We start from the raw sequence: 55,777 nt of genomic DNA, 5'->3' as shown, positions 1-55,777 counted from the left end.
ACTCAGCCCGGCGAGGCGCCGCATGCTCCTTGAATGGGCCGATGCGGTCGATGGCATCATTCTCGAGGACGACTACGACGCAGAATTTCGATATGACCGCCAGCCTGTCGGCTCGCTGCAGGGATTGAATGCGGAACGCGTCATCGCTTTGGGGTCGGTCAGCAAGACGCTTGCCCCCGCGATCCGTTTGGGCTGGGTATTGGCACCGCCGCGCTTCGTCACGGGAATCATCGAAGAGAAAAGGCTCAGCAGCCGCGGGGTCCCTGGTTTGGATCAGGAAGCCCTCGCACTCCTGATGGAGACCGGCCGGTTCGATCGCCACCTCAGGCACGTAAGGGAGATTTATCGCGAACGCCGTGATGTCCTCTCATCCGAGGCGGAACGTGCTTTCGGCCCGGGACAATTGCCGGGGTTGCTGGCCGGGTGTCACGCGGTGCTGTATCTCCCGACCGACATGTCGGAGGATGCCGTCGTTGCAGCTGCAGCCTCGATGGGTGTTCGCGTCAACGGTCTCAGTGGCTACCGGTTTCGGCCTCAACCCGGTGACGCTACCCCGCAACAGGTGCCGCTCCCACCCGCTCTCGTGCTGGGTTTTGGCAACGTCGATAGCGACAAAATTCGCCGCGGCATCCGTGCAATTGCTGCAGTTATATGCAACCAGACACCAAATCAGTGACGGCCGAGCGACGATGATCGACCACGAGCGACGCGTCATCAACAGTCTGACGGATCCCTCAGGACCCCGCGGATGCTAATTTCTCCCGAGCTGCCCGCGCTCGTTCTTTTATGGCAACGATGACATCGGTCTTCGCATCCGCATAGTCGTTCATGTCGTCCCAGCGACGCCTGAGCAGCGCTCTTTTAGTGCTTTCGTACAGAGTCCGGTCGTTCCTGTCGCGGCGCAGGTGGTCGCGCAGGAGCAGGTATTCATCGATCGCCCCAGCCCCCTGCTCATAGACGTGCACATGGACATCCCGGTTCGGCGTCCGAACGAGGCGGTGACCGGGCTCTCGGACCCGGAGCTCATATCCGGAAGCGATCAGCGGTTCGAGATAGTTCTCCTCCGCTGTGATGTCCGTCACCGCAACCGCGATATCGATGATCGGCTTCGCCGCCAGTCCCGGGACGGATGTGGACCCGATGTGCTCGATCTGGACGTTCGCCCCTCCCAGAGCGACTTCTATACGCTGCCGGTGCTCGCGGTAGAGGTCAGTCCAGCGTTCGTCGTACTCGTCCAGCGTGATCGCGACGGCTTCCGGCCCTCCAATAATCTCGACGCGGGTGACGTCCAATCGACGCGCGGTGCCACTGTTCTTCACCTGGACAGTCTTTCACCACGCGCGCCCGAGATGGCGCTTTCTCGCCTTCCAACGATTGCGGTGGGCGGCAGAGCGGAGTTAATTAGGGGGGCCGGACGCCTAGGGCATGGCCTGCAGATTCCTCGACCTGTGCCGACGAGACCCGGTCCACACTCCAAGGGAGAGAAACGAGATGAGAGCACTCCGATACTCGATCAACGTCACGCTTGACGGCTGCTGTCACCACGAAGCGGGCCTTCCTCCGGACGAAGAGTCCATGGGCTATTGGACCGAGGAGATCGGGCGGGCGGATGGGCTGCTGTTCGGCCGGACGACATACGAAATGATGCAGTCGGCGTGGCGGAAACCTGTCACCGGGACGTGGCCCGATCGGCTCAATAGCTGGGAAATTCCGTTCGCTGAGACCATCGACCGAGCACAGAAATACGTTGTATCGAGCACGCTGTCCGAAGTCGGCTGGAACGCCGAGCTGGTGCGAGGAGAGTTGGGTGCAGCGGTTGAACGGCTCAAACAGATGCCAGGCGATGGCCTCTTCGTGGGTGGAGTGACGCTCCCGCGAGCGTTGGCAGATTTGGGGCTGATCGACGAGTACGTGTTTGTGGTGCAGCCCGTCATCGCCGGACACGGGCCTTCGCTGCTCGCCGGCTTGCGGGAGCGCCTTCAACTTCAGCTTGTGGATCGCCGTGACTTTCGCTCGGGCGTCGTCGCTCTCCGATTTCAGCCCCTGACAGGAACGACGTGATAACCACAACACCGGCCCCGGTCGAGGGCTCGAAAGCCGCTCAACCGGAGCCGGTGCCTGTGGAGAAGGTGACGCTGCTACTCGCGCAGTACCGCACCGAAGCGCTCGGTCGCCAGCGCTGAGCCGGCGAGCTTCGCCTCCGAAGCCTCAGCAGCGGTGAGTGTGCGGTCGGGCGCGCGGAAACGCAACGCAAACGTCAGGCTCTTGGCGTTGTCCTCAACGCCCTTTCCGCGATAATCATCAACCAAGCGGATGTCTTCCAGCAGGTCGCCCGCACCCTCACGCACGCTCGCGAGAACGTCCCCAGCGGGAACCGAGCGGTTCACCACCAGTGACAGGTCCTGGGTTGCGGCCGGCAGCGTGCCGATAACGCCAGCAGCGATCTCGGCATCGGTGGACTCGAGAATCGCGTCCAGGTCCAGCTCGGCAACAGCGACAACCCGCGGCAGGTCAGAGTCGAGCGCGAGCTGCGGCAGCAGCTCCCCCGCGTAGCCAACCACCCGGTCGCCCACCCGAAGCTCGGCGGTGCGGCCCGGGTGCAGCGAGTGGTGGCTGCCCTGAACGACATCGATCGTCGCGCCGGTCGCAAGGCCGACCTGCGAGACGGCAGCGAGAGCATCCGCAATTCCTGACGGAACGGCAGCAACACCCGGCTGTTTTGCGACGGCGTTGCCGACGATGATCACGGCGACGTGGCGCGGCTGTGGCGGAATGCCGGCGTTGAGCTCAGCGAGCTGCTCAGCGGTCGGGCGAGCGACACCGGACGGCAGTTCCGCCTGGCCGTAGCGCTTGCCCTGCTCGGGTGTGAACACGAGTCCCACCTCGAACAGCGATACGTCGGTCAATCCGCGTGACAGGTTGCGCTTGGCCGCCGAGATGAGCCCCGGGATCAGGCTCGTGCGCAGGTACGGCGCGCTGGCGTCGAGGGCGTTCGCAACCTTGATGGCCGGAACAGTTCCCTCCACGGGCGAACCGAACTTGTCGTTGTCGCTCGCGCTCAGGAACGGGAACGCGAGAATTTCGGTCGATCCCGCAGCGGCCAGCGTGTTCGCGACGGTTCGGCGGACGCGCTGCGACCGCGTCAGGCCTCGCCCGGGAGGAGCGACCGGCAACACGGACGGGATGCGGTCGTAGCCGACGATGCGGGCGACTTCCTCGGCGAGGTCACTTTTGTCGGTGATGTCGGGGCGCCAGCTCGGAGCGGTGACTCGAAGTCCGCCGTCGGCGTCGTCGACGGTCGCGCCGATTTCGACGAGCGATCCGCGGATCTCCTCATCGGTGTACTCGATACCGATGAGCCCGGAAACATAGCCGTCCGGCAACAGGATCGGTTCGGCCACGATCGGCTCGCCGAGCAGTGAACCGGTTGGCTCAGCCTCGCCGCCGGCCAGTTCGACCATGAGTTCAGCAACACGCGACGCGGCCGGAACAGCGACCCGGGTGTCAACACCGCGCTCGAAACGTTTGGACGCCTCGCTCGGCAGCTTGTGCCGACGAGCGGTGCGAGCGATCGACACGGGGTCGAAGTTCGCCGACTCAATGAGCACGTTGCGGGTGGCAGCACCCATCTCGGTGGTCGCGCCACCCATGACACCGGCGAGGCCAATCGGGCCCGATCCGTCGGTGATGAGCAGGTCTTCGGGGCTCAGCGTGCGCACCTGGTCGTCGAGAGTGGTGAGCGTCTCCCCCGGCTGCGCGCGCCGAACGGTGATGCCATCGGTGAGCGCGTCGAGATCGTAGCCGTGAATCGGCTGGCCCAGTTCGAGCATCACGTAGTTGGTGATGTCAACGAGAAGAGATATTGAGCGGATGCCGGCCAGCTTCAGTCGCGACATCATCCACGGCGGCGTCGGACGTGAAGCGTCCACGTTCCGGACGATGCGGGTGGCGAAAACACGTACACCGGGGTTGCCGTGGATCGGAGCCTCGTCCGACACGGTGACGGGGAACCCGTCGGTGCCGGCCGGCGCGAAGTCCTCGCGCAGCGCCGGGTCGCGGAAGGCCGCACCGGTGGCGTGGGCGTACTCGCGGGCGACGCCACGGATCGAGAAGGCGTAGCCGCGATCGGGAGTGACGTTAATCTCGACAGCTGCATCGTCCAGGCCGAGCAGAGCGATGGCATCCGTTCCCACTTCAGCATCCACGCCGAGCGTCGACAGGCGCAGGATGCCGTCGTGCTCGTCACCGAGGCCGAGTTCACGCGTCGACGCGATCATGCCGTCAGAGACGTGACCGTAGGTCTTGCGGGCGGCGATCGGGAAGGGACCGGGCAGCACGGCGCCGGGCAGGGTCACCACGACCTTGTCACCGACGAAGAAGTTGCCCGCACCGCAGACGATGCCGTGCACGTCGGGGCCGCCATCGGCAGCGAGTTCGCCCTCGGGCGCAACGCGCACCTGGCACCAGCGAATGGTCTTGCCGTTCTTCTGCGGCTCTTCGACGAACTCGAGCACCTCACCGACGACAACCGGTCCGGTCACCTCGAAGGTGTGAACGTCTTCTTCTTCGAGCCCAACCTTCACCAGGGCAGCGTGAACGTCTTCGGTTGTCGATCCCGGTGCGAGATCAACGTATTCGGCGAGCCAACTCAGGGGCACCCGCATGCTAAACCACCATTCCAAACTGCTGTGAGAAGCGCACGTCGCCCTCAACCATCTCCCGCATGTCCTGGACGTCATTGCGCAGCATCAGACCGCGCTCAATTCCCATGCCGAAGGCAAAACCTGAATACTCATCCGGATCAATACCGGCGGCGCGCAGCACGTTCGGGTTGATCATGCCGCAGCCGCCCCACTCGATCCAGCGCGGACCGTGCTTGAACGTGGGGTGCCAGAAGTCAAGCTCGGCGCTCGGCTCCGTGAACGGGAAGTAGCTGGGGCGCAGGCGGATCTTGGCCTCATCGCCGAAGATCGATTTCACGAAGTGGTCGAGTGTGCCCTTGAGGTGAGCCATCGTGAGGCCCTTGTCGACGGCGAGGCCCTCGAACTGCATGAACACCGGGAGGTGCGTGGCGTCGAATTCGTCGGTGCGGTAGACCCGGCCCGGAGCGAGCACGTAGACCGGGAGCTCACGGTCGAGGAGCGAGCGAACCTGCACCGGTGAGGTGTGGGTGCGCAGCACGAGGTGCGACTCCGGCGGGTCGATGAAGAAGGTGTCCTGCATGGCACGCGCCGGGTGGTCGGCGTCGAAGTTGAGTGCGTCGAAGTTGAACCACTCGCTCTCGACTTCGGGGCCCTCGGCAATCTCCCAACCCATGCCGGTGAAGATCTCGCTCACGCGGTCCTGCAGGAGGGTGAGCGGATGCCGCGCACCAGGGGTGTATCGGCTGGCCAGCGCGGTGACATCGAGCGCCTCGGCGTCGAGCTGGGCGGCGTTCTCTGCTTCCACGATCTGCTGTTCACGGGCAGCGAACGCTCCGTTGACGCGACCTCGAGCCTGGCCGACGAGCTTGCCGAGCGGGGCCTTCTGGTCGGGAGCTACGTTGCGCAGCTCACCGTTGAGCTTCGCCAGTGGCGATGCTTCCCCGGTGTGCTCGGTACGTACCTGCTTGAGGGCTGCGGAATCGGCTGCGGCGGCAATAGCGGCCAGGGCTGATTCAACGGCCGCATTCACGGCGGATTCGGTAATTACTTGCGAGTCGGACACGATCCACAAGTCTACCGAGTCAAGCGAAAGCCCCGTGCCGTCGCCTGCAGCTCTCGAGCGCCGTACTAAATGCTGCCTTGTCCCGCCTGTCGAGCTGCGGCAGACGCCTGCGCGATAGCGAGTGCCGGGTCGACGGGAATGTCCTTGCCGGCCTTGCCTCCTCGACGCGCTGAGTCCGTGCGCTTCGACAGCCACCGAGCGATGAACGACAGTGTGAGGTTCATGATCAGGTAGATCACGAGGGTCACGGCGAAGAACGAGAACAGGTACCGGTTGCCGTAGAAGCTCGCGAGGTTGTTCATCGTCGACCGGAGGAGTTCCGGGTAACCGACGATGAAGCCCAGAGAGGTGTCCTTCAACAGAACCACGAGCTGGGCCACGATGATCGGCAGCATTTGTCGGAATGCCTGCGGGAATTCGATAAGCATGCGGGTCTGCAGTTCACGCATACCGAGGCTGAGGCCGGCCTCGCGCTGACCGCGGGGCAATGCAGCAAGTCCTGCGCGGAGCGCCTCACCGATGATCGCCCCGTTATAGAGTCCAAGCGCGATCACAACGGCCCAGTAAGCACCGCTGGCGAAGGCAAGCAGGATGAAAAGCATCATGAGTAGAACGGGCATACCGCGCACGAACTCGAGGACCACGGTCGTTGGAACTCGGATCCACGCGGTCTTCGCCGTTCGCAATAACGCAAACACCACGCCGAGAACGATCGCTACAACGGCGGCCGCCCCCGCTGCCTGCAGTGTGCGCAAGACACCTGCGCCGATGAAAGTCCACACCTCAGGGTTGGTGAAAACGTCCCACCGGCTGGGGTGGAACATGCCGGGAAGGGTGATGCCGCCGGAGCTCGGTCGCGGTGCGGCGAGGACCGAGTAGAGCCAGTACAGCCCGGCGAGGATGAGGACACCGACGATGATCGAGAGCGTCAGCGACAGCCTGCGAGCCTTCGGACCTGGGGCGTCGAACAGAACAGAGCCGCTCATCGTGCCACCACCCATTTCTTTTCGAGCCGACCGGCGAAGATACCGAGCGGGATGGTGATCAGGAGGTAGAAGGTGGCGACACCGAGCAGGACGGCCACGACGGCATTTCCGTTCGCGTTGGCGAGTTCCTTACCAATAGTGAACAGCTCGACCACGAAGAATCCACCCGCCACTGAGGTGTTCTTGGTCAAGGCGATGATGACGTTGATGAGGGGCGGAATGACCATGCGGAACGCTTGAGGGAACACAACGTAGCCGACGGTCTGCCCGAAGCCCAGGCCCAGGCTCCGCGCTGCTTCGGCCTGTCCGATGGGCACACCATTGATGCCGGACCGGAGCGCTTCGGCGACGAACGGCGAGGTGTACACGCTCAGTCCAATCATTGCGAAGACCTCGTAGTCAAGCCGTGCCCCGAGGTAGGGAAGGATCAGCGCACAAAAGAAAAGCACGAGCGTCAACGGAGTGTTCCGGATGAGTTCCGTGTACACGGCGCCGAAGACGCGAAGGGACGGGACCGGTGAGATCCGCATGGTAGCGATGATGGTGCCAAGGATCAGGGCAGCGATGCCCGCAACGACGAGGAGTTGCAGGGTCATGCCGAAGCCTGACAGGTACCGAGGCAGGTTGTCGATAATGACGTCCATGTGGCCTCTTCCGTTCTGTTGTGCGAGTGCTCACAAACGGGGCGGGGTGATCCCCCGCCCCGTTTGTGTGATGGGACTTTAGTAGCGGTCTACGGCCGGCGGTTCGACGAACTCGAGAACCGTTCCAGCAGTGCTGTTCCAGGCCTCCTCGTACGAGCCGTCCTCGTAGGACTCTTCGAGAACGTCGTTGATCCAGTCGCGGAAGTCCGTGTCGTCCTTCGCGAGACCGATGCCGTACGGCTCTTCGGTGAACGGCTTACCAACAACCTTGAACTCGCCCTCGTTCTGAGCAGCGAGACCAGCAAGGATCACGTTGTCAGTGGAGACGGCGACAACCTGGCCGGTGCGAAGCGGCTCGAGGCAGTTCGAGTAGGTGTCGGTGAGAACCGGGGTGGCTCCGATTTCCGCGAGCTTCGCTGCCGGGGTGGACCCGGTGACGGAGCAGACCGGCTGGCCGACGAGGTCATCCTCGCTCTTGATGTCCTTGTTGTCGGCGAGCGTCAGGATCGACTGTCCGGCCATGTAATACGGACCAGCGAAGGAGATAACTTCCTTGCGCTTGTCGTTGATGGTGTACGTCGCGATGACGACGTCGACTTCACCGTTCTGGATGTAAGGCTCGCGGTTGGCTGAAACCGTTTCCTTCCAGTCGATCTTGTCTTCGGCGATACCGAGCTTCGCTGCGATGATCTTGCCGATCTCGACGTCGAACCCTTCGGGCTCTCCGCTCGGGCCCAGCAGTCCGAACAGCGGCTGGTCGAACTTGGTACCGATGGTGATCTTGCCTGCGTCAGCGAGCTTGGCCATCGTTGTGCCAGCTTCGAACGTGGGCGCTGCTTCGGGCTTCGGTGCTGCGGTGTCTCCGCCGCCGCCTGAACAAGCGGACAGCGCGAGCAACGCGGCTCCGCCGAGTGCGATCAGTGATAGCTTTTTGCGCTTCATCTGCAATCTCATTCCTTGTGTTGTGCTGTGTTTCCCCAGCCGCTGGGCGGCTAAGCGTGAGAGGCTCGCGCCGGGTGGCGCTGGCCGGTCAGTGATCGAGAATTTTGGACAGGAAGTCTTTCGCCCGGTCCGACTTGGGGGCGCTGAAGAACGTCTCGGGCGTCGCCTCTTCAACGATTTCGCCATCGGCCATGAAGAGCACACGATCGGCGGCTTTGCGGGCGAATCCCATCTCGTGGGTCACCACGATCATGGTCATGCCCTCCTTGGCGAGCCCAACCATGACGTCGAGAACCTCGTTGATCATTTCAGGGTCGAGCGCACTCGTCGGCTCATCCATCAGGATCAGCTTCGGACTCATGGCGAGCGAGCGTGCAATTGCAACACGCTGTTGTTGGCCACCGGACAGCTGCGCCGGCATCTTGTGCGCCTGGTTCGCAACCCCGACCCGCTCAAGCAGCGTCATAGCGCGCTCCGTGGCATCCGTCTTCGACATCTTCTTGACCTTCATTGGCGCAAGGGTGATGTTTTCGAGCACTGTCTTGTGCGCAAAGAGGTTGAACGACTGGAAAACCATGCCAACGTCTGCGCGCAGGTCTGCCAACTCGGCGCCCTCTTCGGGGAGCTTTTTGCCGTCGATCGTGATGCTGCCGGAGTCGATGGTCTCGAGCCGGTTGATGGCACGACAGAGCGTCGATTTTCCCGAACCGCTGGGTCCGATCACCACAACAACCTCGCCACGGGTGACGGTCGTGTTGATGTCTTTCAGGACATGGAGCTCGCCGTAGTGCTTGTTCACCGAGTCCACGATGACCAGCGGTTCACCGCGTTTCGCGATGGGCATGCTCGTCGTGTTCGGTATTAGCGTTGGTTCCATGCGTCCAAACTAGGGGACGGCATGTTTCAGCCGCATGACGCGAGGCATCCGTTACTCATTCGTAACCAAGATTTCCGGCAGAGAAACGGATGCCTCGGCGCCAGAAGGTCAGCCTGCGCTACGTTGCGCAAACGCCGATTCGTACAGGCACACCGATGCGGCGGTGGCGAGGTTCATTGACTCTGCCTGGCCGTAGATCGGAACCGTGATCGCGGCATCGACGAGCGAGAGCTGCTCATCGAGCAGCCCGTGCGCTTCGTTACCGAACAGCCAGGCGGTCGGCTGGGTCAAGTCGCCGGAGTTGCGGGCGTCGAGCAGGCTCGTTCCCTTGACGTCGGCGGCCAGCACACGGAGCCCGGCCTTAGTCGCGCGCTCGATGACATTCGGCAGTTCGGCCCCGACGGCGATCGGCAGGTGAAACAGCGATCCGGTTGTCGAGCGAACGACCTTCGGGTTGTACAGGTCGACGGTACGACCGGTGAGAATCACGGCGTCGGCACCGGCCGAGTCGGCCGCCCGGATGATCGTGCCGAGGTTCCCGGGGTCACGCACTTCCTCGAGGATCGCGATGAGCTTCGGCTCCGCGTTGAAAATGTCCTTCATCGAGGTCGGGAACTGGTGTGCCACCGCGATGAAGCCCTGCGGCGTGACGGTGTCGCTCATCACCGTGAGGACTTCCTCGGAGACGAATTCAAATTCGATGTCTGGTTGCAGCTCGATCATCTCGGCGACGTCGCTGTACCGCTCCGACGCGGTCGGCGTCGCGTACAGCTCGACAATGAGGTCGGGACGGAAGCTCAGCGCTTCGGAGACCGCCTGTGGGCCTTCAAGGAGGAAGAGACCGGTATCAACCCGGGCGGGACGTTTGGCGAGTTTGGCGACCGCTCGGACGCGCGGGGAACGTGGGTTATCAAGCACTCCCCCAGTGTACGGACGCCCATTGGTTCCACCGGGAGGCTCGCTCACAAACAACAACGGGCACCCCGCCGAAGCGGGATGCCCGTTGAAAAGAAAAGCTGCTTACGCTGCTGCCTTCGGAGCCGAGGTGTCGGCCGGAAGGGCCTTCTTGGCGCTCTCGACGAGGGCCGCGAACGTCGCGGGCTCGTTCACAGCGAGCTCAGCGAGGATACGACGGTCAACCTCGATGCCAGCAAGGCCGAGACCCTGGATGAGGCGGTTGTAGGTGAGGCCATTGGCGCGCGATGCTGCGTTGATCCGCTGGATCCAGAGGCGACGGAAGTCACCCTTCTTCTGGCGGCGGTCGCGGTACGCGTACACCATGGAGTGGGTGACCTGCTCCTTGGCCTTGCGGTACAGGCGTGAACGCTGGCCGCGGTAACCCTCGGCGCGCTCGAGGATAACCCGACGCTTCTTGTGAGCGTTTACCGCCCTTTTTACTCTTGCCATTTGTCTATATTCCTATCGGGTGCTGGTCTTAGTGACCGAGAAGCTTCTTGATGTTCTTGGTGTCAGCCTTCGACACGAGCTGGTCGTTGTTGAGACGACGCTTGCGCTGCGTGGACTTCACCTCGAGGTTGTGGCGCATGCCCGACTGCTGCTTCTTGATCTTGCCGGAACCGGTGAGCTTGAATCGCTTCTTGGCACCGGAATGGGTCTTCTGCTTAGGCATTGTCTTCCTCCTGCTTCGCTGCTTTATTCGCAGCACGTTGTGCGTTGGCTTCGGCCTTGGCCTCTGACTTGTTCTTCAGAGGGCCGATCACCATGACCATGTTTCGACCATCAATGGTCGGATTGGACTCAACAGTGCCCAGTTCCGCGACATCTTCGGCAAATTTTTGGAGCAAGCGCACACCCTGGTCGGGTCGGGACTGCTCACGGCCGCGGAACAGGATCATTGCCTTGACCTTGTCGCCACCCTTGAGGAATCCCTCAGCGCGCTTAACTTTCGTTTCGTAATCGTGCTTATCGATCTTGAGACGGAACCGAACCTCTTTGAGGATGGTGTTCGCCTGGTTGCGCCGGGCCTCTTTGGCCTTCTGCGCAGCCTCGTACTTGAACTTGCCGTAATCCATGATCTTCGCGACCGGAGGCTTGGAGTTCGGGGCAACCTCGACGAGATCGAGCTCAGCTTCCTGCGCCAGGCGCAGTGCTACCTCAATCTTGACGACGCCGACCTGTTCTCCGGCGGGACCGACGAGGCGGACCTCGGGGACTCGGATACGGTCGTTTGTACGGGGATCGCTAATGCGTTACTCCTCTAACTCAATCTTCGACTTTTTCTACAGACGGATGTCTGCACAAAGCGAGAGAGGAGAAGTCACACACCGCAACCATGACGGTATAAACCCATCACAGTGGCTCGCACCCTAGCTACCTCGGCATGGAATCCATGCGTTCGGCGGAGTACAACAACCCGGTAACCTTAGTGAAGCGGTCAAGCGCGGGTGGGAATTTTCCTCTTTCGTACCGGGACAAAGCCCCGGAGCCGTCTTAGAGTCTAGCAGAGGTTGGCATTGAGCACTAACGAATCCCCGTACGACAACGTTGAGGACGCCGCGGCGGACGCAACCCGCGACATCGCAGACGTCGGCGCCGTCGAAGTTATCACCACGACGGCCGTCCACCTCATGAGCGCTGCCGCTGTGAAGTGTGGCCTGGCCGACGACCCGGACACCCAGCTCGACCTTGATGAAGCGCGCAAACTTATCAACGCCCTGGCCGGCCTCATCACCGCCGGCGCTCCCGAGGTGAGTGACATGCACGCACGGAGCCTGCGCGACGGTCTTCGGTCGTTGCAGCTCGCTTTCCGCGAGGCCTCCCCCATGCCTGACCCGATCGGCAAGGGGCCGGGCGAGAAGTGGACCGGGCCGGTTAACTAGCCGAGCCCCGCGGGCCCGCCGTCTTTCGTCGGGCCCTAGGAACCCACCCCCGGGACCGCGTGACTGCTCATCGGGCCGGAACGCCGACTCTCAGCGCCACAACCGACACAAGGGCCCGACGAACCTGCGTGCCCGGTCAGTCCAGGAGCGGAAGCACCTCGAGTCGGTCGGTCGCGACAACCAGAACCCGTTGAGCGGTCACACCGTCCAGTGCGGCGAGCACGGACTCGACGCTCACCATTACCCCGCTCCCGGTGCCGGGCTCAGTCCCGCCCTCGGCCGGCGCCTGAATCTCGGACTGGGTCCGCCAGACCGTAACCGGCGCCCCGGTTGCCGCGCTGATCGCGCCCACGAGAAACACTGGTTCCGCCGAGGTCACCAGGATCACTTCGCCGATCTCGCGCGGACGCTCCGGCGGAGTTGAGGCATCCGCCTCGCTCCCCTCGGCGCTGGCCCTGTCCTGCCGCCACACGCTGAAGTGGTAGCCGGCCACGAGCGCGGTCGCGGTGAGCAGCCCGAGCGGCGCACGCACGCGGTCGAGCAGTCCCCCGCTCTCGCCGAGCGCGAACTCGAATACCCGGTACCCGATCACGAGAAGCGTGATCAGTGCGACAACAGCGCTGATGCCAAAGATGGCGATCAGGTAGATGCGGCGTCCGGGGAGCTGCCACGTGGCATCCGTTCGAAGATGTGGACGCCAGGCGAACCACCAGACGGGCGCTCCGACGAGAAGTGCGCTTAAGCCGCCGAGGAGGAGGGTGCGGGTGTTGTCGCCGGCGAGCGGCAGCGCGAGGATCCCGAGCGCGGAGTTGACGATGACACCGATGCCCGATGCCGCTCCGGCCAGGGCGACGCCACTCGTCGCCAGCGCACGGGCGTTTCGGGTGGCCGGGGAGCGCGTCTGTGTGACAGCTCGTGCATACAGCCAGACCGCGGCACCGACCGCAGCGGCGGCCAGCGCCGGGGCCAGCGGGTCGAGGAGCACCGGGAGCCGATCGGTGCGATCGACGGCCAGCCGCAACGCGACGAAGAGCATCGTGCCGATGCCGCCGAGCGTCGCGATGCTCGCGGCGAGGATGCCGAGGACCACGAGCGCGACCGACCCGAGAGCCGATGCGGTCGTGCGGGCGCGCGCTCCGTACCAGTGCAACGCCCAGATCGCCGATCCGCCGAGTGCCCACACCAGCGAGTGCAGGGCGCCGGTGCCCCAGGCTCCCTCAATGAGGGTGCCGTCGCCGAGCCGAGACAGCGCCGCCGAGAACACGATGGAGAGGGTTCCGGCTGCAGCGGATGCTCCGAGGACCAGGCCGTAACTCGCGCCGAGCACGGCGGGCACCGTTGCGAGGCGCACCGGACCTTTCGACGGATGCCGACGCATCCGCTCGTGCCAGGCCCAGACGGCCGCCCAGACCAACGCGGTCGCGGCGCCCGAGCCGTCCCAGTCCCCATCGATAAGGCCCGCCAGCACCCCGAACAGGGCAACGCTGAACACGATGAGCGACACGGTCAGCACCGTGGAGAGATAGATACCCCAGGCGAGCGACGCACGCTCGGCGGGATCGGCCAGCCGGCGCCAGACCGACCACCAGAGCAGGGCGGCCAGCGGCCCCGCGATGAGCGTGAATGCGAGCGACTGGGCGAGCCCGGATGTGTTATTCCCGGCGAGCACCGTGTCGATGTCGAGCGCCCGCCCGAGTAAACCGGCCAGGCCGATCGCCGCGATATCGACGAGCACGGCCAACAGCGTGTAGACGACAAGGCGTCGCACGACCTGCCCGGCCGGCGACGGCCTTCCGGTGGCAACAACACTCGACACCGGCGACGGCGAGACGCCGGTCACTCGGAGAACCGTTCGTTGCGGCAGAACGCCAGCTCCCATGGAGCGGTTTCGATGCGCCAGTCGTCACCGACCTTTTCAAGCACAAAGCTTTCCTCATACTCATAGCCGGACCCACCGAACGGACCACCACTCGAGTCACGGCTCAGCGACACCGTCACTTCGGCGGCGTTCCCTCCCGGCCGCTCGGTCGTCGACACGAGCGAGATCCGCAGGGTCTCGGTCTCGGTGGTGGCAATCGACCCGCAGTCGACCCTCGCCTGCTCGGTGAGATATTCGAGCGCCGCGTCTTCGTCGCCATCGAGCACCGCCACGGAATACCGCTGCACAACACCCTCCGGCGTCGACGCGTCACGAAGCTCCGGCTCGCCCCTGCTGAACACCACGACGAGCGACACCACCACGAGCACACCCACAACGAGCGCGAGCACCGCCAGACCGCGTCGGGGCGAAACAGGGTGAGTCGTCATGACGTCAGTATGGCGCACCTGTGACAGATGAGGTGCGGATGCTTCGGCTCAGCCGGTCAGGACGCGATTCGCCTGTTTCGTGTAATACGCCACCTGGGACGGGTAGTAGTCATCGAACTCTGGCCGATCAGTTCCGTCCCGCGCGGCGCCGAGCATGTCGAGGTAGTACTCCCAGCCCGGCCCAATCGACTCCGCGCTTGCCGGGTCATCGAGCCGGTGAACAAAGGTGAGCAGGGTTCCGCCGTCCCGCTCCTCGAGCGTCGCTTCGAGGTCCCAGCCGCCGACCTCCTCTGACACCGTCACCGAGACCGCGATCCGGCGCGGCGGTTCGCACTCATCAATGCGCACCGAACTCCATGAATCACCCTCTTCGAACGCCATCTGCAGCTCGACGGTGTGCCCGACCCCCGGTGTGCCCCGCCACGGACCCAGCCAGGCTGGCGTCTGTTCCGGGTCGGTGAGACTGGCCCACACGTTCGCGACCGGCGCGTCGAAGTGCCGGGTCAGGGTGAGTTCGAAGGTCTGGTCGCGCCCTCGAACAATGCTTCCGGTGGGTTCTGGCATGGGGTCCTCCCGTTGAACTCATGCCACCACCGACCGAGGCGAAGGTCAAGCGTTTCTGCAGGATCGGACGAGGACGATCCGCTCAGGCCGACGCTTCGAGCCGGACGGCCAGCGAGTCAACCATGGTGGCGATGACGTCGCTCGCCGCCCAGCGCTGCGCCAGTCGTGAGAGCACCGTATCGAGCTCACTGCGCGTAAGCCCGTCAACGAGCTCAAGGTGGGCGACCAGTTCCGGACCGGCCAGTCGCGCGCGCGGGTCGCCGGCGGCGAGCCGCACGTCGAGCACAGCCAGTTCTGACCGGGCACTGGCCAGGAACGCGTCAAGCACGTCAGGGTTCAGGTACGCCGGGGTCCACTCCTGGGACTGGGCAACAGCCCACAGCGCCGGGCGCCGCAGGGCAAATTCGGTCTCACTCGTCGGGTCGAGGACGACCAGGTCGGTCTGTTCACTCGCTGCGGCGAGGGCAACACGGATGCCATCGGCCGGCACCGGTCGAGCGACTGTTTTCCAGCGTTGCATGGCGGTCACCGACGAGAAAACGGGGAGCACATTGCGCCCATCGGGTCCTGCGACGGTCACGATCGACAGTTCCTGTGTCTTATCGATGGTCTGGCCGTGTTCGTTGACGCCGACGTCACCGGCGTGGGCGACCAGGGGAATGAGGAGTCGCGACGTTCGGAAGGCGTCGACGACCGCCTTCTCCCCCGCTGTTCCGGCGGAGAACCGGCTCAGCGCATCGAGGAGCTCGGGCGGTGCGGAGCCATCATCGCCCGAAAAGGCGTTGTTGTCGAAGTGGCGGCCTTTCCAGGGCTGCCCTGCCGAGTCGGCCGAATTAGTCGGATGCGACATCCAGCGCCTCAGCCAGGGTGAAGGCGCCGGCGTACAGCGCCTTGCCGACGATGGTGCCCTCAAGGCCCAGCGGCACCAGTTCGCGCAATGCGGCGAGGTCGTCGAGGCTTGAGATTCCACCCGACGCGATGACCGGGCGCTCGGTGCGCTCCATCACCTGGCGGAGCAGATCGATGTTGGGTCCCTGCAGCGTGCCATCTTTGGTGACGTCGGTCACAACGTACCGGGCGCAACCGGCCTGCTCGAGTCGGTCGATGACGGTCCACAGGTCGCCGCCGTCGCGGGTCCAACCGCGCGCCGCCAGTGTCGTTCCGCGCACGTCGAGCCCGACCGCAACGGCTTCACCGTACTGGCCAATGACGTTGGCCGCCCACTCGGGGTTCTCCAGTGCAGCGGTGCCGAGGTTGATGCGCTTGGCACCCGTGGCGAGGGCCGCTTCGAGCGACGCGTCGTCGCGGATACCGCCGGACAGTTCCACGTTGACTCCGCGCACCTGCTTGATCACCTTGCGGATGACTCCGGCATTGTTGCCTCGCCCAAAGGCGGCGTCGAGGTCGACGAGGTGGATCCACTCGGCGCCCTGGCTGGCCCAGTCCGCCGCAGCGTCGACCGGGTCGCCGTAGTTGGTCTCTGTGCCCGCTTCGCCCTTGGTCAGGCGAACAGCTTTGCCGTCTGCGACGTCAACCGCGGGAAGCAGCACGAGCTTCGGCGTCGTGTTGAACTCACTCATGAAATTGTCCTTGATTGTTGGTTCGGCACGCGTGTGCCAGGGAGGAGGCGCGAACGTCAGTCCGTCTTGAGGGAGCTGACCCAGTTGTTCAGCAGTCGGATGCCGGCTTCGCCGGACTTCTCGGGGTGGAACTGGGTAGCGCTCAGTGGGCCGTTCTCGACAGCGGCAAGAAACCGGGTGCCGTGTTCAGCCCAGGTCAGGGCCGGCTCGTGGAACGGCGGTGTCACGTCGAGGGTCCATTCCTGCGCGGCGTAGGAGTGAACGAAGTAGAAACGTTCATCGCGGATGCCACGGAACAGTACGGAGTCCTCGGGGGCATCGACGGTGTTCCAGCCAATGTGCGGCAGAACGGGAGCGTCGAGTTCAGTCACGACGCCGGGCCACTCACCGAGCCCCTCGGTGTCAACCCCGCGCTCCACACCGCGTTCGAAAAGCACCTGCATGCCGACGCAGATCCCCAGCACCTTGCGTCCCCCCGCCAGGCGTCGGTCGATCACCTCGGCGCCACGTGACGCCGCAAGCTGGTCCATGACGGCGCTGAATGCCCCAACGCCTGGGACGAGCAGTCCATCGGCGTCGAGCGCCTTCTGTCGGTTGCCGGTGAGTTCAACGTTGGCGCCGGCCGCTTCGAGTGCCTTGACGGCAGAGTGGACGTTGCCGCTCCCGTAGTCAAGCACAACAACGTTCGGTTGTGAGGAGGCGCTCACAGTGCACCCTTCGTCGACGGGATGCCGCTGACGAGGGGGTCGAGTGACTTCGCCTGTCGGAATGCGCGAGCGAATGCCTTGAATTCCGCCTCGGCAATGTGGTGGGGGTCTCGCCCGCCAACGACCGTGACGTGCACGGTGAGCGCGGCGTTGAAGGCGATCGCTTCGAACACGTGGCGCACCATCGAGCCGGTGAAGTGCCCGCCGATGAGGTGGAATTCGAAGCCGGCCGGTTCACCGGTGTGCACGAGGTAGGGACGTCCGGAGATGTCAACGACCGCCTGAACCAGGGCCTCGTCCAGCGGCACCAGGGCGTCACCGAACCGGGAGATGCCTTCCTTGGTGCCGAGTGCCTGCTTAATGGCCTGGCCGAGGGCGATTCCGATGTCCTCGACCGTGTGGTGCACGTCGATCTCAATGTCGCCCTGTGCCCGCACGGTCAGGTCGACGAGGGCATGCTTGGCGAACGCCGTAAGCAGGTGGTCGTAGAAGGGAACGGTCGACTGGATGTCGCTCACCCCGGTTCCGTCGAGGTTGAGCGTGAGATCGATTCGGGATTCGCTCGTTTCCCGCTGGATCCGGGCGATGCGCTGCGGCTGGCTCATGCTGTCGAGCTTACTGCGGCGAGAGCGTCGAGAAATGCTGTGGTTTCGGCCTCGGTACCGGCCGAAACGCGCATCTGTCCCGGCAGCCCGATGTCGCGAATCAGCACGCCACGCTCGAGGAGCGCCTCAAACAGTGCGTGTGGGTCGTCGACTCCGCCAAAGAGCACGAAGTTGCTGTGGCTCCGGTACGGGGTGTAGCCGAGTCGCGTCAGCCCCTCGCTAATCCGGTCGCGCTGCGCCTTAATGTCGTCGACCATGGCAAGCATCTCACCGCTGTGGGCGAGAGCCGCGACGGCAGCGGCCTGGGTCAGTGCGGACAGGTGGTAGGGCAGGCGCACCAGTCGGAGGGCATCGGTGACGGCCGGCGCCGCGGCCAGGTAGCCCACCCGGACGCCCGCGAACGCGAACGCCTTGCTCATCGTGCGGGAGACCAGGAGCCGGTCGCGACCGTTGAGAAGCGTGAGTGCGCTGTCCGTGCCCTCGGGCGCGAATTCGAAATACGCCTCGTCGACAACCACGATGCCGTCGGTGGCGTCGTACACCGCTTCAATCGTGTCGAGCGAGAGCGGTGTGCCGGTGGGGTTGTTCGGAGAACAGAGGAAGACGATGTCGGGACTCTCCCGCCGCACAGCCGCCGCCGCGGTCTCGGGTGACAGTTCGTAGTCGGCGTCGCGCTCAGCACCGATCCAGCGAGTACCGGTCCCCGACGCGAGCAGGGAGTACATGGAGTAGGTCGGAGTAAAACCGAGCAGCGAGCGGCCAGGCCCACCAAACGCCTGGAGCACCTGCTGCAGGACTTCGTTGGACCCGTTGGCGGCCCAGAGGTTGTCGGCGGTCAGTCCGTGCCCGAGGTAGCCGGCGAGGCTCACGCGCAGGTCGGTGAACTCGCGGTCAGGGTACCGGTTGAGGGTCAGGACGGCGTGGGCCAGCGATGTAACGATGTCGCGCGCAACGTCCTCGGGAATCGGATGCGTGTTCTCGTTGACGTTGAGGGCGACGGGCACAACCTTCTGGGGTGCACCGTACGGAGATTTACCGCGAAGATCGTCGCGGATGGGCAAGGCATCGAGAGAACTCACTCGCCCAAGTTTACCCGCGACCAAGGGACGCGCTTGCCTCGTTACGGGGCGGTGTAACGCTCGGGAAGAGCAATTTCCTGGCCGGGTACGACGGTGGAAGACTCGAGCTGGTTGAGAGACATCACCTCGGCAATGACATCGCGCGGGTCAGCCTGGGGAGCGACGTCCGCGGCGATGGTCCAGAGTGAATCGCCGGACTCAACGGTCACGTATTCAAAGCTGGTCGAGCTTGAGTCTGAGCTGGCAATAGCCGAGCCTCCGCCAATGCCGAACCAGACGGCCACGGCGATGAACGGCGCTGCGGCCAGCGTTGTGAAAACGATGCGACCGCGGCGGGTCAGCCGGATGCGTCCGCTGGGTCGAACCGCGGTCGGTGCGGCCTGCGCCGGCACGTCGGACTGTTGAACCGTCGGACGAAGTGGTGCCGGGCGGTGCGCCTCGGTACGAACCGTCGTGCGGATGGGGGTGATGACTGCGGTGCTCATGGTGCGTCTCCTGCTTCTGCTGCGAACTGCTCCGTGGCGATTCGAAGTTTCGTATCCGACCCTCGGCCGGGAGGGCCGGATACGAAGCTGTGTTCCGAATCTATATTCGATTGTTCGAACTTTCAAGCTCTTGTTCGGACTTTTTCGTGAAGTTTGTGCAACACACTCGAACAAACCTTTGCCGACGAGCGTGTTGCAGATAGAGTTTCGATTACTGGTTGAGACTCAACCACTGACCACTGACATTGGCCGGGCCAGCCCGCCAGACGGGAGTGACATGACGCAGGACGCGGCGAAGATCACGGCTGAAGCCACGCCGGCTTCGGGGCGCAAAGGCAAGCGGGTACTGGCAGAGAAGCCATCCACCCGTCGCCGCAAGAGCCTCAGTGAGAAGCAGTTGGCCATCCTCGACGTCATCCAGCGTTCGGTGCAGAGCCGGGGTTACCCGCCGAGCATGCGTGAGATTGGCGACGCCGTCGGACTCGCCTCACTGTCGAGCGTTACCCACCAGCTCAACCAGCTCGAGTTGAGTGGCTACCTGCGTCGCGACCCCAACCGGCCCCGTGCACTCGAAATCCTGATCGACCTGCCGAGCCCATCAAACGTCGTTGACTTCGAAAATTCGACGCCGGTGGGCGATGCCGCCATGGTTCCGCTCGTCGGCCGCATTGCCGCTGGAGTGCCGATCACGGCCGACCAGCAGGTCGAAGAAGTGTTCCCGCTCCCCCGTCAGCTCGTCGGCAAGGGCGACCTGTTCATGCTCAAGGTATCGGGCGAGTCGATGATCGACGCCGCGATCTGCGACGGGGACTGGGTTGTCGTTCGCCAGCAGCCCACCGCCGAAAACGGTGACATCGTTGCAGCCATGCTCGACGGCGAAGCCACCGTCAAAGTGTTCCGCCAGCGCGACGGCCACACCTGGCTGCTCCCCCGCAACACCAACTTTGAACCGATCCTCGGCGACGAAGCCGACGTTCTCGGCAAGATCGTGGCGGTTCTTCGAGCCGTTTAAGTGATGAACGAACGGATGCTCTCGGTACCAGACCGAGAGCATCCGTTCGTTAATGAGGCAGTTCGATGTCGCCTGCCGCCGGGCTTAGTCGGCTGCGGCGAACTCCGATACCTGGGCGGCGAGCTCCTCTGAGGCGAGGGCTCGAACCCGAGTGCCGTCTTCCTCGTAGTCGAGGTGTTCGACCTTGCCGCGCCGGTGAAGCATCGAGATGACGTCTCCGCGGTCGTACGGCACCAGGAGGTTCAGCGGAACCGTGGGGCTCGGCAGCAGTTCGGCGATGCGGGCCAGGATCTCGTCGATCCCTTCTCCGGTGCGAGCCGATGCGAAGATGGCCCGCGGTTCGAGGCCGCGGAGCAGGAGCCGGTCGTCGTCGCTGACCAGGTCGCTCTTATTGAACACGATGATCTCGGGGATGTCTCGCGCGCCGACATCACCGATGACGTCGCGCACCGTGCGGATCTGCGACGACGGGTCGGGGTGTGACGCGTCGACGACGTGCACGATGACGTCGGACTCGGCGACTTCCTCAAGGGTCGACCGGAACGCCTCGACCAGCTGGTGCGGCAGGTTGCGTACGAACCCGACAGTGTCGGAGAGGGTGTAGAGCCGACCGTCCTCGGTCTGGGTGCGACGGACCGTCGCATCGAGGGTCGCGAAGAGGGCGTTCTCGACGAGTACTCCGGCCTTCGTGATGCGGTTAAGCAGGCTCGACTTCCCGGCGTTGGTGTAGCCGGCGATTGCGACAGACGGTACCTCAAACCGGTTACGGTTGGCCCGCTTGGCCTCCCGCGCCGGCCCGAATCCCTTGATCTGCTTGCGCAGTTTCGCCATCCGGGTGTGGATCCGTCGACGGTCAAGCTCGATCTTCGTTTCACCGGGACCACGGGATCCCATTCCGGCGCCGGCGCCACCCACCTGGCCACCGGCCTGTCGGGACATCGACTCACCCCATCCACGCAGTCGCGGGAGGAGGTATTCGAGTTGGGCCAGCTCGACCTGGGCTTTACCCTCACGGCTCTTGGCGTGCTGGCTGAAAATGTCGAGGATGACGGCCGTGCGGTCGATGACCTTGACCTTCACCACGTCTTCAAGAGCTCGTCGCTGGCTGGGGGCGAGTTCGGTGTCGGCGATGACCGTGTCTGCCCCGAGGTTAGCTACGATGCCGCGCAGTTCTTCGGCCTTGCCCTTGCCGAGGTAGGTGCTCGGATCGGGGTGGGGCCGGCGCTGCAGCAGCCCGTCGAGCACGACAGCACCGGCGGTCTCGGCCAGCGCGGCGAGTTCACGGATCGAGTTCTCGGCGTCTTCCTGGGCACCCTGCGGATACACACCGATGAGCACGACGTTCTCGATGCGCAGCTGCCGGTACTCGACCTCGGTGACGTCCTCGAGCTCGGTCGACAGGTTCGCGACGCGGCGGAGCGCCTGGCGGTCTTCGCGATCGAACTGCTCGCCGTCGTAACCCTCGCGCTCGGACTCACCGGTCGTCGATGCGTCCTGCAGCGCATCGGCCTGGCCGGAGCCGGAGCCAAAGAGGGAGTAACCCGTCGCGCGTGATTCGGCGTTGCGCAGCACCCGGGATACTGCGTCGTCGTCGACGGGAGTAGTGGTGTTCTCTGGTGTGGGTTCGCTGGGCTGGGTCATCAGTTAAGCCTAGTTGCTTTGCGGTAACGTTCCCCTATGGCCAGCGATCATTATTTTACGGGCGTGCCCGGAACCGAACTCAAGCTCCGCACCGTCACGGTTCGCCTCTCCGGCCAGGACTACGAGCTCACCACAGCGAACGGAATCTTCAGCCCCGACCGCGTCGACCCGGGCACGGCTGTGCTCCTCGCGAACACCCCAACCCCGCCCGCCGACGGCAACTTCCTGGACCTGGGCTGCGGCTGGGGCCCGATCTCGCTCACTCTCGCGCTCGAGGCTCCCAACGCGCACATCTGGGCCGTCGACGTGAACGAGCGTGCCCTCGACCTTCTGCGCACCAACGCCGAGAAACTGGGCCTCACCAACATCAGCGCTGTGCTGCCTGACGACGTGCCTGACGACATCCGTTTTCGAACGATCTGGTCAAACCCGCCGATTCGGGTCGGCAAGGCCGAGCTGCACTCCATGCTCGAGCGCTGGCTGCCGCGCCTGGAGCCGGGTTCAGACGCCTGGCTTGTCGTTCAGCGCAACTTGGGCTCAGACAGTCTTCACCGCTGGCTGACCGAGACGTTTGACGACCTGGACGTCACGAAAGAGACGATCAGCAAGGGATACCGCGTGCTGCGGGCCCTCCGCCCAACGGCCTAACCGAGATCGAGCGTTCCGGTGTAGACGAGCTCTGCCGGCCCGGACAGGCCAACGTGCTCGCCGTCCTGCGTGGCGAACATGCGCACGCCCAGCGTGCCGCCGGGCACATCGACGCGCCAGCTGTGCGGTGCGGCAGCCCCGGCCCAGTGCCGTGTCGCCAGCGCAGCAGCGGCAACGCCGGTTCCGCACGACAGGGTCTCGCCACTGCCACGCTCGTGCACACGCATGGAGATGCGGCCAACGCCATCCGTGATCAACGGGTCATGCGGCACAACGAACTCGACGTTCGCCCCTTCGATCGGCTCAGGTTCGATCAGCGGAATGTAGTGCAGGTCAGCCGATTCGAGCTCGTCTTCATCGGCGAGGGCGACGACGACATGCGGGTTCCCGACGTTGATGCCAAGCCCCGGTCGCGCGACCTTGAGTTCTTTCGCGCGCACGAGCGGCTCGCCACCGTCGAGCGTCCACCGGCCGAGGTCAACCTGGAACCCGTTTGTGGCCCGCTGCACATCGCGCACACCGGCGCGCGTGCCGATCGCGAGCGTCTCACCGCGCTCGAGGGTCACGAGACCCTGCTCGAGCAGGTATCGAACATACACACGGATGCCGTTTCCACACATCTCGGCAATCGATCCGTCGGCGTTGTGGTAATCCATGAACCACTCGGCCGCCTCGTCCTCAGCGAGGGCGTCGGCACCCTCGGCGATGTTCGCCGAACGCACCGCGCGGATCACCCCGTCAGCCCCAACACCGAAGTGTCGATCGCAAATCGCGGCGATCTGCGGAGCGGTCAGCGGGTGGTCGCCCTCAGGGTCTGTGTACAGCACAAAGTCGTTGCCCGTGCCGTGACCCTTGGTGAACTGCAGAGTGAATCCCATGGCCCCAGTCTAGGGTTTGGCGCTTAGTCGATCGGTCCACTCGATGTTTCGACAACGGATGCCACGGCGCGATCCACCACGTCCGGAACGTCGTAATCCAACCAGACAATATCGGCGTAGCGCTTGAACCAACTCACCTGCCGCCTGGCGTATCGTCGCGTCAGCGCCTGGGTTTCCTCGATGGCCTCGGACTCGGTTGCGGATCCGTGCAGTTGCTTCACCGCCTGTGCGTAGCCGATGGCCCGCGAAGCCGTGACGCCTCGCTCGAGCCCGGCCGCGAGGAGCGTTTCCACCTCGTCGAGAAGCCCGGCCTCCCACATGCCGTGGACACGCCGGTCGAGCCGCGCTGTGAGTTCCGGACGCGGCGCTGTCAGCCCGACAATGCTCGTCTCTCGCCAGTACACCGGTTCCTCCGGAAGCATGCCGGCTACCGGCGACCCGGTGATCTCCGCAACCTCGAGTGCCCGTACGATCCGGCGTCCGTTGTGCGGTCCAATCCGCGCCGCGACGTCGGCATCGAGCTCAGCGAGCCGTCGATAGAGCATCCCCGGCCCCACCGCAGCCAGCTCGGCTTCGAGCCGCGCTCGAATGGCGGCATCGGAGCCCGGGAACTGAAAATCGTAGAGCACGCTCGACACGTACAGGCCGGAGCCACCGACGAGAATCGGGAATTTGCCGCGCTCCAGAATGTCCGTGACCGCGGCTCGGGCCAGCGGCTGGTATCGCGCGACTGTGGCTTCTTCGTCGACGTCGAGGATGTCGAACAGGTGATGCGGAATCCCTCGGCGATCGGCAATCGGGAGCTTCGCGGTGCCGATGTCCATGCCGCGGTAGAGCTGCATGGCGTCGGCGTTGACGATCTCCGCCCCGGAGCCTCTCCGCTCAAGGGCGTCGGCGATATTGAGCGAGAGCTCTGACTTCCCCGTCCCCGTCGGCCCGATCACAGCGATCAGGTGTGGGGCATCTCCGTGGTTCAGCGTTCGCCGTCCAACGCATCGTAGATCGGGGTCATCCCGCCCTGCACTGCGGCCGGTGGACCAACGCGAAGGCTCGGCAAGCCGAGCGACACCCGACCGGGCGTGCTCGATGATCCACCCGGTGTCGGAACGCCGCAGGACTCGGCCTGCGCGCGGTCCCAGGCGTCGCCAGCCGACGTACGGCGAACGGAGAGCACGCTGCCTTCCGGCGCATCAGCGATGAGGTAGAACGGCGCGGCCTGGGTGACGGTAGCCGTCACGATGTCGCCGGGGCGAGGAATGGCGGATCCTTCGGGCACATCAAAGTGGACGAGGCGTGAATCCTCGGCGCGACCGGACAACCGGTGACGTGCCGTGTCTTTGCGCCCCTCGCCAACAGCGACGAGAATTTCGACCGCGCGACCGACGACCTTCTGGTTCTCCTCGAGCGAGATCCGGTCCTGCAGGGCGGTCAAGCGTTCGAAGCGCTCCTGCACCACTGCTTTCGGAACCTGGTCCGGCATGGTGGCCGCTGGGGTCCCCTCGCGAATCGAGTACTGGAAGGTGAACGCGGTGGCGAAACGGGCTGCCTCAACTACGCGCATGGTTTCGAGGAAGTCTTCCTCGGTCTCACCAGGGAACCCCACGATGATGTCGGTCGAGATGGCGGCGTGCGGCATCCGGGCGCGCACACGGTCGAGGATCCCGAGGAACTTCTCGCTGCGGTAGGAGCGGCGCATCGCTTTGAGGATGCGGTCCGACCCTGATTGCAGGGGCATATGCAACTGAGGCATCACGTTTTCAGTCTCGGCCATGGCGTCGATGACATCGTCCGTGAATGCGGCCGGGTGCGGGCTGGTGAAGCGCACGCGCTCGAGACCGTCGATGGCTCCGGCGGCGCGGAGCAGCTTGCTGAATGCCTGACGATCGCCAAACTCGACGCCGTAGGAGTTCACGTTCTGGCCGAGCAGGGTCACCTCAATTGCGCCGTCGTCAACGAGCGCCTGGATCTCGGCGAGGATCTCTCCGGGCCGGCGGTCTTTCTCTTTTCCACGGAGCGACGGCACAATGCAGAACGTGCAGGTGTTGTTGCAGCCAACGGAAATGGACACCCATCCGCTGTAGCTTGATTCGCGTTTCGTGGGAAGCGTCGATGGGAAGGTTTCGAGCGCTTCGAGGATTTCAATCTGTGCGGCGTCATTGTGCCGGGCCCGCTCCAGCAGGCTGGGCAGCGCTCCCATGTTGTGTGTCCCGAAGACGACGTCCACCCAGGGTGCCTTTTCGAGGATGACGTTCTTGTCCTTTTGGGCGAGGCAGCCGCCGACGGCGATCTGCATACCCTCGTGGCGACGCTTGACGCTTGCCAGGTATCCGAGGTTCCCGTAGAGCTTGTTGTCCGCATTTTCACGCACGGCGCAGGTGTTGATCACCACGACGTCGGCTTCGGCACCAGTTTCGGCGCGGACATAGCCTGCGGCGTCGAGCGACCCGCTCAACCGTTCCGAGTCGTGGACGTTCATCTGGCAGCCGTATGTGCGCACTTCGTAGGTGCGGGCGCGTCCCGACGCATCGACGGCCGCAGTCGACGGCGTGATGACGGTGGGGGTTTCAAGCAGGGTACTCATGATCGTCTTAGTCTACGTTCGCTTGCCAGCTGGCGTGTGCGTTGAGGACAGCACGCCCGCTGCCCTTCCCAACACGTGGATTTAGCGGAAGCGGACGGTCGACGCGGGGCCAGAGGATCGCCCGGTCAGCACCGGCGCGATGGCTTCGCGAACGATATGCCCGGGGTAGCCCCGCCTGGCCAGGAACCCGGTAAGCCGTCGCTCGAGTGTTTGCCGGTCGAGTCCAGACATCTGTGAAGCCCGCTTTCGCGCGAGCTCGGTGGCGACACCCAACTCGTCTTCCTGCTCGATGTCCTCGAGCACTTCGTTGATGATGTCGCGGTCGATCGACCGACCGGACATGGCGCGGGCGACGACCGCTTTGCTCTGTCCTTTGCGTTCAGACAGCGAGTGTTTGAGTTGCTCCGCCAGTGCGCGATCGTCGACGTATCCCAGCGCGCGCAGGTGATCGAGGATGGTGTTCGCCTGGGCAGCGGTCAGCCCCTCCTGTACCGCAAACTCGAGAACCTCGGTCTCGCTGAGCGAGCGTCGTGCGAGTTTACGAACAAGGAGGGACTCAACGGCCTCAGGGTCGATGACGAGGTCGGCGACGGAGTCGTCCGAGTCATCACTCTCCTGATGTGGAGTGACACCGGGGAGATAGGTCACCGGCGCGAGGGTTTCGCCCTCGGGGCGCCCACTGTCGTCGGTCTGCCCTGGGTCGCGAAACGAAACCACCACGTCGATGACCTTCCCGCTTACGCGCCGCGTTTGGCAGCGAGCTGGTCTGCGGTCGATTTCCCAGCGGGAACAGCCGCCGGAGCCTCCTCGACCTTGGCCATGCCCACACCGAGCTTCGCCTTAATTTTCGTCTCAATCTCGTTGGCAATGTCGGGGTTGCTGATCAGGAAGTTGCGCGAGTTTTCCTTGCCCTGCCCGAGTTGCTCACCGTCGTAGGTGTACCAGGAACCCGACTTCTTGACGATCAGGTGTTCGACCCCGAAGTCGATGAGGCTTCCCTCGCGGGAAATTCCAACGCCGTAGAGAATGTCGAATTCCGCCTGCTTGAACGGCGGCGCCATCTTGTTCTTGACCACCTTGACGCGGGTACGGTTTCCGACGGCGTCGGTACCGTCCTTGAGCGTCTCAATGCGACGGATGTCGAGCCGAACTGAGGCATAGAACTTGAGCGCCTTACCACCGGCTGTGGTCTCAGGGCTGCCGAAGAAGACACCGATCTTCTCTCGCAGCTGGTTAATGAAGATCATCGTGGTGTTGGTCTGGCTCAGGCCACCGGTCAGCTTACGGAGCGCCTGCGACATCAGTCGAGCCTGGAGACCAACGTGAGAGTCACCCATCTCACCCTCGATCTCGGCTCGTGGCACGAGTGCCGCGACGGAGTCGATGACGATGAGGTCGATGGAGCCCGAACGAACTAGCATGTCGGCGATCTCGAGTGCCTGCTCACCGGTGTCTGGCTGAGAGACAAGCAAAGCGTCGATGTCGACGCCGAGCTTCTTGGCATATTCGGGGTCGAGGGCGTGCTCTGCGTCGATGAACGCGGCGATACCGCCAGCCTTCTGCGCGTTCGCGATCGCGTGGAGGGTGAGCGTGGTCTTACCGGAAGACTCAGGTCCGTAGATCTCGACGATGCGGCCGCGCGGGAGCCCGCCTATGCCGAGCGCGACGTCGAGCGCGATCGAACCGGTGGGGATGACGGCGACAGGTGCCCGCTCATCACTACCGAGGCGCATGACGGAGCCCTTGCCGAATTGACGGTCGATTTGGGCCAGTGCAGTTTCGAGTGACTTCTCGCGGTCTGCTGGTGTTGGCATGTCTGCCTCTTTCTGTGTGCGATAGCGATGCGCCTATAGGCTGTCGGGCCGGGACTCGGCTTCAACAAGGCTGGGAGCGTGTTTCGTGAACAGTGTCGACTGTATGAGGCACCTCTGACACGGGGCCAGAGGGAGGAAAACAGTGGACGTGCTGCACCCGTTGGACTCTTGTGAGGGAGCCTATCGCAAACCGAACGAGTGTTCGAGGACTTTCTGGCGGCGTGTCGAAGACAGCTCCGGGTCGTCAGTCCTGCGGAGGTCGGACTCCGACGCCATGCCAGCGTTCGTGCGGCACGTCGGATTCCTTGCAGAGCGCAAGCCAGACCGCCCGCGGCTGGACACCAGCGGCAAGCGCTTCGTCCGCGGTCCGGCCGCCGAGCTCGCGGAGCACCAGGTCGTGCGCCAGTACGCGACCGTAGGCGCCGCCGAACTCGGTGGTTAAGGCAAGTTTGAACTCGCTGAGTTTCACTGTGGTTTCTTACTGTGAGAGGGAAATGCGGGCCGACGTCGAATGCCCCGACCCGCTTTCGCGGCCCGGGGCATTCGAGGAGTACGGGAAACTCTGGTCAGCGGGCGACCAGGTCTGCGTCGAGTTCGGCGACGAACTCGTCGGGAACCGTGTCGGGAATCGGGGCGATGCCCTCGATGACCGCGAGGCGGTCTCCGACTTCGCGCATGATGACCGAAATTGGAGTGTCCAGAGCTTCAGCAACCGAGGCGAGGATTTCGCTCGATGCTTCCTTCTGTCCGCGTTCTACCTCACTGAGGTAGCCGAGTGCCACGCTTGCCTTGCTTGCAACCTGGCGAAGAGTCCGCCCTTTTTGCAGCCGGAAGTCGCGAAGCACATCACCGATTTCCTGACGTACAAGAATCATGGGACCCCTCCTTATCTGCCGGTCAGTCTCACCGCTGGTAAGCCTGTGGTTGGATAACATTACTACACCCATCCGTGGGAAAAACCCTACTGTCACGAACTGACTTTTTCTTGTGAATACGTAGGGTGTAACCGGGTAGTAACACCCCGTATTCCCGCCGAAATGACCGGACCGACTGCCGTCATCCTGCCGAGGACGAATCGGCGAGTCGGGCGACGTCAGCGATCAGGTCAACCGCCGCACGCACCGTGCCGGTTCGGATGGCCATGCGGTCGCCCGAGAGCCGGAGCTCAATGGCGCGTTCACCCGCCGCTGACGACACACCGACGAAGACGGTACCGGGCTGCTTGCCCCCCTGAGGATCCGGACCGGCCACGCCGGTCGTAGCGACGCCGATGTCGGCTTCCCGCCCGTCGACAGCCAGGGCGCGGCGAACGCCTGCCGCCATTTGACGAGCGACGTCGGGATCGACCGGTCCATGTGTGGCGAGCAGGTCGGCGTCAACCCCGAGGACATTGTGTTTGAGCTCGGTGGCGTAGGCAACAACCCCGCCCAGGACGACGGCCGATGCACCGGCAGGCCGGATGAGCTCGGCAGCCAACAACCCTCCCGTCAGCGACTCGGCAACCGCGACCGTCAGGCCAGCGGCCGCAAGCTCGGCGATCAGGGTCGCCGTGACGTCAGAGCCCTCCGTGGATGCTGCATCCGTCACCGTGACCGCCTGGCTTTGACTTCCGTCAGGATGTAGTCGATGCCACTTGCGATCGTGAGCGCAACAGCCACGGTCATGGTGACCCCATTGACCCAGAAGACCCACTCGCCGAGAAGAACATCAAACGGCAGGAGCGCGAGCGAGATCGCAATGGCCTGGGCGACGGTCTTGAGCTTTCCCATCCACGCGGCCGCGACGACATGATCGGTGACCACCATCATGCGGTGGACAGTGATACCGACCTCGCGTACCAGGACCACGATGGTCACCCACCACGGCAACTCCGCGAGAATCGACAGGGCGACGAGCGCTCCTCCCGTCAGCACCTTGTCGGCGATCGGGTCGAGCAGCTTGCCGAGATCGGTGATGAGCCCATGCTTGCGCGCGATAGCGCCGTCCACCCAGTCCGTTGCGATTGCCACAATAAAGAGGACAGCAGCAGCCCACCGCAACCCACTGTCGTGCCCAGCGTCCGCCAGCAGCATCCAGATGAAGACCGGCGCGAGCAGGATACGGATGACCGTGATGGCGTTGGGAAGGTTGAGATTCGCGGAACGGGCATGACCGGCTGATCCATTCGTCGGTGCGCCCGAAAGGGCCATGGACTAGTCCTTACCTGTCAGTTGCCAGGCGTCCTCGTCCGAGTCGCCGTCAACGACATCGTACCCATCAAACTGGGCCTCCACCGGGTCACCGGCATAGGGTTCACTCGTTGCTCCGGTTGCAGGAGGCACATCCTCGCCGCGGAGCTTCGCGAGCAGACCCGGCAGCTGTTCGGCCGTGACCAGCACGTCCCTGGCCTTTGAACCTTCGCTGGGGCCGACGATCTCGCGGGACTCCATGAGGTCCATGAGGCGACCAGCCTTCGCGAAGCCCACTCGAAGTTTGCGCTGCAGCATCGAGGTCGACCCGAACTGTGTGCCGACCACGAGCTCTGCGGCTGCGAGCAGGAGATCGAGGTCGTCTCCGATGTCGGCGTCCACTTCCTTCTTCTCGACAACGGCTGCGACGTCCTTGCGATATTCAGGACGGGCCTGCTGCGTGACGTGCTTGACCACCTTTTCGATCTCGGCTTCGGAGACCCACGCGCCCTGCACGCGGATTGCCTTGTTCGTTCCCATCGGAAGGAACAAGCCGTCACCCTGGCCGATCAGTTTGTCAGCGCCCGGCTGGTCGAGGATGACTCGGGAGTCGGTCACGCTTGTCACGGCGAAGGCGAGTCGAGACGGGACGTTGGCCTTGATGAGGCCGGTGACCACATCGACCGACGGACGCTGGGTCGCGAGGACGAGGTGGATTCCGGATGCACGCGCCAACTGGGTGATGCGCACGATCGAGTCTTCGACATCACGCGGGGCGACCATCATGAGGTCGGCGAGCTCATCAACCACGACGAGGAGGTATGGGTACGGCTTGAGCACACGTTCGCTGCCGGCGGGGAGCACAATCTCTCCGGCGACGACGGCCTTGTTGAAATCGTCGATGTGCCGGAACCCGAAGCTGGCAAGGTCGTCGTACCTCATGTCCATCTCCTTCACCACCCACTGCAGCGCCTCCGCTGCCTTCTTGGGGTTGGTGATGATGGGCGTGATGAGGTGGGGCACTCCGGCATACGAGGTGAGCTCAACTCGCTTCGGGTCAATGAGCACCATGCGCACGTCGCTCGGCTTCGCCCGCATGAGCAGGCTCGTGATCATGGAGTTCACGAAGCTTGACTTACCGGAACCGGTCGAACCGGCGACGAGAAGGTGCGGCATCTTGGCCAGGTTGGCGACGACGAAACCACCACCGACGTCCTTTCCGACGCCGATGGTCATCGGGTGCACGCTCTTCGTCGCGTTGCCCGACCGAAGCACGTCGCCGAGTGTCACGATCTCGCGGTCGGTATTGGGGATTTCCACACCGATCGCGCTCTTGCCCGGGATGGGCGCGAGGATGCGGACCTCGTTGGACGCCACCGCGTATGCGATGTTGTTGGTAAGTGCCGTGATCCGTTCAACCTTCACGCCAGGACCCAGTTCAATCTCGTACTGGGTCACTGTCGGACCCCGGGAGAACCCGGTGACCTTGGCGTCGACCTTGAACTGCTCGAGGACGCTCGTCACCGCTGCGACGATTTCGTCGTTCGCCGCTGAGCGGGTCTTGGCCGGGTCACCGGCACCGAGTGTCGATGCCGCTGGCAGGCGATATGGAGCGGGAGGCGGCGTGGGCCGGGCCATGCGTGGAGCGTCGTCGGTCTCGTCGAGCAGTCCGAGGCCCTCCATTCCGGGGAGCACCTCGGTCTGGTCGGATGGGCCGTCGTCGTGAAGCCCTGACGAGGAGTTGCCTGCGGGCTGGACACCGGCTAGAGCGGCTTCGGCTCGGGACAGGTTGCCGATGACTTCGGTCATTGCGTCGTCCTGGTCGAGCGGGTTGCCGAACATGTCGACGTTCTCGACAACGGGCGGCGGGCTTTCGATAGCTGAGTCGAACTCCCCCTGGCCCCGCTTGGCCTTCAGGCCGAGCAGCTCGGTGACGTCGGCTGACTCTGACTCGAACGCAGGGTCAACCTCACGCTGACTCTTGTTGCGCCGCCACCACGGCAGCGACTCGTCATCGGTGCCGTCGTCGACACCGTCGATGCCCTCGAGCTCGACCTGCTTGGTCCTTTCGACCTTCGCGGCTTCGCGTTCTTCGGTCGTCGGCAGTTCGGTTCCGAACGTCCACGCATACAGCTGGCGGAACCGTTCAGGAATCTTGTTCGGCGGTGTCTTCGTGATGATGAAGAGGCTGAGCAGGGCGAGCAGGCTGAGCACAATACCGGAACCGATGGGCGTGATGAGTGCAACGAGTGGGGCACCGATGATCCAGCCGACGAGTCCGCCAGCCCTGGCCAGGGCTGGCATTCCTTCGCTCGGGCTGGGCTGCCCGGCGAAGGTGTGGCAGAGCCCGGAGATCGCGACGAGCGCGAGGATGAGGCCGATTCCGATGCGTCCGTTGTCGTGAACGCTCGACGGGTGCCGGAACAGCCAAATGGCGAGGACCACCATGATGACGGGAAGGGCGAAGGCCAGCCTCCCGAAGATGCCGCCGAAGGTAAATGCCGTGAGGTTCTGCGCCACGACGTCGTTGACGCCGAACCACTCGACGACCATCCCCACGATGGCGAGGAGGAACAGGACGAACGGAACGCCGTCACGGCGCTGGTCCTTCTCGAAACGCTCAGGGCCAAAGGCACGAGCCGCGCCGCCGACGAGATGTGCGAGGCCCATCCACATTTTGACGAACGCATTCTCCGTGCTCGCGGCGGGGTAGGCGACGGTTTTCGCGGTCGCCGGAGCTGACTGCTTCGCGGTCGACGCTTTTGTGGGCGTTTTGCGCGTGTTTGTTGTGGTTGAGCGCGCCGACGTACTCCGGCCGCCGCTGGAGGATTTATTCGTCGTAGCCATGCGTTCAACGGTATCTGGCCCCGCCGACGTTGGGTGTATTGACGCGGGAGTGCCCGGTTTCGCGACCGCTGGCGAAGCTCAGCCGAGCAGCCGCACCATCACGAGCGAGTTCTCTCGACGGTGGACGGGAACAAAGTCTTCGGCGGCGTACAGCCTGGCCGCGAAATTGGCACGATCGACGGTCAAACTGATCCGGGTGAACCCGTGCTGCCTGGCCTGCACGAGCACCCCTCGAAGCAACTCACGCCCGACGCCCTGCGCACGCCAGACGCCGACAACACCCAGGGTCAGTTCGGGCACACCGGGCGCGACGAAGCCGAGGCCGGGACTGTGCTCGGGAAAAAGTCGATACCAGCAGGCTCCGATCGGGGTTCCTGCCGCGTCGAGGGCGATCATCCCGCCGTCCCCCGGTCGTTTCCAGCCCTCGATGTACCGGAAGGCGGCGGGGTCGGCGAGGGCGTCGACCCGCGCGACCGACCGGGTCGACGCCCAGTTGAGCGCTTCGACGAGCATCGAGCCGAGGAACCGCGCATCTGTCCGCCGCGCCTTACGAAGCCGGAGGGAATTCATAGAACGGATGTTATGGCATCCGTCACACAAAAATGACCATTCCTCACCGAACTCGCGTCAATACCGGATCGCGTCGATCACCTTGACTCTCACAGCGATGATGGCGGGAATGAGCCCAGCCAGCGCGCCGACAACCGTCGCGACCACCAGGCCGAAGACGGCCGCTGACGCGGGGAACGGCGGGACGTCGCTGATTCCGCCGAAACTGACCAGCTCGGACACCATCGGGCTCTGCACCAGCAGCACCGCGAGGATCACACCAACAATGCCGGCGACGACGGTTGCAACAACGCTTTCCATCATCACCGCAAAGAACACCCGACCGCTTGTCGCACCGAAGCTCCGGCGGATGCCGATCTCTCGGATTCGCTGCCGTACGGTGACCAGCGCAATGTTGACGAGGCTCAGTGCGCCGAGCAGCAGAATGATGCCGCCGATCACCATGGTGATGACCCGGAGGATCGTCGTGGGGTCGTCCATTTGTGCGCCCCAGTCGCTTCGGTCGACGCTGACGAATCCCTGCGCGCCGACCGCACCGGAGAGTTCGGCCTGGATGCGGGTCTGCAGTTCCCGGGCCAGGTCGGGCGGCACCCACATTTCGTATTGCGGCATCGAGCCTGCGGCCTGCACGGGGTCGAGGAGCGATTCGAAGTGGCCGGTGAGCATGAACATCGACGGCCAGGTATCCCAGCTGCTGGTGCCGTAGACGCCGATGATGACCGCTTTCGCCCCGCCGAGGCCGTCGATGGTGACGGTGGGGTGAGTGGCGAGGTCGGGTGAGCCGAGACTCTCCCAGAAGGGCGTGTTGATCACAACAACCGGCGCGAGCCGCGCACTGTCGCCGGGCTGGAACCAGGACCCTTCGACCATCCGGGTGCGGTGCATTTCGCCGTACGGCTGGTCGACGACCGTCATCCCTGCCTCCTGCACGCTGTCGGGGAACTGCACCCGGGACGAGCCCCAGAACACGCGGGAGGCGTAGGAGATCTCATAGCGGTCGAGGACGTCGAACCAGGCCTGGGTGGCCTGCTGCCGACCCGTCGCCGTGCTGTCGGAGGGCTGCATGGACATCGTGAGCGTCGCCGCGCGGCCACCGGCGCTGTCAGCCTGTTCGATCGTCGCCTGCTGGGCGATCGCGGACATTGCGACAGCTCCGCTGAGTGCGCACACGGCCACAGCCACTCCGATAAGGGACAGCAGGACGCGTCCCTTATGGATGCGCACCTCCTGCCAAGCTTCGGCACACGCGCCGACGACGCCAGCCAGGAAACCGCCCATCAGAGAACCGCCACCGCGTCGTCGGCGACCGGGCCGTCGGTCACTGGTTCATCGGCTCTGCCGGCGTTACGCGCGGCGCCCTCCGCCACGGTGAGCACTCCGCGGTCGAGCCGGAAGTGTCGATCACTGCGGGCCGCGATAGCCGGGTCATGGGTGATTGTGACGAGCGCAGCATTTTCTTCACGGACGATCTCGTCAAGGAGCGTCATGACGCTCTGTCCGGTCTCGACGTCGAGGGCACCGGTCGGCTCGTCGGCGAGGATGAGCTTCGGCTGGCGGACCAGGGCACGTGCGATTGCGACACGCTGCTGCTCGCCGCCGGAGAGACTTCCGGGCAGCGCACTGAGCCGGTGTCCAAGTCCCACGCGGTCAAGGATGTCGGCGGCGATTCGTTCACGGCCCCAGAAACGAGGACCACGGGCGTAGAGCAGCGGCATCGTCACGTTCTCGAGGGCAGTGCGACCGTCCAGCAGGTTGAACTGCTGGAAGATGAATCCGACGTTGCTGCCGCGCACCCGGTCTCGGCGACCGGGTTTCATGGCTGGAACCGATTCGCCCTCGAAACTGAGCTCCCCCGTCGTGGGGAGGTCCAGCATCCCGAGCAGGTTGAGGAGCGTGGACTTGCCGGAGCCGGAACGCCCGACGATGCTGACCCGCTCCCCCGGCTCCACCCGCAGGCTCACTCCGTCGAGGATCGTGAGCGGGTCGGCGTCAGGAATGAGGACGGTGCGCGTGACAGCCGTCAGTTCGATGAGACTCAACCGACGGCGCTCTCGTCGCAGTAGACGGAGCCGTCGGGCTGCTCGATGCAGTTCTCGTCGGCCGGATCGGTTGCATCCACGACAGGCACGAACTCCAACACCTCGTCACCCTCGGCGATGCCCTCGGTGATCTGCACCCGGGTGCCATCGTTGAGCCCGAGCGAGACAGCCCGCTCCTCGCTGGCGCCGTCAGTGTTGACCACCCACACGGTCCCGGTTGCGGCGTTGCCCTTCACTGCCGTTATCGGCAGCGTGAGGGCGTCATCGACACTTCCTCCAGCGAGGGTGAGTTTTGCCGTCAAACCGGCGAAGACGCGAATATCAGCCGGGACAGCACAGCGCACCGTCGCTCCGCTTGCACCGGTCGCTGGTGCGCTGCCCGGATCAGCCACCGGGGCCTCAGTTCCGGCGAGCGGACTGGAAATGGTCAGGCCGGTGCAGGTGAACGCGCCGGGTCCCCCGATTACCTCCACCTGTCCGTCAGCCGGCTGTTCTACGAGTTTGAACTGGTCCTCCGGGCGAATGGGGCCCGTGACGCTGAAGGTCGGCGGCGCAACGGTCGCGACCACATCGCCCACAGCGACGATCTGTCCGACGAGGACCGGCACGCTCGACACCACACCGGAAACAGGAGCGGTCACGGCCGCGGTCTTGTATTTCGGTTTCGGTTGCGTCATAGTGACGTTGCCATCGGCATCCGTCGTCGCGACCGGTTCCTGGGGAATTTCTTGCCGAACCGTGCCGAGGGCGTCGCCCGCATTGACGGCTTGCCCCTCTGCGACGGATACGGCACTGATCTCGCCGGCCAGCGTTGCCTTCCCCGGCGAGGCGGGGTCGGCACTGACCGAACCGTCGACAACTACGGTTGTTGCGATGGATCCGAGAGTGACCTCGGTGACCGGCTCGGTGATCGAGCCGGTCGGAACCGCGGGGTCAGCCTCGGCGGATGCGTCGGGAAAGAACGCCACCTTCACGAGTGCGACAGCGATGATGGCGAAAATCGCTATACGGAGAATCGGAAAAATCCACTTGCGCCAGACACCCATATTGATCCCCCATCGACTCGGTCCTGCTTGAGCTTAGGGATGGGTGACGTAGCTGTACATCATCCTCGAGGATGATTACGACGACAGGCGCGTCCTCAGCGCAGCAAGCGACTCACCGGCCGCGCGCCGAACGTCTTTCTGTGGGTCGCGCAGGAGACGCTCGATCGTCTCTTCACTCGCGGCCCTGCCCATCTCCGCCAGCGCGCGAGCAGCGGCAGCACGCACCCGCGGGTTCTCGTCGGTTGTCAGGCGGGCGATCTGCGACTCGTCGCCAATGCGGCGCTCGGCGACGACCTTGAGGCACATCTCGCGGACGCGCCAGGCCCGGTTGGTTGTTCCGCGAAGCACGGCGGGTTCGGCGGAGTCGTTCCAGACGTGCAGGAGAGCGCGTGCTCCCCAGAGCTCGGGCCAATAGAGGGCTGGAGCGCCGTCGAGGACACCCTGGGCATGGCGACCGCCGACGTAGAGCAGCACGTCGTCGCCTTCGTTGCGGCCGTCGAGGAGCCCGGTGACTTTCGTGACGAATGAGGCCTCGCCGAAGCGGGCCACCGCGAGGTCGATGCGGGCGCCGAGGGGTTCGTCGATGGGGATGTCTGTGTTTGTCATATCGCCCCCAACGCTACCCTCCCCACGCTCCGTGCATCGAAAAATGCCCGGCCTGCCAGCTTCTGTTTCCAGAAAGCCTGCAGACCGGGCATCATGTTCGGTCGACTACGCCTCGATGACGAGCGGCACGATCATCGGCCGGCGACGGTACGAGGTGTTCACCCAGCGGCCAACCGTACGACGGACGATCTGCGACAGGGCGTGCGAGTCACGCACGCCGTTGCGTGCGGCTTCGGCCAGCGCCTGCTCGATCTTCGGCTTGACGCTGTCGAAGACCTTGTCGTCTTCGGCGAAGCCCTTGGCGTGGATCTCCGGTCCGACGATGACCTTGCCGGTCTGCGCCTCGACAACGACGATGATCGAGATGAAGCCTTCTTCACCGAGGATGCGTCGGTCCTTGAGGTCAGCGTCGGTGATTTCGCCGACGCTGGAGCCGTCGACGTAGACGAAGCCCAGGTCGAGCTGGCCGACCACGTCCACCTCTCCGTTGCGCATGTCGAGGACGGTTCCGTCTTCGGCGAGGAAGGTGTTTTCTTCCGGAACACCGGTGTCGATGGCCAGGTCAGCGTTTGCGACCAGGTGACGGTACTCGCCGTGGACCGGGAGCACGTTCTTGGGCTGGATGATGTTGTAGCAGTAGAGCAGTTCGCCGGCGGCGGCGTGTCCAGAGACGTGCACCTTGGCGTTGCCCTTGTGCACGACGTTGGCACCGAGCTTGGTGAGGCCGTCGATCACGCGGTAGATGGCGTTCTCGTTGCCGGGGATCTGGCTCGACGCGAGAATGACGGTGTCGCCGTCGCCCACCTCGATGGCGTGGTCCATGTTGGCCATGCGGCTGAGCACAGCCATCGGCTCACCCTGGGACCCGGTCGACATGTAGACGATCTTGTCGTCGGGAATGTCCTTGGCCTTCTTGTACTCGATGAGCACGTTCTCGGGCACCTTGAGGTAGCCGAGCTCAGCGGCGATCGTCATGTTGCGCACCATCGAGCGGCCGAGGAATGCGACGCGACGTCCATTCGCGTGGGCCGCGTCGAGCACCTGCTGCACGCGGTGCACGTGGCTCGAGAAGCTCGCGATAATGACGCGGCGTGGAGCACGGGCGATGACCTGGTCGAGGACCGGGCCGATGGAGCGCTCGAGCGGGGTGAATCCGGGCACGTCGGCGTTGGTGGAGTCGACGAGGAAAAGGTCGACGCCTTCCTTGCCGAGGCGAGCGAACTCGCGCAGGTCGGTGAGCCGGCCGTCGAGCGGCAGCTGGTCCATCTTGAAGTCGCCGGTGGCGAGTACGGTTCCGGCCTCGGTCTTGATCGCGACGGCCAGAGCGTCAGGGATCGAGTGGTTGACGGCAACAAACTCAAGGTCGAATGGGCCGAGCTGTTCCTTCTGCCCTTCCTTGACGGTGAGGCTGTACGGCTTGATCCGGTGTTCCTTGAGCTTCGCCTCAACGAGGGCGAGGGTCAGGCCAGAGCCGATCAGCGGAATGTCGTTGCGCAGGCGGAGAAGGTACGGCACTCCGCCGATGTGGTCTTCGTGACCGTGGGTCAGCATGACGCCGACAACGTCATCGAGTCGATCCTTGATCGGGCTGAAGTCCGGCAGGATCAGGTCGACACCGGGCTGCTCGACCTCGGGGAAGAGAACGCCGCAGTCGACGATGAGGATCTTGCCGTTGATCTCGAAATAGGTCATGTTGCGACCAATTTCGCCGAGTCCCCCGATGGGGATGATGCGCAGTGTGCCTCGGTCGAGCTTCGGCGGGTCGTAAACGGATGTGGGCATATGCCCTCCTTGCGATAAGTGCGTCAGCGCGTGGTGCCGTGCACCTGTGGCAGAGCGCCACCGGCTGCCGCGTTGCGGTCTGGACGGAAGTTGGAGAAGTCCACTCCCGGAATGTTCTTGACGAGGGCGATTTCGTCCTCGATTTGCGCCGCTTCCCACTCTTCGGGGCCGACGAGCGGCAGGCGAACGCGCGGGCTGGAGATACGCCCGAGTCCGTGCAGGATGTACTTGGCCGCAACCGTGCCTGGCACGTGGGTCATGACAGCGCGCACGAGCGGCTCAAGCTGCATGTGCGCTGCGGTTGCGGTGGCCAGGTCGCCGGCGTTCACGGCGTCGACCATCTGTCGGTACGGCGTCGCGGCGATGTTCGCGGTCACCCCGATGAGGCCGGCCGCTCCGATCGCCATGTGCGGAAGCGCGTTCGCGTCGTCGCCCGAGAAGTAGAGCAGGTCGGTCTGGTTGAGCACACGGCTGACCTCGGAGAAGTCGCCCTTAGCGTCCTTCACCGCGAGGATGTTCGGGTGCTTGGCCGCACGCAGGATGGTCTCGTACTTAATCGGAACGCCGGTACGACCGGGAATGTCGTACAGGATCACCGGAAGGTCAGTGGCATCCGCGATCATTCGGAAATGGGTGAGAATGCCCGCCTGGGTGGGCTTGTTGTAGTACGGCGTGACGATCATGACGCCGTCGGCGCCGGCCTTCTCGCTCTGGCGGTAGAGGTCGATGGCGTGCGCGGTCTCGTTCGAGCCACCGCCGGTGATGATCTTGGCGCGACCGTTCGACACGCTCTTGCCGACCTCGACGAGCCGCAGCTTCTCCGGGTCGGTGAGTGTCGAGGTCTCCCCCGTCGTTCCGGTGACGACGATGCCATCCGCTCCGGCCGTGATGACATCGTCGATGTGCTTCTCGACACCCGGCCAGTCGACTTCACCGTCAGCGGTGAAGGGGGTGACGAGCGCTACGAGGACCTGACCGAAGGGATTCACGACGTTAGACACGAGTTCAAGGCTACCGGGTGTCAGAGCTCACGCGCCCCACCGGGTCGGTTCGAATGACCAGTGACCGGTCGTTTTCATGATTTGTGAAACGGATGCTGCGGGGCAGCCGGCCAGCGGCGAACGATCGCTACGCGCTGCGTTCGTATCGCACGAACCGGTAGTCGGTGCCGGTGCGTGAGGTGCGCCAGCCGTCATCGGGGTCCCGATTCACCGCTCGCCAGTTCGACGGGATCGCGGGAGCGAAGGTGTCTCCGGCAATCGACGCCCGAATCTCAGTGACCTCGAGCCGGTCGGCGCGATCGAGCACGGCAGCGAAGATCTCGGCGCCGCCGATCACCCAGACCCACGGGGACCCGGCACCCTGCGCCGGGCCGCCAGCCAGCTCCAGCGCGTCCTCGAGCGAGTGCGCGACCTCGATGCCGTCCGCGGCCCAGTCCCGCTGCCGGGTGACCACGATGTTGCGTCGTCCGTCGAGCGGCCGGAACCGTTCGGGCAGCGAGTCCCAGGTCTTCCGTCCCATCACCACGGCACTGCCGAGTGTGACGGCCTTGAAGTGGGCGAGGTCCTCGGGAATGTGCCACGGCATGACGCCGTCGCGGCCGATGACGTGCCCCTCGGCCTCGGCCCAGACCAGTCCGATGCGGGTCATACCGCGACGGCACCGCGGATCGCGGGGTGGTGCACGTAGTTCTCGATCACCAGATCGTCGTACTCGTAGTCGAAAATACTGTCGCGGTCCTGCGCGATCCGCAGCTGGGGCAGGGCATAGGCGTCGCGACTCAACTGCTCGGTGACCTGGTCGATGTGGTTGTCGTAAATGTGGCAGTCCCCGCCCGTCCAGACAAAATCACCGACCTCCAGCCCGGTCTGGGCAGCGACAAGATGGGTGAGGAGGGCGTAGCTCGCGATGTTGAACGGAACACCGAGGAAGAGGTCGGCGCTGCGCTGGTAGAGCTGGCAGGACAGCTTGCCGTCGGCCACGTAGAACTGGAACAGGGCGTGGCACGGCGCCAGCGCCATGCTCGGAATGTCGGCGGGGTTCCACGCCGACACGATAAGCCGCCGGGAATCGGGAGTCGTGCGGATGGCCTCGATGACCTCGCTGATCTGGTCGATGGTGTCACCGCCCGGGGTTGGCCACGACCGCCACTGCACGCCGTAGACCGGCCCGAGCTCGCCCTCAGCGTCTGCCCACTCGTCCCAGATCGAGACGCCATGTTCGCGCAACCAGCCGACGTTGCTGTCGCCGCGGAGGAACCAGAGCAGCTCATAGGCGATCGACTTGAAGTGCACGCGCTTCGTGGTGATCAGCGGGAAACCCTGGGACAGGTCATAACGCAACTGGCGCCCGAACACGCTGCGAGTTCCGGTGCCGGTGCGGTCCCCCTTCTGCGTGCCGTTGTCGAGGGTGTCTCGCAAAAGGTCTTCGTACGGGGTGGGGGACGTCGCAACCATGCCTCAACGCTAACGCACCGGGTGGAGAGCGAAGCGGCATCCGTTCATAAAGGCGGGGCTGGAATACCCCGCCCTCTCACGAATCGACGAGCGCCCGCAAGCAGGTGACGGGCGGGGGCCGAGCGGTTAGGCTCGGGACACGCGGCGACCCTGCCGCACTCAACTCGTGTGGAGGATGCCATGGCTGTGACCAGCGAAGCAACAACTGTGTGGAACGGGACCCTGTTTGAGGGCTCGGGAACCGTGTCACTTGATTCGTCGAAGGCCGCCAGCCTGCCGGTCAACTGGAAGGCGCGAGCGGAGGGGTCGGAGAGTGTGACCACTCCTGAGGAACTTCTCGGCGCAGCGCACGCCGCCTGCTTCACCATGCAGTTCTCGAACATGCTCACCGAGGCCGGATCACCGCCCGAGAACATCCAGACGACGGCAGCCGTGACCTTCCAGCCCGGTACCGGCATCACCGGCAGCCACCTGCTCGTCAGCGCGACGGTTCCTGGTATCAGTGAGGACGACTTCGAGCGCATCGCCAACGAGGCCAAGGCCACCTGCCCGGTGTCACAGGCCCTCGCGGGGATCCAGCTGACCATCGAAGCCAGCCTCGCCTGATCGCGACGCATGCGCATCGTCATCGCGGGAGCGTCGGGGCTCATCGGCCACGCACTGACGGCCGAGCTCGCTCTCCGCGGTCATCGCGTTGTGCGACTCGTTCGCCGACCGGCGCGCTCACCCGATGAGCTGAGCTGGGACCCAGCGTCACGTCGGCTCGATCCTCGAGCCGTCAGCGGGGCGGATGCTGTCATCAACCTCTCAGGGGCATCGATCGGTCGATTGCCGTGGTCGCGTCGCTACCGCCGCGCCATTCTGTCGTCTCGAATCGACGCAACGTCGACGCTCGTGTCTGCGATTCGCGGTGCGGACCTCACGCCACCGGTGTTCCTCAGCGCATCGGCTGCGGGCTACTACGGTTCGCGCCCGGGCGAGGTGCTCACCGAGTCCAGCGCCCGCGGCACGGGTTTTCTCAGTGATGTGACGGCCCAGTGGGAGACAGACGCGTTGCGGGTGAGTGACATCACCCGGGTGGTGACGATGCGCAGCGGCATCGTGCTCGCGGTGGACGGGGTGCTGAAACCGCTGCTGCTGCTCACCCGGCTGGGAGTGTCTGGTCCGCTCGGCGGCGGAGCACAGTACTGGCCGTGGGTGAGCCTCGACGATGAGGTCGCCGCGATCGTGCACCTGCTCGACTCGTCGATCGACGGGCCCGTGAACATCACGGGCCCGACACCGGCGACGGCCACGACGCTCATGCGGCACCTGGCGAAACGACTCAAGCGCCCGTTCTGGCTGCCGGCCCCCGCGTTCGCCCTCCGACTGCTGCTCGCCGATGCGGCGAAAGACCTCTTGCTCGTTGACGCTCAGCCGCGGCCCGAGCGCCTGCTCGCCGACGGCTTCGTGTTTCGGCACGAGACTGTCGAGTCGGCTGTGGACGCGGCTTTGGAGCGGGCCCGCTGAGCCGATGTGCTGGTGGCGGGTGCAACCGACCTGAAACGACCCTTATCGACGCCTCGACAGAGTTGAACCCGGCGGTGTATTCGGCGACGCCAGGCCCGCGTCAGCGGCCGTAGAGGTGGATGGCCTCGCGAATGGCTGACCGTGCACGCTTACGGTCGCCCGCGCCGTCGTAGACGAGCCCGAGTCGGTACCACGCCTTCCAGTCGGTCGGCGTGGCCTCAACCTCGGCCTGGTACCGCGGGAAAACGCCGTCGACGGCGTCGCGCTCGAGCTTGCCACTCGGACGGGTGGGCAGTTCGTCGTCGGGGAGTTCATTGCCGGCCTCGAGCAATCGGCCCAGCTTCTCTGCCTTCACACCGAAGAGAATCTCGCGAACGAGCGCCCAGATCCCGATGACGGGCAGCACGAGAAGGGTCACGCCAATGGCGACGGCAACGGGCTCACCGGTTCCGAGAAAGAGCACGGCGCGCTGGCCGACGAGCACGAGGTACAGCGCCAGGAGTGCCGCCAGGATTCCGACGCTGATGCGAGTGGTCATGCGCGAGCGATCCCCAGGTCCATGATGTTCTCAAGCCCGACGGTGAGCCCGGTCGCGGTGCGAGCAGCGTCGAGTGCGAGCCGGATGCCCTGTTCGTACGAACTCGGGTCGAGCGTGTTGTGGCTGATGGTCAGTGTCTCCCCCGCGCCACCGAAGATGACGTCCTGACGCGCCACGAGGCCGTTCAACCGAAGGCTGTGAATGGGGATGCTCGACACCTGCTGGCCTCGAGCACGCTGGTCAACGTGCGGAGCGACGACAGGTCCGAGGCCCGCACGTGCCTCCCCCATCAGCTCAGCCGTGCGTACCGCCGTCCCGCTCGGCGAATCCACCTTGGATGCACGGTGTCCTTCAATGATTTCGATCGAGTCAAAAAAGCGCGCGGCGATCGTGGCGAGGGTTGTGCCGAGCACCGAGCCCAGGGAGAAGTTGGGAATGATGATGACGCCGTTGTCGCTCCCGCTGAGCTGCGTGCGCAACGCGACGAGGCGGTCGGCGGACCAGCCCGATGTGCCGACCAGGACGCGGATGCCCTGTTCGAGAGCGTGCGCAACGACCTTCGCGCTTACGGCAGGCGACGTGACGTCGACGACGAGGTCGGAGCCGTTCATCTCGTCCAGGGAACTCCGCGAGGTCAGTCGGGCGCTCACGTCAAAGTCGTCAGACTCGTCGATCAGCCGGCAGAACAGTTGCCCCATTTTGCCGCTCGCGCCGACGACAGCCACTCTCGTTACCATGCTGCCAATCTATCAAGCCCACCGCAGCACGCCTCCCGTTGCGCCGAGAACCGCCCGCGACATCCGTAAACTGTTGCGGTGCTTACGTTTGCCAGCGTCCCCGTAACCGATCCCGTCGCCACCGAACTTCTCACCGAGTACTTCACAGCCCGCGAGATGGGTTTCGTCGGCGGCGACTACGTCGTCAACTTCCCCGTCCCCGAGCGGTTCGTTCCCCCGGTCGGGGATTTCCTCATCGCGTCCGACGACGGATCAGCGGTCGGTTGCGGCGGCATCCGCTCGCTGTCGCCGACCCGGTTTGAGGTCAAGCACCTGTACCTCCGCCCGGTGACCCGGGGTCGCGGGTGGGGCAAACTGTTGCTCGCCGAACTGGAATCCCGCGCCGCTGCGCTCGGCGCAACCGAGGTCGTGCTCGACACGAACGCAACCCTCGAGGCGGCAGGCGGCTTGTACCGAGTCTCTGGCTACTCGTCGATCGAGCCGTACAACGACAATCCCAACGCCACGAACTGGTACTGGAAGGCCCTCGCCTCCTAGGCGACGTCGCCGATCAGCCCGTGCCCGATCACACCGGCAGCGGTTCGGGCAACCCGGTGCGCAACTCGACAGGCAGGTGGCCCAGGTCGTTGTGGGTCAGCAGCGTCCATGGCCGGCCCGGCTTCCGCTGGATGATGGTGAGGCCGCAGTGCGCCTGGTCGAGCGTCATCCACCGCCATTCGGGAGCACCGAGAACCTCGCGCACAAACCAGGCGATGACGAAGTTGTGTGTGATCAACAGGTCATGCCGATCACCTTTGCGTGGGGCCAGGAATTCGGCGACAGCATCCGCCATCTGGGCCGTTCCGGCCTCAACCTCAGCCTCCGTCACCGACCCGAAGAACGGCTCGTAGGCCGACGGGGTCTCCGGCAACTTGCCGGTCGGAACACAGTCGAAGAGCAGCGCACTCGGTTCGGGGTCGATCGCGGGAAGCCGCTCGTGAATGATGCGCGCCGTCTCAGCCGCTCGCTGCAACGGCGAGTGGAACGTCCCCGTGATGGGCAGCCCACCGATGCGTTCGGCCAGGTGTTCGGCTTGCCGGCGGCCCCGAGCCGACAGCGGCCCGTCAGGCATTCCGTGCTCGGCGTCCTGCTGCTCGCCGTGGCGAACAAGGTAGATGTATTGACTCATGCGGACTCCTTCAGGTCCTCACCGAAGCCTGCGAACACGTCGTCATCGACGGCTCCGACAGCGGAGAGGGACAGTGGTTGGTTGAGCAGGTCGCGCGCGAGCTGGCGCACGTCCCGAGCGGTGACGAGGAACAAGCGACGCAGGTTCTCGTCGAGATCGATGAATTCACCGAGCGTGATTTCGGCGCGGCCGAGCCGCGACATCCGGGTATCCGACTCCTCGAGGGCCAGGGCACTTGCCCCGGACAGCTGGCCATGGGCCCGGCGCATCTCCTCGTCGGTGACGCCGTCAGCGGCGAGCCGTCGCAATTCACCGAGCATCAGGTCGGCAACCTGGCGTGCCTTCGCGGCCGAGCAGGCGCCGTACATGCCAAACAGCCCGGCATCGGAGTAGGACGCGCCAAACGAATACACCGAGTAGGCAAGCCCGCGCTTCTCGCGGATCTCCTGGAACAGCCGCGACGACATGCCACCACCGAGAATCGAGCTCAGCACGCTCATCGTCAAACGTCGATCATCGGATGCCGTCAGCCCCGGCATGCCCACGAGCAGATGAACCTGTTCGATCGGGCGCGGAACAACGACGAGTGCAGATCGTCGCGTGATCGTCGATGCGGTCAGCGCACGGCGTTCGACCGGTCGCGCCGGAACGGTCAGATCCCAGCCAGCGTCGACGAGGGCAGCGGTGACGCGGGCAACGAGATCATCGTGGTCGACAGCCCCGGCCGCGGTGATCACGAGATCCTGCGGCCGGTAGTTCGCGCGGTAGTGCTCGAGGACGGAGTCCCGGCTCACCCGGCGGATCGCCTCAGGCGTTCCGCCGATCGGTCGACCAAGCTCGTGGTCGCCGAGGACCGCCGCGAACAGGTTCTCACTCGCCACGTCGGCGGGGTCGTCTTCAGCCATGGCGAGCTCTTCGAGGATGACGCCACGCTCGTTCTCAAATTCGGTCGGGTCCAGTTTCGACGATGTCACCATGTCGGTGAGCGTGTCGATGGCCATGCCGACGTCGCTGTCGCGCACCTTGGCGTAGTAGCACGTGTGTTCCTTGGCGGTGAGCGCGTTGTGCTCGCCGCCGACCGAATCGAAGGCGATCGCAATGTCGAACGCGGTTCGCTTGTCTGTGCCCTTGAACAACAGGTGCTCGAGGAAGTGGGTCGAGCCGAAGCCGGACTCGCCAGCGGCGTCATCCGTCGTCGAGAGCGCGCCCGGTCGTTCGTCGCGGGATCCGACAGCGACCCAGTAACCGAGCGTTGCGCTGCGGGCGCCAGGCACCTGCTCGGAGAGGATGCGTACTCCGCTCGGAAGCACACTGCGGCGAACGAGAGCTCCCCCGGATGCGGCAAAGGACAGCTCGGCAACATCGAGCGGAAGGGCAACGGAACCGGTCATCACCCTCAACACTACGACAGGTGACGCTCGGCCGAACGCGCCAGAGGTGGGGGCTTGCGCGATGCTAAGCGCGCGTGGCGCGTTCGAGCTCGACGACCTGGCTGCGCGTCAGCCGCAGCGCCGGTGCCTGCACGAGCGCGTCGATCTGCTCGGGCCGCGAGGCACTCGCGACGGGAGCGGTGACACCGGAGCGGGTGAGCAGCCAGGCCAGGGCAACCGCCGCGACCGGGGCGTCTTGTTCCTGGGCGACGAGGTCGAGCGCGTGGAGGACGCGCAGGCCCGTGCGGTTGAGGTGCCGGGACACCCGCACGCTGCGCGCGGAGTCGTCGAGGTCGGAACGGCTGCGGTACTTGCCGGTGAGGAACCCGTTCTCGAGGCCGAAGTACGGCATGACGCCGAGGCCCTGGCCGCGGGACACGAGCTCGAGGTCTCCCTCGAACGCCCGGCGGTGAAGCAGGCTGTAGTGGGTCTCAAGCGCTTCGAATCGCGGGTAGCCGGCAGCGCTGAGGATGCGCGCTTCCACGAGGCGCTCGGCAGCAAAGTTCGAGGCACCCAGGTAGCGCACCTTGCCGGTCTCAATGAGCCACTGTGCCGTTCCGAGGCTGTCTTCGAGCGGAACCGACCGGTCGTCGAGGTGAAAGTAGAGCAGGTCGATGTGGTCGGTCTGCAGTCGTTCGAGGCTCGCCTCGACCGCGCGCACCATGCTGACCGGCCCGAGGCCCGGGTTGTCGGGGTGAGTGCCGACCTTGGTGGCGATGACCATGTCGTCGCGGTTGCCTCGGCGCGCCATCCAGTTGCCGATGATGTGCTCGCTGCGGCCGGCCGAGTAGCTGTCGGCCGTGTCGACGAAGTTGCCGCCGAACTCGTAGTAGCGGTTGAGGATCGCGGCGCTCGCGTCGGACTGCGCGGTCCAGCCGAACACGCTGGTGCCGAGGGCGAGCGGGAACACCTCGAGGTCGGTTTGACCGACCGTGCGGCGAAGCGTGGTGCCGATGCCGCCGGTGGACCCTAGCACCGGAATCGGTGCCGACGGGTGCTCGGTGCGTTCGGGGGTGGGTGAAACCGACGGAGTGGGGCGTTCACCGGTGTCGGAACCCGCACTCGAATCGGTGGGCATTTCTGCCGTGAACAACCGGGGCGTCAAGCGTGCCATTGGGCTACCCCGATTCCTGTGTTCTCCCGGGTTTTACGGGGCTCCCCTGCCCTCTACCCTGCCTCCGAGGATAGGTCAGTCCACCGACATCCCCGGACCATTCGGAGGCCATTCGACGGAATACAAGGTAACGATTTGGCAACGGTCATTTTTCGACGGTTTTTCGACTCCATTCCAGGGTCATTCGGGCCTGTCGAAGGGCTGGTTCGTCGACCATCTGGCCCCGAAACCGAAAGGCACCGGCCGCGGATTCCGCCGCGGCCAGCAGAGCCGTCGCCGCCTCGGTCTGCGCCGTCGTTGGCCGGTACCCGGTGCGAATCGTGGCCACCTGGCTGGGATGGATGCAGGCGGTCGCGCGGAATCCGCTTGCGACAGCATCCGTCACCTCAACCCGCAGACCATCGAGGTCGGCGATATCGAGAAACACCGAGTCGATGGCCGCGATTCCGGCAGCGCCCGCCGCGAGAAGCACCCGCGAGCGGGCGTGTCTGGCGACATCGCGGTAACTGCCGTCGTCGCGTCGGCTGGAGGTACCGCCGAGCGACGCCACCAGGTCTTCAGCGCCCCACATCAGCGCGGCAACCGCATCGAGCCGCGCGAGTTCCGGCGCGGCCAACACCCCGGCTGCGGTCTCGCACAGCGCGATCACGCGGTATCGGCCACCGAGCGCCGCCACGTCTGCCTCGCTCTCGGCCTTGGGCAGCATTACCCAGCGGTAGTCGGTGCGATTGAGCGCGTCGAGGTCGGCCACACCGTCGTCCGTCGACGCGGGGTTCACCCGAACGATGGTTCGAGAAGGGTCGAGCGGATGTGACGTGAGCGCGTCGCGTGCCGCCGATTTGTCTGCAGGACGTACGGCGTCCTCGAGATCGAGGATGACAGCATCCGCTCGCTCGCTCGCTTTTTCGAATCGGTCCGGACGATCTGCGGGGCAGAACAGCAGGGACGGGCCGAGGTCGAAGTCGCTCACGATGACGTGTCCCGGCATTTCACGAGGACCGAGCGCACCGCGGTGGCCACGATGATTCCGTCCTGGTTGCGGCCGGTGTGTTCGAGCGTGACGATGCCTTGGCCGGGGCGCGACGCCGAGAGTCGCTTGGCGGTGACCACCGTCTCGGAGTAGAGCGTGTCGCCGTGGTACAGCGGGTGCGGGAAGACCACCGACTCAAAGCCGAGGTTGGCCACGATCGTACCCTGGGTGAGCTGGCCGACCGAGGCGCCGACCATCGTGGCCAGGGTGAACATCGAGTTGACGAGCCGCTGGCCGAACTCCTGCCGCTCGGACCAGGCCCGGTCGAGGTGAAGGGCCTGGCTGTTCATGGTCAGCGTGGTGAAGAACACGTTGTCGGCCTCGGTCACCGTGCGGCCGGGGCGGTGCAGGTACCGCGCCGAGGTGTCGAACTCTTCGAAGTAGAGTCCGCGCTGTTCAACCGGAGTGAGCTCCGAGGGATCGGGAGTGTCGCTGGGCATCGTTTCCTCCTAAGCCGGGAAGCCGAGTTCGCGCGCGATGATCATGAGTTGCACTTCGCTCGTGCCCTCGCCGATCTCCAGGATCTTGGAGTCGCGGTAGTGCCGCGCCACCGTATTCTCGTTGAGGAAACCGTAGCCACCCCAGATCTGGGCGGCGTCGCGGGCGTTGTCCATGGCCGCTTCGCTTCCGATCAGTTTGGCGATCGACGCTTCCTTCTTGAACGGTTTGCCTGCCTGCAGTTTCGACGCTGCCGCGTAGTAGGCCATCCGGGCGCTCATCGCCCGCGCCTCCATGCGCGCAATCTTGAAGGCGATGTACTGGTTCGAGCCGATGCTGCGCCCGAACACGTTGCGCTTCTTCGCGTAGGCCACAGCCTCGTCAACACAGCCCTGCGCCGCTCCCGCGCACAGCGCGGCAAATGCCACTCGCCCCTCGTCGAGGATCGTGAGGAAGTTGGCGTAGCCACGGCCGCGTTCCCCGAGCAGGTTGGCCTCGGGCACACGCACGTTCTCGAGCCGGAGCGGGTGAGTGTCCGAGGTGTGCCAGCCCACCTTGTCGTAGGCCGGTTCAACCGTGAACCCGTCGATCGGTGTCGGGACGAGGATCGTCGACAGTTCTTTCTTGATGCTGCCGTCTGCCCGGGTGCTCTCCCCGGTCACGGCCGTGATGGTGACCAGCCGGGTGATTGGAGTGCCCGAGTTGGTGATGAATTGCTTCGACCCGTGAATGACCCACTGCCCGTCCTCAACGTGCGCGTTCGTGAGTGTCGCGCCAGCGTCGGACCCGGCCTCCGCCTCGGTGAGCCCGAATCCGGCGAGCGCCTCCCCCCTCGCCAACATCGGCAGAAACTCCTCGCGCTGCGCGTCGGTGCCGAACCGGTACACCGGCATGGCACCCAGGCCCACTCCTGCCTCGAGCGTCACCGCAATGGACTGGTCCACCCGGGCCAGCTGCTCAACCGCGAGGCACAGCGACAGGTAGTCGCGCCCTGAGCCGCCATACTCGACCGGAAAGGGTAAGCCGAACAGCCCGAGTTTCCCCATCTGGGCGATGATCTCCATCGGCAGGCGGCGCTGGGTGTCGTACTCGTACGCGGCCGGGGCGACCACCGATGTGGCGAATTCGCGCACCTCGTCGACAACTTTCTGGTGCTCTTCGGTCAGTTCGATGTTCATGCGGCGTCTCCTTCGACGGGCGGGATAGCGGGCGGTTCAGTGTCAGCGGGTTCGGTGTCATCGGGTTCAGTGTCCTCGGGTGCAGTGTCCTCAGCGTCAGCCTCACCCGGGCTCAGCGTCGCGACGACCTGGTCGAGCTTCACGAGGTCGCCAGGCGCCACCGAGACCGATACGGTTCCGCTCACAGTGGCGAGGAGTTTGTGTTCCATCTTCATGGCCTCGACCACCACGACCGTGGCTCCCGCCTCCACGACCGAGCCGGTCTCGACCGGAACCGCGATCACGGTCCCTGGCATCGGTGCGCGCACCTCGGGAGTTGCTGCGGCACCCGGCCGCGCGAGCGCCGCCAGTCGCGAGGCGAGCCGTTCGGCCCGCGAGGGAAGGAGCAGCTCCCAGCTGAACCCGTCACGCCTCACCCACACGCCGGCGGGAGTGCGCAGAAGTGACAGCATCCGTGTCTTCGACCGCCACGTGAACGCCCACCGCACGTCATCGAGTCGCCGCAGCGTTGCGGTGTGCGCCTCGCCCCCATTCACCCGAACGGATGCCTCGGCACCACTGAAGAGGACACTCACCGTGGCCGTTCGCCCGTCGTCGATGGTGAAGGTGTACTCGCTCGGGCGCGGGTCACCCAGTCGCCACCCGTCGAGGCGTCCCCATGCCGAGCCGGCCGCAGGTGCCGAGCGCTCGGCGTGGACACAGAGGGCAGCGGCGGCGAGAAGCTCATCGTCGGGCCGAGCGAAGCTCAGCGACGAGACCCGGCGGTCGATGAGCGAGGTGTCGAGGTCGCCCGATTGCACCTCAGGCTCGGCGAGCAGCAGCCGCAGGTACTCGATGTTCGTCCGCACACCGAAGATCGTGGTCTCGGCGAGCGCCCGGTCGAGCCGGCCCAGCGCCTCGGCCCGGGTCGCGCCCCACGCGATCACCTTCGCCAGCATCGGGTCGTACGAGGCGCCGATTTCACTGCCGACCGCGAGACCGCTGTCGACCCGGATCCCCGTACCGGTCGGCTCGACGAGCGCGAGCACCCGCCCCGTGCTGGGCAGGAACCCGCGTTCGGGGTTCTCGGCGTAGACCCGGGCCTCGACGGCGTGACCGGAGAGGGTAACGTCGCCCTGGCTGACCCTCAGCGGCTCCCCAGCCGCGATGCGCACTTGCTCGGCTACGAGGTCAACCCCGGTCACGAGCTCGGTCACCGGATGCTCGACCTGCAGCCTCGTGTTCATCTCCATGAAGAAGAACTCGTCAGGCGCCTGGGCAGAAACGAGGAACTCGACAGTTCCGGCCCCGACGTATCCGACACTCTCGGCCACCCGACAGGCGGCCGCGCCAATGCGTGCGCGGGTATCGGCGTCGAGCAGCGGCGACGGCGCCTCCTCGATCACCTTCTGGTGTCTGCGCTGGAGTGAACACTCGCGCTCGCCGAGGGAGAGCACGGTCCCGTGGGTATCGGCGAGCAGTTGCACCTCGATGTGCCGCGGTTCGGTGATGAGTCGCTCGAGAAAGAGCGTGTCATCGCCGAACGCCGCCGCCGCCACCCGGCGTGCGGTGGCGAGGGCGTCCCGAAGCCCGGCGGCCTCCCGCACGATCTCCATGCCCTTTCCGCCTCCGCCGGCACTGGGCTTGATCAGCAGCGGATACCCGACCCGCTCGGCCGACTCCACGAGCTCGTCGTCGCTGAGGCCGGGCCGCGAGTCCCCCGGGATCACCGGCACCCCGCTCGCCGCCACGTGGTTCTTCGACCGAATCTTGTCTCCCATGACCTCGAGCGCCGTCACACCAGGACCGATGAACACGATCCCGGCGTCGGCGCAGGCCCGGGCAAACTCCGCGTTCTCGGAGAGGAAGCCGTACCCCGGGTGAATGGCCGTCGCTCCCGCCTGCCGGGCCGCGGCGATCACCGCCTCGATGGAGAGGTAGCTGTCACGGGCTGGCGCGGGTCCGAGGCGAACGGCGCTGTCGGCATCCGTCACATGTTTGGCATTCCGATCGGCGTCACTGTAAACGGCAATCGAGCGGATGCCGAGGGTATTCAGGGTGCGGATCACGCGGCAGGCGATCTCGCCGCGGTTCGCGACGAGCACAGAGTCGAACAGCTGGGGCATCGTTCTCACATCCGGAACAGGCCGAAGTTCGGCTCGGGAAGGGGCCTGCGGGCGCAGACGTCGAGTGCAAGGCCGAGGACTCGACGGGTGTCGGCCGGGTCGATCACCCCGTCATCCCACAGTCGCGCCGTGGAGTAATACGGGCTGCCCTGTTCGTCGAACTGGCGGCGGATCGGCGCCTGGAACGCCGTTTCCTCGTCGGCCGACCAGTCGGTGCCTGCCGCGTCGTGCTGGTCGCGCTTGACGGTCGCGAGCACCCCGGCCGCCTGCGCGCCGCCCATCACCGAGATGCGGCTCGCCGGCCACATCCAGAGGAACCGCGGTGAGTAGGCCCGGCCGCACATTGAGTAGTTGCCTGCGCCAAACGAGCCACCGATAATGACCGTGAGTTTCGGCACCCGCGTCGTCGCCACCGCTGTCACCATTTTCGCGCCGTGCTTGGCGATGCCGCCGGCCTCGTAGTCGCGACCGACCATGAACCCGGCGATGTTCTGGAGGAAGATCAGCGGAATGCCGCGCTGGTCGCAGAGTTCGATGAAGTGCGCACCCTTCTGAGCACTCTCCGAAAACAACACACCGTTGTTGGCGATGATCCCCACCGAGTGGCCGTGCAGCCGGGCGAATCCGGTGACCAGGGTGGTGCCGAACTCCCTCTTGAACTCCGCGAACTCGCTGCCGTCGACGAGCCGCGCGATCACCTCGTGCACGTCGTACGGCGCCTGCACGTCGGCCGGCACGGCCCCGTACAGTTCCTCGATCGGGTACAGCGGGTCCCTACTGTCGATGCGATCCGGACTGGATGAAGGAGCGGATGCTTCGGGCAGCGTTGCGACAATATCCCGCACAATCTCGAGGGCGTGGGCGTCGTCCTCGGCGAGGTGGTCGACCACGCCGGAGGTTCTCGCGTGCAGCTCTCCCCCGCCGAGTTCCTCAGCCGTCACGATCTCGCCGATGGCCGCTTTCACGAGCGGCGGGCCACCGAGGAAGATCGTGCCCTGGTTGCGAACGATCACCGTTTCGTCGCTCATGGCCGGAACGTAGGCGCCGCCGGCCGTGCATGAACCGAGCACCGCCGAAATTTGCGGGATCTTGGCGGCCGAGAGCCGGGCCTGGTTGTAAAAGATGCGACCGAAGTGGTCGCGGTCGGGGAAGACCTCGTCCTGCAGGGGCAAAAACGCCCCGCCCGAGTCGACGAGGTAGATGCACGGCAGCCGGTTCTCGAACGCGATCTCCTGGGCGCGGAGGTGCTTCTTCACCGTCATCGGGTAGTAGGTGCCGCCCTTGACCGTGGCGTCGTTGGAGAGAACGAGCACGTGTCGGCCGTGCACGAGCCCAATCCCGGCGATGACCCCGGCGCCGGGGCTCTGGTCGTTGTACATTCCGGTGGCGGCGAGCGGGGCGATCTCGAGAAAAGGGCTACCCTCATCGAGCAGCGCGTCGATGCGCTCCCGGGGCAGCAGTTTGCCGCGGGAGACGTGTCGGGTGCGCGACGCCTCCGGCCCACCGAGCGCCGCGGCCGCGAGCCGCTGCCGGAGATCGGCCACGAGAGCGCGCTGCGCCGCATCGTTGGTCGCGAAGGTCTCGCTCGAGCGAGTCACGTCGGAGGTCAGTGTCTGCATGAACCTTCCTTGGTTCAGTCGGCTCACACCACTCGGTTATGAACCATTAACTGGCTCGAGGTTAGTATGTGTTAACCCGAATGTCCAGCATCGGTTCTCACGAAGGAAATGCCATGGCTCACGACGCGATCGTCGCCCCTCCTACGACAGTTCTGGCCGCCCCCGAGGAGCGCATCGGCCGCACCGAGGCGAAGGCTCGACGCCGCGAGGCGCTGCTCGAGGCTGCGGCTCGCCATTTTGCCGAGCGCGGGTTCAACGGCGTGTCCATCGAAGACCTCGGCGCCGCTGTCGGCATGAGCGGGCCGGCGGTCTACCGACACTTCGAGAGCAAGCACGCGCTCCTCGCGGCCGTGCTGGTTGGGGTCAGCCAGGGTCTCCTCGACGGCGGGACACTGGTGGTGTCGCGCGCGCCGGATGGCGAACTCGCGCTCCGGGCCCTGATCGAGTTCCACGTTCGCTTCGCGCTCGACAACGCCGACGTCATCCGGGTGCAGGACCGGGACCTTGACAGCTTGTCCGGCGACGAGCGCCACGCCGTCCGGGCACTGCAGCGTCGCTACGTCGAGCTGTGGGTCACGGTCCTCCAGCACCTCCACCCGACCGTCGACGTCGCCGAGCTTCGCATCAAGGCGCACGCCACCTTCGGGTTGATCAACTCGACACCGTACTCGGGACAGGGCGGTGTCGAGCGGGAGGCAGTGCGCCGCATCCTCGAGCAAATGGCGTTCGCCGGCCTGCGCTGAGCCGGCCCCCTCACACCATCGTCAGGACCATCGCGGGATTACTGAGGATGGTGCCGACATCCACGAGGAACCGTGACCCCTGCTCCCCATCGACGAGCCGGTGGTCGAACGACAGGCTCAGCGTCATCACCTCCCGAAGGGCAATCTCACCCGCGTACTGCCACGGCTGCCGACGCACCGCGCCCATCGCGAGGATCGCGGCCTCCCCCGGGTTCAGGATCGGTGTCCCGGCGTCGACGCCGAACACCCCGACGTTGGTGATGGTGAGTGTTCCCCCGGTCAGGCTCCGCGGACTCGTCGTTCCGGCCCGCGCGTTCTCAATGAGGTCATCGAGCGCATCGCGAAGCTCAGACAGGCTCAACGTGTCCGCATCCTTGATGTTCGGAACAATCAGCCCGCGCCCGGTCGCCGCCGCGATGCCCAGGTGAACGGCACCGAGCAGCACAATCTCCTGCGCCTGGTCGTCCCACCGCGAGTTCACTGCGGGTGTCCGCGCGGCAGCGAGAATCACGGCCTTCGCAACGAGGGTAAGAATCGACAGCCGCTTCCCGCGAAACTCCGCCGTCTCGCCCAGAGCACGCACGAGGTCCACCCCCGCGGTCACGTCGATCGTGAGGAACTCGGTCACGTGCGGCGCCGTGAACGCCGACCGCACCATGGCCTCGGCCGTCGCCTTTCGCACCCCACGAATCGGAACGCGCACATCCTGCCGCCGGCTCCCTCGTCCCCCCGATGCACGTTCTCCTCCCTGAACCGAT

At 65.0% G+C, this 55,777-nt stretch carries 60 protein-coding genes (2 of these 60 cut by a window edge); 9 read left to right on the top strand and 51 right to left on the bottom strand.

The annotated features are described in order from the left end of the window. Positions 1-676: the 3' portion of a PLP-dependent aminotransferase family protein gene (locus tag L1277_RS10255; protein WP_308215090.1), read on the top strand. The gene continues 809 nt to the left of window position 1, outside the view; 676 of the gene's 1,485 nt are visible here — the last part of the coding sequence; its start codon lies beyond the left edge, outside the window; it ends in the stop codon at positions 674-676. Positions 677-734: 58 nt separating this feature from the next. Here the strand turns inward: L1277_RS10255 and L1277_RS10250 are convergent, their stop codons facing one another. After that, positions 735-1,319: a GrpB family protein gene (locus tag L1277_RS10250; protein WP_253376275.1), complete on the bottom strand. Its 585-nt coding sequence runs from the start codon at positions 1,317-1,319 to the stop codon at positions 735-737. 172 nt (positions 1,320-1,491) lie between these two features. On the opposite strand from L1277_RS10250, the gene L1277_RS10245 reads away from it, so the two are divergent. Then, positions 1,492-2,061: a dihydrofolate reductase family protein gene (locus L1277_RS10245; protein ID WP_253376274.1), complete on the top strand. Its 570-nt coding sequence runs from the start codon at positions 1,492-1,494 to the stop codon at positions 2,059-2,061. A gap of 77 nt (positions 2,062-2,138) precedes the next feature. Here the strand turns inward: L1277_RS10245 and pheT are convergent, their stop codons facing one another. The 10 genes from pheT to infC all read right to left on the bottom strand — a co-directional run bounded on the left by pheT (position 2,139) and on the right by infC (position 11,362). Then, entirely contained in the window at positions 2,139-4,664 is a 2,526-nt protein-coding gene (pheT, locus tag L1277_RS10240) for a phenylalanine--tRNA ligase subunit beta (protein WP_253376273.1), read from the bottom strand. 1 nt (position 4,665) lies between these two features. After that, entirely contained in the window at positions 4,666-5,706 is a 1,041-nt protein-coding gene (gene pheS, locus L1277_RS10235; protein ID WP_253376272.1) for a phenylalanine--tRNA ligase subunit alpha, read from the bottom strand. A 65-nt stretch (positions 5,707-5,771) separates the two neighbouring features. Beyond that, positions 5,772-6,692 carry an amino acid ABC transporter permease gene (locus L1277_RS10230; RefSeq protein ID WP_253376271.1) on the bottom strand — a complete coding sequence of 307 codons (921 nt, stop codon included), beginning with the start codon at positions 6,690-6,692 and terminating at the stop codon, positions 5,772-5,774. After that, the gene (locus L1277_RS10225) at positions 6,689-7,336 is read right to left on the bottom strand and encodes an amino acid ABC transporter permease (protein ID WP_253376270.1); all 648 of its coding nucleotides are present in this window, start codon (positions 7,334-7,336) and stop codon (positions 6,689-6,691) included. Before L1277_RS10225 ends, L1277_RS10230 begins: the two co-directional genes overlap by 4 nt. Positions 7,337-7,414: 78 nt before the next feature. Then, entirely contained in the window at positions 7,415-8,278 is an 864-nt protein-coding gene (locus L1277_RS10220) for a glutamate ABC transporter substrate-binding protein (RefSeq protein WP_253376269.1), read from the bottom strand. Positions 8,279-8,366: 88 nt separating this feature from the next. After that, positions 8,367-9,122, bottom strand: coding sequence for an amino acid ABC transporter ATP-binding protein (locus L1277_RS10215; protein ID WP_374110212.1), 756 nt, complete (start codon positions 9,120-9,122; stop codon positions 8,367-8,369). Between the two features lie 141 nt (positions 9,123-9,263). Continuing rightward, entirely contained in the window at positions 9,264-10,073 is an 810-nt protein-coding gene (locus L1277_RS10210) for an RNA methyltransferase (RefSeq protein WP_253376268.1), read from the bottom strand. 102 nt (positions 10,074-10,175) lie between these two features. Then, on the bottom strand, positions 10,176-10,562 hold the full coding sequence (rplT, locus tag L1277_RS10205; RefSeq protein WP_121660181.1) for a 50S ribosomal protein L20: 387 nt from the start codon (positions 10,560-10,562) through the stop codon (positions 10,176-10,178). Between the two features lie 28 nt (positions 10,563-10,590). Continuing rightward, positions 10,591-10,785, bottom strand: a complete 195-nt coding sequence (gene rpmI / locus L1277_RS10200; RefSeq protein WP_253376267.1) for a 50S ribosomal protein L35 — start codon at positions 10,783-10,785, stop codon at positions 10,591-10,593. Further along, positions 10,778-11,362 carry a translation initiation factor IF-3 gene (gene infC / locus L1277_RS10195; protein WP_253376309.1) on the bottom strand — a complete coding sequence of 195 codons (585 nt, stop codon included), beginning with the start codon at positions 11,360-11,362 and terminating at the stop codon, positions 10,778-10,780. Before infC ends, rpmI begins: the two co-directional genes overlap by 8 nt. 267 nt (positions 11,363-11,629) lie before the next feature. On the opposite strand from infC, the gene L1277_RS10190 reads away from it, so the two are divergent. Beyond that, positions 11,630-11,995 carry a DUF1844 domain-containing protein gene (locus L1277_RS10190; RefSeq protein WP_253376266.1) on the top strand — a complete coding sequence of 122 codons (366 nt, stop codon included), beginning with the start codon at positions 11,630-11,632 and terminating at the stop codon, positions 11,993-11,995. A gap of 136 nt (positions 11,996-12,131) precedes the next feature. Here L1277_RS10190 and L1277_RS10185 read toward each other — a convergent pair whose 3' ends face one another. The 9 genes from L1277_RS10185 to L1277_RS10145 form a co-directional block, all read right to left on the bottom strand. Then, positions 12,132-13,835, bottom strand: coding sequence for a DUF5671 domain-containing protein (locus L1277_RS10185; protein ID WP_253376265.1), 1,704 nt, complete (start codon positions 13,833-13,835; stop codon positions 12,132-12,134). Further along, positions 13,832-14,302: a hypothetical protein gene (locus tag L1277_RS10180; protein WP_253376264.1), complete on the bottom strand. Its 471-nt coding sequence runs from the start codon at positions 14,300-14,302 to the stop codon at positions 13,832-13,834. The genes L1277_RS10185 and L1277_RS10180 overlap by 4 nt, the downstream gene beginning before the upstream one ends. 48 nt (positions 14,303-14,350) lie before the next feature. After that, a complete protein-coding gene (locus tag L1277_RS10175) occupies positions 14,351-14,866 on the bottom strand; it encodes an SRPBCC family protein (RefSeq protein WP_253376263.1) in 516 nt (171 codons plus the stop codon). An 82-nt stretch (positions 14,867-14,948) separates the two neighbouring features. Continuing rightward, positions 14,949-15,716: an SseB family protein gene (locus L1277_RS10170; protein ID WP_253376262.1), complete on the bottom strand. Its 768-nt coding sequence runs from the start codon at positions 15,714-15,716 to the stop codon at positions 14,949-14,951. Then, positions 15,700-16,446 carry a bifunctional 1-(5-phosphoribosyl)-5-((5-phosphoribosylamino)methylideneamino)imidazole-4-carboxamide isomerase/phosphoribosylanthranilate isomerase PriA gene (priA, locus tag L1277_RS10165; protein WP_253376261.1) on the bottom strand — a complete coding sequence of 249 codons (747 nt, stop codon included), beginning with the start codon at positions 16,444-16,446 and terminating at the stop codon, positions 15,700-15,702. Before priA ends, L1277_RS10170 begins: the two co-directional genes overlap by 17 nt. 56 nt (positions 16,447-16,502) lie before the next feature. After that, complete coding sequence (hisH, locus tag L1277_RS10160; RefSeq protein WP_253376260.1) at positions 16,503-17,153, bottom strand: imidazole glycerol phosphate synthase subunit HisH; 651 nt, start codon at positions 17,151-17,153, stop codon at positions 16,503-16,505. Then, complete coding sequence (hisB, locus tag L1277_RS10155) at positions 17,150-17,758, bottom strand: imidazoleglycerol-phosphate dehydratase HisB (RefSeq protein ID WP_253376259.1); 609 nt, start codon at positions 17,756-17,758, stop codon at positions 17,150-17,152. The genes hisH and hisB overlap by 4 nt, the downstream gene beginning before the upstream one ends. Further along, positions 17,755-18,837, bottom strand: coding sequence for a histidinol-phosphate transaminase (locus L1277_RS10150; RefSeq protein WP_253376258.1), 1,083 nt, complete (start codon positions 18,835-18,837; stop codon positions 17,755-17,757). Before L1277_RS10150 ends, hisB begins: the two co-directional genes overlap by 4 nt. A gap of 41 nt (positions 18,838-18,878) precedes the next feature. After that, positions 18,879-19,322: a LysM peptidoglycan-binding domain-containing protein gene (locus L1277_RS10145; protein ID WP_253376257.1), complete on the bottom strand. Its 444-nt coding sequence runs from the start codon at positions 19,320-19,322 to the stop codon at positions 18,879-18,881. Positions 19,323-19,599: 277 nt separating this feature from the next. On the opposite strand from L1277_RS10145, the gene lexA reads away from it, so the two are divergent. After that, entirely contained in the window at positions 19,600-20,334 is a 735-nt protein-coding gene (gene lexA / locus L1277_RS10140; RefSeq protein ID WP_374110207.1) for a transcriptional repressor LexA, read from the top strand. A gap of 84 nt (positions 20,335-20,418) precedes the next feature. On the opposite strand, the gene hflX is transcribed toward lexA, so the two are convergent. Beyond that, entirely contained in the window at positions 20,419-21,975 is a 1,557-nt protein-coding gene (gene hflX / locus L1277_RS10135) for a GTPase HflX (protein ID WP_253376256.1), read from the bottom strand. Between the two features lie 36 nt (positions 21,976-22,011). On the opposite strand from hflX, the gene L1277_RS10130 reads away from it, so the two are divergent. Further along, positions 22,012-22,623 (top strand): class I SAM-dependent methyltransferase, encoded by a 612-nt coding sequence (locus tag L1277_RS10130; RefSeq protein WP_253376255.1) that lies wholly within the window; start codon positions 22,012-22,014, stop codon positions 22,621-22,623. On the opposite strand, the gene dapF is transcribed toward L1277_RS10130, so the two are convergent. The 19 genes from dapF to L1277_RS10035 all read right to left on the bottom strand — a co-directional run bounded on the left by dapF (position 22,620) and on the right by L1277_RS10035 (position 41,410). After that, a complete protein-coding gene (gene dapF / locus L1277_RS10125; protein WP_253376254.1) occupies positions 22,620-23,501 on the bottom strand; it encodes a diaminopimelate epimerase in 882 nt (293 codons plus the stop codon). The genes L1277_RS10130 and dapF overlap by 4 nt on opposite strands. Positions 23,502-23,524: 23 nt before the next feature. After that, positions 23,525-24,454 carry a tRNA (adenosine(37)-N6)-dimethylallyltransferase MiaA gene (gene miaA, locus L1277_RS10120; RefSeq protein ID WP_253376307.1) on the bottom strand — a complete coding sequence of 310 codons (930 nt, stop codon included), beginning with the start codon at positions 24,452-24,454 and terminating at the stop codon, positions 23,525-23,527. A 20-nt stretch (positions 24,455-24,474) separates the two neighbouring features. Next, positions 24,475-26,082: a tRNA (N6-isopentenyl adenosine(37)-C2)-methylthiotransferase MiaB gene (miaB, locus tag L1277_RS10115; protein ID WP_253376253.1), complete on the bottom strand. Its 1,608-nt coding sequence runs from the start codon at positions 26,080-26,082 to the stop codon at positions 24,475-24,477. An 81-nt stretch (positions 26,083-26,163) separates the two neighbouring features. Then, a complete protein-coding gene (locus L1277_RS15795; protein WP_253376252.1) occupies positions 26,164-26,802 on the bottom strand; it encodes a regulatory protein RecX in 639 nt (212 codons plus the stop codon). Between the two features lie 17 nt (positions 26,803-26,819). After that, positions 26,820-27,896 (bottom strand): recombinase RecA, encoded by a 1,077-nt coding sequence (gene recA, locus L1277_RS10105; protein ID WP_253376251.1) that lies wholly within the window; start codon positions 27,894-27,896, stop codon positions 26,820-26,822. Between the two features lie 244 nt (positions 27,897-28,140). Further along, positions 28,141-28,365 carry a DUF3046 domain-containing protein gene (locus L1277_RS10100; protein WP_253376250.1) on the bottom strand — a complete coding sequence of 75 codons (225 nt, stop codon included), beginning with the start codon at positions 28,363-28,365 and terminating at the stop codon, positions 28,141-28,143. Between the two features lie 97 nt (positions 28,366-28,462). Then, the gene (locus L1277_RS10095; RefSeq protein WP_253376249.1) at positions 28,463-28,771 is read right to left on the bottom strand and encodes a helix-turn-helix domain-containing protein; all 309 of its coding nucleotides are present in this window, start codon (positions 28,769-28,771) and stop codon (positions 28,463-28,465) included. 181 nt (positions 28,772-28,952) lie between these two features. Beyond that, positions 28,953-29,483 (bottom strand): CinA family protein, encoded by a 531-nt coding sequence (locus L1277_RS10090; protein WP_374110206.1) that lies wholly within the window; start codon positions 29,481-29,483, stop codon positions 28,953-28,955. Next, positions 29,480-30,085: a CDP-diacylglycerol--glycerol-3-phosphate 3-phosphatidyltransferase gene (gene pgsA, locus L1277_RS10085; protein WP_253376248.1), complete on the bottom strand. Its 606-nt coding sequence runs from the start codon at positions 30,083-30,085 to the stop codon at positions 29,480-29,482. The genes L1277_RS10090 and pgsA overlap by 4 nt, the downstream gene beginning before the upstream one ends. 3 nt (positions 30,086-30,088) lie before the next feature. Then, positions 30,089-32,911 (bottom strand): DNA translocase FtsK, encoded by a 2,823-nt coding sequence (locus L1277_RS10080; protein WP_253376247.1) that lies wholly within the window; start codon positions 32,909-32,911, stop codon positions 30,089-30,091. 78 nt (positions 32,912-32,989) lie between these two features. Then, positions 32,990-33,481 carry a GNAT family N-acetyltransferase gene (locus L1277_RS10075; RefSeq protein WP_253376246.1) on the bottom strand — a complete coding sequence of 164 codons (492 nt, stop codon included), beginning with the start codon at positions 33,479-33,481 and terminating at the stop codon, positions 32,990-32,992. A 57-nt stretch (positions 33,482-33,538) separates the two neighbouring features. Beyond that, complete coding sequence (locus L1277_RS10070) at positions 33,539-34,759, bottom strand: ABC transporter permease (RefSeq protein WP_253376245.1); 1,221 nt, start codon at positions 34,757-34,759, stop codon at positions 33,539-33,541. Next, complete coding sequence (locus tag L1277_RS10065; RefSeq protein ID WP_253376244.1) at positions 34,759-35,520, bottom strand: ABC transporter ATP-binding protein; 762 nt, start codon at positions 35,518-35,520, stop codon at positions 34,759-34,761. Before L1277_RS10065 ends, L1277_RS10070 begins: the two co-directional genes overlap by 1 nt. Further along, positions 35,517-36,566: an HlyD family efflux transporter periplasmic adaptor subunit gene (locus tag L1277_RS10060; protein ID WP_253376243.1), complete on the bottom strand. Its 1,050-nt coding sequence runs from the start codon at positions 36,564-36,566 to the stop codon at positions 35,517-35,519. Before L1277_RS10060 ends, L1277_RS10065 begins: the two co-directional genes overlap by 4 nt. Before the next feature lie 75 nt (positions 36,567-36,641). Continuing rightward, positions 36,642-37,172, bottom strand: coding sequence for a HEAT repeat domain-containing protein (locus tag L1277_RS10055; RefSeq protein ID WP_253376242.1), 531 nt, complete (start codon positions 37,170-37,172; stop codon positions 36,642-36,644). A gap of 105 nt (positions 37,173-37,277) precedes the next feature. Next, complete coding sequence (locus L1277_RS10050; RefSeq protein WP_253376241.1) at positions 37,278-38,954, bottom strand: ribonuclease J; 1,677 nt, start codon at positions 38,952-38,954, stop codon at positions 37,278-37,280. Positions 38,955-38,977: 23 nt separating this feature from the next. Further along, positions 38,978-39,955: a 4-hydroxy-tetrahydrodipicolinate synthase gene (gene dapA, locus L1277_RS10045; RefSeq protein WP_253376240.1), complete on the bottom strand. Its 978-nt coding sequence runs from the start codon at positions 39,953-39,955 to the stop codon at positions 38,978-38,980. Positions 39,956-40,082: 127 nt separating this feature from the next. Continuing rightward, complete coding sequence (locus L1277_RS10040) at positions 40,083-40,604, bottom strand: dihydrofolate reductase (RefSeq protein ID WP_253376239.1); 522 nt, start codon at positions 40,602-40,604, stop codon at positions 40,083-40,085. Then, positions 40,601-41,410 carry a thymidylate synthase gene (locus L1277_RS10035; RefSeq protein WP_253376238.1) on the bottom strand — a complete coding sequence of 270 codons (810 nt, stop codon included), beginning with the start codon at positions 41,408-41,410 and terminating at the stop codon, positions 40,601-40,603. The genes L1277_RS10040 and L1277_RS10035 overlap by 4 nt, the downstream gene beginning before the upstream one ends. Before the next feature lie 180 nt (positions 41,411-41,590). On the opposite strand from L1277_RS10035, the gene L1277_RS10030 reads away from it, so the two are divergent. Both L1277_RS10030 and L1277_RS10025 read left to right on the top strand, forming a co-directional pair. Continuing rightward, positions 41,591-42,016, top strand: a complete 426-nt coding sequence (locus tag L1277_RS10030) for an OsmC family peroxiredoxin (protein ID WP_253376237.1) — start codon at positions 41,591-41,593, stop codon at positions 42,014-42,016. 9 nt (positions 42,017-42,025) lie between these two features. Further along, positions 42,026-42,919, top strand: a complete 894-nt coding sequence (locus L1277_RS10025; RefSeq protein WP_253376236.1) for a TIGR01777 family oxidoreductase — start codon at positions 42,026-42,028, stop codon at positions 42,917-42,919. 100 nt (positions 42,920-43,019) lie between these two features. Here L1277_RS10025 and L1277_RS10020 read toward each other — a convergent pair whose 3' ends face one another. Together L1277_RS10020 and dapB are read right to left on the bottom strand one after the other, a co-directional pair. Continuing rightward, positions 43,020-43,457, bottom strand: a complete 438-nt coding sequence (locus tag L1277_RS10020; protein WP_253376235.1) for a hypothetical protein — start codon at positions 43,455-43,457, stop codon at positions 43,020-43,022. Then, positions 43,454-44,194, bottom strand: a complete 741-nt coding sequence (gene dapB, locus L1277_RS10015; RefSeq protein ID WP_253376234.1) for a 4-hydroxy-tetrahydrodipicolinate reductase — start codon at positions 44,192-44,194, stop codon at positions 43,454-43,456. Before dapB ends, L1277_RS10020 begins: the two co-directional genes overlap by 4 nt. Positions 44,195-44,272: 78 nt before the next feature. Here dapB and L1277_RS10010 point away from each other — a divergent pair, with 78 nt between their 5' ends. After that, on the top strand, positions 44,273-44,731 hold the full coding sequence (locus tag L1277_RS10010; protein WP_253376233.1) for a GNAT family N-acetyltransferase: 459 nt from the start codon (positions 44,273-44,275) through the stop codon (positions 44,729-44,731). A 28-nt stretch (positions 44,732-44,759) separates the two neighbouring features. On the opposite strand, the gene L1277_RS10005 is transcribed toward L1277_RS10010, so the two are convergent. From L1277_RS10005 to L1277_RS09970, 8 genes are all read right to left on the bottom strand, one after another. Beyond that, positions 44,760-45,362, bottom strand: a complete 603-nt coding sequence (locus L1277_RS10005; RefSeq protein WP_253376232.1) for a histidine phosphatase family protein — start codon at positions 45,360-45,362, stop codon at positions 44,760-44,762. Then, complete coding sequence (locus L1277_RS10000) at positions 45,359-46,753, bottom strand: pitrilysin family protein (protein ID WP_253376231.1); 1,395 nt, start codon at positions 46,751-46,753, stop codon at positions 45,359-45,361. Before L1277_RS10000 ends, L1277_RS10005 begins: the two co-directional genes overlap by 4 nt. A gap of 64 nt (positions 46,754-46,817) precedes the next feature. Beyond that, positions 46,818-47,906: an aldo/keto reductase gene (locus L1277_RS09995; RefSeq protein WP_253376230.1), complete on the bottom strand. Its 1,089-nt coding sequence runs from the start codon at positions 47,904-47,906 to the stop codon at positions 46,818-46,820. A gap of 145 nt (positions 47,907-48,051) precedes the next feature. After that, positions 48,052-48,894: a CoA ester lyase gene (locus tag L1277_RS09990; protein WP_253376229.1), complete on the bottom strand. Its 843-nt coding sequence runs from the start codon at positions 48,892-48,894 to the stop codon at positions 48,052-48,054. Beyond that, the gene (locus L1277_RS09985) at positions 48,873-49,376 is read right to left on the bottom strand and encodes a MaoC family dehydratase (RefSeq protein ID WP_253376228.1); all 504 of its coding nucleotides are present in this window, start codon (positions 49,374-49,376) and stop codon (positions 48,873-48,875) included. The genes L1277_RS09990 and L1277_RS09985 overlap by 22 nt, the downstream gene beginning before the upstream one ends. Positions 49,377-49,385: 9 nt before the next feature. Beyond that, positions 49,386-50,552 carry an acyl-CoA dehydrogenase family protein gene (locus L1277_RS09980; protein WP_253376227.1) on the bottom strand — a complete coding sequence of 389 codons (1,167 nt, stop codon included), beginning with the start codon at positions 50,550-50,552 and terminating at the stop codon, positions 49,386-49,388. Beyond that, positions 50,549-52,657, bottom strand: coding sequence for a biotin carboxylase N-terminal domain-containing protein (locus tag L1277_RS09975; protein WP_253376226.1), 2,109 nt, complete (start codon positions 52,655-52,657; stop codon positions 50,549-50,551). Before L1277_RS09975 ends, L1277_RS09980 begins: the two co-directional genes overlap by 4 nt. A gap of 5 nt (positions 52,658-52,662) precedes the next feature. Then, positions 52,663-54,276, bottom strand: a complete 1,614-nt coding sequence (locus L1277_RS09970) for a carboxyl transferase domain-containing protein (protein ID WP_253376225.1) — start codon at positions 54,274-54,276, stop codon at positions 52,663-52,665. 113 nt (positions 54,277-54,389) lie between these two features. Between L1277_RS09970 and L1277_RS09965 the strand changes: the two genes are divergently transcribed. After that, a complete protein-coding gene (locus tag L1277_RS09965; protein ID WP_253376224.1) occupies positions 54,390-55,019 on the top strand; it encodes a TetR/AcrR family transcriptional regulator in 630 nt (209 codons plus the stop codon). Between the two features lie 10 nt (positions 55,020-55,029). Here the strand turns inward: L1277_RS09965 and L1277_RS09960 are convergent, their stop codons facing one another. Next, on the bottom strand, positions 55,030-55,777 hold the 3' portion of the coding sequence (locus L1277_RS09960) for a dihydrolipoamide acetyltransferase family protein (protein ID WP_253376223.1). Its footprint extends 746 nt past the window's final position; the window shows 748 of its 1,494 coding nt (coding positions 747-1,494); its start codon lies off the right edge, out of view; the stop codon is at positions 55,030-55,032.

Origin of the sequence: Okibacterium sp. HSC-33S16 (genome assembly GCF_024171565.1) — a bacterium.
GTDB lineage: Bacteria > Actinomycetota > Actinomycetes > Actinomycetales > Microbacteriaceae > Mycetocola_A.
This window is presented reverse-complemented; position numbering and strand designations above follow the sequence as displayed.

Bases quoted from the DNA above. Each gene is read 5' to 3' on its own strand.
- dapF (WP_253376254.1), bottom strand. From the start codon at position 23,501: ATGGGATTCACTCTGCAGTTCACCAAGGGTCACGGCACGGGCAACGAC.
- L1277_RS10170 (WP_253376262.1), bottom strand. From the start codon at position 15,716: ATGTCGCATCCGACTAATTCGGCCGACTCGGCAGGGCAGCCCTGGAAA.
- hisB (WP_253376259.1), bottom strand. From the start codon at position 17,758: ATGAGCCAGCCGCAGCGCATCGCCCGGATCCAGCGGGAAACGAGCGAA.
- L1277_RS10025 (WP_253376236.1), top strand. From the start codon at position 42,026: ATGCGCATCGTCATCGCGGGAGCGTCGGGGCTCATCGGCCACGCACTG.
- lexA (WP_374110207.1), top strand. From the start codon at position 19,600: ATGACGCAGGACGCGGCGAAGATCACGGCTGAAGCCACGCCGGCTTCG.
- recA (WP_253376251.1), bottom strand. From the start codon at position 27,896: ATGCCAACACCAGCAGACCGCGAGAAGTCACTCGAAACTGCACTGGCC.
- L1277_RS10225 (WP_253376270.1), bottom strand. From the start codon at position 7,336: ATGGACGTCATTATCGACAACCTGCCTCGGTACCTGTCAGGCTTCGGC.
- L1277_RS10040 (WP_253376239.1), bottom strand. From the start codon at position 40,604: ATGACCCGCATCGGACTGGTCTGGGCCGAGGCCGAGGGGCACGTCATC.
- L1277_RS10145 (WP_253376257.1), bottom strand. From the start codon at position 19,322: ATGAGCACCGCAGTCATCACCCCCATCCGCACGACGGTTCGTACCGAG.
- L1277_RS09965 (WP_253376224.1), top strand. From the start codon at position 54,390: ATGGCTCACGACGCGATCGTCGCCCCTCCTACGACAGTTCTGGCCGCC.
- rpmI (WP_253376267.1), bottom strand. From the start codon at position 10,785: ATGCCTAAGCAGAAGACCCATTCCGGTGCCAAGAAGCGATTCAAGCTC.
- L1277_RS09975 (WP_253376226.1), bottom strand. From the start codon at position 52,657: ATGCCCCAGCTGTTCGACTCTGTGCTCGTCGCGAACCGCGGCGAGATC.
- L1277_RS10070 (WP_253376245.1), bottom strand. From the start codon at position 34,759: ATGGGCGGTTTCCTGGCTGGCGTCGTCGGCGCGTGTGCCGAAGCTTGG.
- L1277_RS10245 (WP_253376274.1), top strand. From the start codon at position 1,492: ATGAGAGCACTCCGATACTCGATCAACGTCACGCTTGACGGCTGCTGT.
- L1277_RS10215 (WP_374110212.1), bottom strand. From the start codon at position 9,122: ATGCCCATCGCGAAACGCGGTGAACCGCTGGTCATCGTGGACTCGGTG.
- L1277_RS09985 (WP_253376228.1), bottom strand. From the start codon at position 49,376: ATGCCCAGCGACACTCCCGATCCCTCGGAGCTCACTCCGGTTGAACAG.
- L1277_RS09980 (WP_253376227.1), bottom strand. From the start codon at position 50,552: ATGAACATCGAACTGACCGAAGAGCACCAGAAAGTTGTCGACGAGGTG.
- L1277_RS10220 (WP_253376269.1), bottom strand. From the start codon at position 8,278: ATGAAGCGCAAAAAGCTATCACTGATCGCACTCGGCGGAGCCGCGTTG.
- L1277_RS10095 (WP_253376249.1), bottom strand. From the start codon at position 28,771: ATGATTCTTGTACGTCAGGAAATCGGTGATGTGCTTCGCGACTTCCGG.
- priA (WP_253376261.1), bottom strand. From the start codon at position 16,446: ATGAGTGAGTTCAACACGACGCCGAAGCTCGTGCTGCTTCCCGCGGTT.
- L1277_RS10180 (WP_253376264.1), bottom strand. From the start codon at position 14,302: ATGACGACTCACCCTGTTTCGCCCCGACGCGGTCTGGCGGTGCTCGCG.
- miaB (WP_253376253.1), bottom strand. From the start codon at position 26,082: ATGAGTACCCTGCTTGAAACCCCCACCGTCATCACGCCGTCGACTGCG.
- L1277_RS10175 (WP_253376263.1), bottom strand. From the start codon at position 14,866: ATGCCAGAACCCACCGGAAGCATTGTTCGAGGGCGCGACCAGACCTTC.
- pgsA (WP_253376248.1), bottom strand. From the start codon at position 30,085: ATGGCCCTTTCGGGCGCACCGACGAATGGATCAGCCGGTCATGCCCGT.
- L1277_RS10075 (WP_253376246.1), bottom strand. From the start codon at position 33,481: ATGAATTCCCTCCGGCTTCGTAAGGCGCGGCGGACAGATGCGCGGTTC.
- L1277_RS10060 (WP_253376243.1), bottom strand. From the start codon at position 36,566: ATGGGTGTCTGGCGCAAGTGGATTTTTCCGATTCTCCGTATAGCGATT.
- pheT (WP_253376273.1), bottom strand. From the start codon at position 4,664: ATGCGGGTGCCCCTGAGTTGGCTCGCCGAATACGTTGATCTCGCACCG.
- L1277_RS10055 (WP_253376242.1), bottom strand. From the start codon at position 37,172: ATGACAAACACAGACATCCCCATCGACGAACCCCTCGGCGCCCGCATC.
- L1277_RS10030 (WP_253376237.1), top strand. From the start codon at position 41,591: ATGGCTGTGACCAGCGAAGCAACAACTGTGTGGAACGGGACCCTGTTT.
- L1277_RS10130 (WP_253376255.1), top strand. From the start codon at position 22,012: ATGGCCAGCGATCATTATTTTACGGGCGTGCCCGGAACCGAACTCAAG.
- L1277_RS09990 (WP_253376229.1), bottom strand. From the start codon at position 48,894: ATGCCGGGACACGTCATCGTGAGCGACTTCGACCTCGGCCCGTCCCTG.
- L1277_RS10000 (WP_253376231.1), bottom strand. From the start codon at position 46,753: ATGACCGGTTCCGTTGCCCTTCCGCTCGATGTTGCCGAGCTGTCCTTT.
- dapB (WP_253376234.1), bottom strand. From the start codon at position 44,194: ATGGTAACGAGAGTGGCTGTCGTCGGCGCGAGCGGCAAAATGGGGCAA.
- L1277_RS10005 (WP_253376232.1), bottom strand. From the start codon at position 45,362: ATGAGTCAATACATCTACCTTGTTCGCCACGGCGAGCAGCAGGACGCC.
- L1277_RS10050 (WP_253376241.1), bottom strand. From the start codon at position 38,954: ATGCCCACATCCGTTTACGACCCGCCGAAGCTCGACCGAGGCACACTG.
- L1277_RS10230 (WP_253376271.1), bottom strand. From the start codon at position 6,692: ATGAGCGGCTCTGTTCTGTTCGACGCCCCAGGTCCGAAGGCTCGCAGG.
- hflX (WP_253376256.1), bottom strand. From the start codon at position 21,975: ATGACCCAGCCCAGCGAACCCACACCAGAGAACACCACTACTCCCGTC.
- L1277_RS09970 (WP_253376225.1), bottom strand. From the start codon at position 54,276: ATGCAGACACTGACCTCCGACGTGACTCGCTCGAGCGAGACCTTCGCG.
- rplT (WP_121660181.1), bottom strand. From the start codon at position 10,562: ATGGCAAGAGTAAAAAGGGCGGTAAACGCTCACAAGAAGCGTCGGGTT.
- L1277_RS09995 (WP_253376230.1), bottom strand. From the start codon at position 47,906: ATGGCACGCTTGACGCCCCGGTTGTTCACGGCAGAAATGCCCACCGAT.
- L1277_RS10020 (WP_253376235.1), bottom strand. From the start codon at position 43,457: ATGACCACTCGCATCAGCGTCGGAATCCTGGCGGCACTCCTGGCGCTG.
- L1277_RS10035 (WP_253376238.1), bottom strand. From the start codon at position 41,410: ATGGTTGCGACGTCCCCCACCCCGTACGAAGACCTTTTGCGAGACACC.
- L1277_RS10080 (WP_253376247.1), bottom strand. From the start codon at position 32,911: ATGGCTACGACGAATAAATCCTCCAGCGGCGGCCGGAGTACGTCGGCG.